Origin of the sequence: Enterococcus raffinosus (assembly GCF_018917525.1) — a bacterium.
Lineage (GTDB): Bacteria > Bacillota > Bacilli > Lactobacillales > Enterococcaceae > Enterococcus_A > Enterococcus_A raffinosus_A.
This window is the reverse complement of record NZ_JAHLOS010000030.1, coordinates 1-57,671: the sequence shown is the minus strand read 5'-3', so window position 1 is coordinate 57,671 and position 57,671 is coordinate 1. Positions and strand designations below refer to the sequence as shown.

Below are 57,671 nucleotides of genomic sequence, written 5' to 3'. Positions count from 1 at the left end.
ATAAGTAGATTTCTATTTTTGCTTGCTGCTGCAGTTCCATCAGTTGGGTATATACTTCTGAAATCGCCAGATAATGAGTTAAGTTGAAGTAGGATAAATCTGCCACTCGCTTTCTAGGCAGTGGTTTTTCAATATCTAACCAATTATGAACCAATTTATATCCTGCAGGCGTGAGACTGATAACTCGGCTGCTCGATCCTTTTTCAAACCCACCGATTCTTCTTTCCAGAAAGAAAATTACTCGATGAGAATTCAAGCGATTCAACAAACGATTGGTTCGTTTCTTTCCAGCTATTTCATTTGGTGAATCAGAAAAGAAAATTCGTCTAATTTGTTGGGTACTGAGAAAGCGACATTTTTTGAGCAGTAGTAGAAGCTCTTTATCTTTGTCATCCAAACGATCCTCAATTTCAAACAGTTGTTTTCTGCTAATTCTTTGATTAACTAATTGATTTGAATGTTTTTCGCTCATTAAAATTCCTCCTAAATTTTTTCATCAGGAAACTCTATCTGTCTATTTTTAATAGACAGATGAGTCTCATCCCTTAAAATGACAGCTTCATTTGTTTGTCGGTAGCTTCTATAATTTTATCTGCGATCGAAGACCCAGCCGAAGAGTCATCTGTAATTGTTAGCTTTCTGCTTGTTTTCTCCTGCCTATCTTAATTTCTGTTTTGTTTTTCTCCATAGGTAAGTCTGTCGAAACACCGGGAAATCCAAATGTCTCTTTCATCATTTCGTTAATTTCTGATACCGGCATGCCATATCTTTTTCGGCTCTCAGCTTTAACTGTTTCTAAATCGGTAATCTCGGGAGTGGGCGGATCGGTGACTCCACTTATCCATCCAGTGGGCTTGCCATTGACTAAGAGGTTACAATATACTGAGTACGGTGGAATCTTACGCAGATCCACTGCTTGCAGCTCGGGTGCTATGATAGATTGGAAGTCTTTAGCATCTGAGCTGTTTAGTTGAAACAAGATTTTATTTTGTGCATTCGTGTCTAAGCCTGCTCGTAAGTCTGGTGGCATCTGATTTCTATATTGATTTGCAATATGGACTGCCATGCGGAATTTGCGACTTTGAGCTAAAACTTCAGAAATTTCTAGTGGCAGATGTAAAAAATTCTGCGCTTCATCTAGGTAGGTACAACAAATCTGCCTTTGTTCTATCGGTACTTTCCCGCGATTTAAGCAAAGTATCCAAGTCATCGAGATAATCATCGCTCCAAGCAACGAAACGGCTTCTGCGCCCAGCACGCCCTTATTTAGGGGGATTAAAATAATTGGACTCCTACCAGTCTTGAAAAAGTCGGTCAAACTCCACTTTGGCTGTTTTTGTGCCAAGCAATTCTTTAATCCTTCCCGCAAGCTAAACTGTCGCAGTTTATTTAGAACAGGTCGCAATTGTTGCCGCTGTTCGTTCTCACTCAAATCTTCCCATTGCGCCCAAAAGTGAAGTAACTCTAAATTCGTGACCTTTTTTAGTTGCTGCCTCCGGTACCGTGCATCGGTAAAAAGCAGAGGTAAGTGTAAAAGCGTAACATCGTCATTTGCTGCTAGCGTCAATAACCCGCTGGTGATTAGGTCTTGCGAAAACACCCCAAAATTGTCCTTAAAAACTCCCTTAAAAATACTTAGTATCGCCTCGGCAATCAGCGTTGGATCAACTTCTTTAGCTAAAGCGAGTGGGTTAAACCCGACGACTGCTTCCGGATCGCAAGGGTCAAGATAGATGACATCTTGAATCCGGTCTTTAGGGATTCTTCGACAAATATCATTAGTGAGATCACTATTGGGCTCACAGATCAAAACTGGCCGTCGAGCCTCTATATCGCTCATTATCTGTAAAAGGAGCGCATTTGTCTTGCCTACGCCGGCCGGTCCGAGACACCAAGTATGGCGGCAGGCATCTAAGGGAGAAATATTGAGTCTTCTGCGACTATTGAGATTTTGATTCAAGGTTGTGCCAAACGAGCGCTGTTTTTGCTCTGGAGGATCGACCATCCAAGTAGGCGGTAGTAACAAACGGGGATGAATTGGCGGCACTCCGGGATAATCAATCTCTTCACCTGTGGGTAAGAAAAACAATCCAGCGCATTCTTTGACGTTAACTTGAAGAGGCATTTGCCAAGGGGCGGCAGCCAGATTAAATTTTTCGGGTTTATCATTGAGTAATTTTAGATGCAGGTTTGGTTGTTCCATTTTCCGAAAAGCACTTAATAGCGCTTCGAATTGTTTGATCGCTCTTACTGGACTTTTAGCGGAGCTGCCAAATCTGACAACACAGCCCACCCGGTGTGTTCTCATTTTTTCTTGGATCATCGCTCTAGTTTCAGTAGATGCTTTGGGAATATCTCCGATAATTGTTTTAAAAAGTGGCGTATGAGGGTCTGAAATTTCTTTAGGGACTTGGATTGGTGCGTAGCTTCCGCCTAAAATCAACTGGATGACTAGTTGTTCTTTATCCTGCTGAGAAAGAATCGCGAGTATAGCTTGAGTAATGGCTTCAATTGAATCTGTTCTTAAAGGAAATTTTGATCGATGAGTGGAAAGCTTTCTCGACCATAATATGGCTTGGCGCTCAGGTGCGTTAAAGGCAAAGCTATCTGAAAAGTCTTGTGAGCCGTATGAATTAAAGGCAGCTTCAATTTTAGAAAAATCCTGTTTGTCTGTACCGAGGTAATAGTGGACTGAATGATCAAAACCACGGAGTTCAAAAATAATGTTGTTTCTAGGTTGCAAGGTGAATAGATGGTGGATGACTTGTTCGACTTGGTCTTGTGAAAAAGGACGACTCCAGGAAAATTCTTTAAACAATAGATTTTCTGGAATGTGTTTCATTCAATTACCTCCATTCTTTGGCTTTGAATATCCGGTACATAATGGTTGCGATCATCAGGATAAAAGCCATGATTGCCAGTACCCACCAGTACTGTAGAATTAACCGAGCGGAAATATTTAGCAGCAAACACATAAAGAAGAAGAGGAACAGATAGCCGATCAGTTTTTTCATGGTTCATTGATCACTCCTTCTGTTTTCAATTTTGTAAAATCCCGATAATTTATAGTATAAACAGGTACGGGATAATCAGGGATCTGGACATCACTGGCGATTTCATTGCCCCAAACCTTCCAACCATGACGAGGTCGACGAGCAAACAATTCTAAATATTCACCTTCGGAACAGCGCTCAATAATATCGTAGACTTCTTCCGGCTTATGGCTATGATCTTGAAGCGGTAAAAATCCCCAATTCATCTGTCCATTAAACTGGATAGGCGCTTTCCCTCGGGTACCCAGTAATAGGTGTTCGGTGCAGTTTCGCAAGTACATCCCTAAACCAAGTCGAGGTTTTACCCAAGTAAATACACTGCGTGGAGTAAATCCCCATGAACGAAGCACCTCATAGCCAGCTTCCAAAGTACCATTAGTAACCCAAAGCCAACAATGAGCATCTTCCTCCACTAAATCTGCAATCGGCATTGCTTTGATTCGATCTAAAGTCATTAAGTTGTAATGGTTTACGGCACCTCTCTTTCCTTTTTGTTGGATATCCCAAGGCGGGTCTGCCAAAATAGTTTTAAACTTTCTAGGTTGTGTTTGACTCATAATCAACAAATCCTTTCTTTTTTTGTTTGGTCTTGCAGTGACATTTAATAACATTTTCGAGAACGTTTCTAGTCCAAAATTTAACGAGATTTAGAGCGACGGGACAAGGAATAACAGAGATAAAGTGGTTGTTAAGGGGCATCAGTATCCAACTAAAAATCAAGACAATTTCTTTCTTACGGCGGAATATCTGGCTCGTTTTCGACAAATGGGTGAGTCAGGGATTCATAGAATTGTTGAGATTGCCTGCTAGCTGGATTTGCTTTGATCTCGTCTTCTAGCTCAATCTTGAAGCGAAGTAACTCAGGGTCTTGGTGGGTCTGGTGAGCGTTTACTTTGAGGATTGCTTTTGCTGGTGAGAGATTCCACGTAGTAGCCATTTTAATTCCTCCTTCTTATCGTGATTCTGCGAAGGTGAAGGAGCGGTTAAGCTCCTTCACTCATTAGTTACAATGGTTCAACGTCTTTTCTTGGTGGCGGACTGTCGGTAAATCCGGCACGTTGCTTCTGGTAATCTTCCTTTGCTACCTCCATAGATTCTTTGAGCATGTCATTAAATGCTTTGTAGGCTTGACGGTCTAAGTCGTCTAGTTCTTTTTGCAACGCTTCTCGTTCCTTCTTTACTTTCTGTTTTAGCGTCCGTGTATTAAACGAAGTGATTAACGTCACGATACCCAAATAGAGTAAGTAAGAAGTAGAAAAAATTAGGATAAACTCTAGGATAAATATTAGTATTTTCATAGCAATCACCATCTAGCCAGACGATTTGAGGCACCCATTACATAACTATCCACCAAATGTTGATACCTTCCAGATGCTTGAGGAGTGACATTACATAAATGCTGTTCTAACGCTGAAAGTGTGCCAGCGTGTTCTAACGCGGTATGAGCTAGATAGGCTCTCCCATCTTCATGAAGCTTCGACAGCATCACTTGCTTTATTTTCTCTCCGCCTTGCTTTTGAATCGCCCATTTGGTTGTGGTTGGGAGATTATCAGTATTGCCACGATCAAAGATACTTAATTGATTGTCCACTATAAATCCTCCTTAATATGAATAGTTTTCTTTTGTTTCTATATGAACATTCAGGGATAACCGACGCGTCTAAATTAGCTATCCCCAAATGAGGTTAATCTAATAGTGGTTTTGTGATTAATCAGCTCCAATCTTCTGAACGGTTACGGCTCAGAGTTCTTTTTTCTAGCTCTGTAGAAATCAATCAGGAAAAACAGCACTCGGATAAAATAGGGAGCAACGACTAAAAGCTTCCTCATCTCTTCCATTTCAAAAACCTCCTTTCTACCAGAGACATTGCGCGTATGTCTTGATATAATAAAATGTGTGATTTTTAAGGAAAGGTTACTAGTAGTTTTGTTCCTTAATCGTATTAAACTATCTTTTATAGGTGTAATACTAGTTGTTGAAAAGGTGAATTTTTAGTGAATTTTGCTAAGAAAGGAATTTTTTGGAGGTGAGAGTGTGTGTATTCTAGTTTCGGGTATGCTTTATTTGTGGAGTTAATTGATATATCATCTTCTGTAGATAAAGATTTTAATAAATCTGCTTTTACAAGAGAAATCATAGTTATTATTGATGGTGAAGACAGTAAATACTTAGCTGACGAAGACGTCAGAAATTTGAAAAATATGAGATGCGAAACAAAGAAAAAGTTTGGCTCAATCCTAAAGGAAGATGACTCAGAATTAAAAGAATTCCTCTTGCAAACTTTGCAAAACGACATTGATATAAATAGATTTAAGTGTCTTGTTTCCATAGCCATTGAAATAACAAATTTCAATCAAACTCAAAAAAAGAAACTCCTTTCGTATTCAGAGGAGCCTATAGAGTTGTTTACCGCTAAAGTTCTTGAAGAAGTGTTACGGACTGGTGAGAATTCCCCCAAAAAAAGGTTGAAACGATACAAAGAAACTGTGAATGATATTTTAGCTCAGGAGGTTCAGAAACAAGAACATCCACAAAACTTTGGGCATAAAGAAAATGATAATGAGCAGGAATCATCGGAACCTGTTAATGAAGACGAAAAAAACGAACAACACGAGGAAATAAATCAAGAACAATCAAAGGCATCCAAAATTGAGAGCTTCTTCGAAAAACGGTTTAACAGGGGAATAAACTGGGATAAAGTTCATTTTTTAATACCAATAGTTTCTTTAATTATTGCGCTTATTTTTTTAAGGATCACTTACAATCTATCTTCTAAAATGTCGTCTGTGGAAACTCTTTCCAAGTTGAAAACTTCTGGAACTAAACAGGTTGAGGAAGTTAAAGCTGACTGGGGACCAAGTAGAAAAACATTTTCGTCATTAGCTTTACCCGAGAATGTAGTTTTTAATTCTATCGAAAATGCTAATTTAGAGGGATACTTTTCAGGAGATGAAAGATATTTTTGTTCGATAAGAAAGGTAGATGCCAAGGAATGGAAAAACGAAGTTGTGTTAGAAGTCGGCTCCGAATATGAGGTCATAAGTTTTTTTCATAACAATTCTAAAAGCTCTGTAGCCAATGATGTTACCATGAAAAATACAATTCCCACGGCAATGAAAAAAGATGAATCTAAACGAATATACTCATTTATTGGTTCTAGTAATTCTGAGCCAAAAGAAATTTGGGACTCTGTAATTATAAAAGCTAATGAAAATGTAGCCATGAGACTCGAAAAAAATTCTGTACAAATCAAAACTGATGGAAAAGCGAACAATAGTATAGTAAATGATGAGTTCTTTTCAAACGGCGCTAAAATCGGTTTTGATGGTCTAAATGGGACAATTCCATCTAGTAAATATGGTCAGGTAAGGTATAAATTCAAGGTCTTCCAACCTAATTTTGAAGTATCGATGAAAGTATCAAAGCATGACGAAAATGATTGGCAACCTACTTTAAATGCTAACTATGGCGATATCGTTGATTTTTTGGTCGAGTTTAAAAACTCTGGTCAAACCGACATGAGAAATGTAATTATGAGGATAGACTTACCAAAAGAATTAAACTATGCTTTAGATAGCTCTTCGATGGCAAATGGTAGTTCTGAATTTAAACCGGTTGACATTAGTGACGGTATGACAACTGGCTATAATATTGGACATTATACCCCTGATTCAAATGCATTTATTAAATTTTCAGCGAAATTACTAAATAGAGACAAAGAAAAAGGCGATCTCATTGAAGTCAAAGCATATGCTAGCACTCCCAATGGTCAGAAAAATGCAGTACTAAAAATAGCAGTAGATAAATAACGTGATATTTTAACTTTCTGTTTTAAGAAAGGTTTTTTCACCACGTTTAATAACAATAATATTGACAAAACTGTCTTTTTATGTTAAAATACTAAAGTATTGTTTCATGTAATTTGAACTTTAAATATTTGATTTGTTACCCTTGTGGACATGATTTTTCGGTCTGCAAGGGTATCCTTGTAGACCAAACTAAACTTTAGGAGGTTTATAGGATGATTAGCGAAAAAGAAATAAATGAAATACGCAATCAAGCACAGCATGAAGTCAGCGACGAAACCATAATTGAATTAATTAAGCTAGGTAAAAGCAATAAAGAAATCGACAAGTTATTGATGGGGTGCTATTTTGATCGAATCGATCGGTTACGGTATAAATTGAAATTTAGGCAAGAGGCTAAAGAAGCAAGAGCATATTTTATGGAACGTAGTGGCGCAACAAAAGAAGAAATATTTAAAGTAACAGGAATAAAACTATAGTGTGAATTAATACTGCACTTTACTGCTCTTATCTAAATGGATAAGAGCTTTTTCTTTGTCTCAAAACAGATAAGAAAAAGCCCTGTCATCGTCGTGACAAGGCTAGTTGTGTTGCTTGATTTTGTTGTTTGGTGCTTTTGACTCTATGCTTTACGTTTTCTCTTTAACAGACCAATAGTAGTAAATCCGACTAATGACAAACCAGCAAGTAGTGCAGATGTATTAATATCTTCACCAGTTTGTGGGTATTTTTTGTTTGAATTAGAAGCATTACTATTAGTTTGGTTATTTACAGTCTTACTAATAGTTTTCTGGTTGGTGGTTGTTCCAGAGCCGTTACCAGTCTTGTTACCATTGTTTTGGTTAGTTGCTCCGTTAGAACCGCTATTTGCATTGTTTCCGTTATTCTGGTTACCGTTAGCTCCATTATTCCCAGCATTAGACCCGTTGTTTGTTCCGCCTTGGTTGTTGCCGTTTTGATTGCCATTGTTACCGTTGTTTCCATTGCCGTTATTGTTGCCAGTATCTTTCTTTTTGAGTGCAGTAATGGCATCCGAAATTTGTTTGCTGGCTTCATCGACTTCTGACTGGGTACGGTTGTCATTCTGCAAGACCTCTTTACCTTTAGCAATGGCATTCTCGAGGTCTTTAGTAGTCTCAAAACCGCCTTCTTTGAGCTTATCTTCACCTTTCTTAATCGCTTCTTCCAGTTTAGAATCATCTGTTTTAATTGGCGGTTGTAGTGCATTGATTTCATTAGCTAAAGCTTTCAGTTCTTCTAAAATCGCTGGTAGTTTCGGTAAAGAATAATCGTACCATGCTAACCAGCCATCGCCTTGCTTGATTATTCCTTGGATATGACTGATATCATCAAACTTGTAGTAGATTGTTTGCAAGGGTGCTTCATACTTTGTGCCTTTGGCTTTTGGTTCTAGTTCTCCATGCAAAGTATATAGTTCCTCGAACAAATCAGCTATCTGCTTTTCAATAGCAGGGTCACGGTGTTTCTCAGAAGCTGTGCTCATGTAATAGAATACAAATTCTTGAGTACCATCTGACGTGATTTGAGTTTCAGGATATTCGCTAGGTGTTCCAGGCACAAGGTAATAGCCGTACCAGTTAATCGCTTCAACCTTGACGAAAGAATCTTTAACAGCAGTTTCTGGCCATCTTGTAGAATCAACAATATTACCGTTATCATCTACGACATTACGCACTACATAATAAGTGTAGATTTCAGCGGTTTGGCTGGCATCAACATCTGCTTTAAGCTGGCTTGATTCGTTTAGAAGACTTTGCAGTTCTGCTAACCATTTATCGTAAAAAGCTTGGTCTTTTGAGCTGGATGGAGTGTCATTTCCAGCGGATGAAGCAATATGCCAGCAAGTGATTAAATCATCATGTTTTACTCGATGAGGGTTGGTAATGATTTTACCCTCAACTTCATCAAGTATGACTTTGATTTGACTTAAATAGCTAGAAAAACTAGCTTCTTCTACGTCAAATGATTTTTGAGCTTCTATCTTATTTGCTTCATCTTCTGTTGCTTGAGCCTTAACATCTTCGGTTGCCTCTTTACCTGTTGTTGCTTGAGTTTCAGACGTTTGGGTTTCGGTTGTCGTTTCAGTAGGAGCTACAGTCGGTTCTTCCTTAAGGGCTGGTTGCTCGGTTACTGGTTCGGTTGACGTAGTAGGTTCTTGGCTAGGGGTTTCAGTGACAGGTTGTTCAGGAGTGACAGGTTCTTGACTTTGAGATTCTACGGTTGGCTGGGTTTCTGACGGTGGTTGCTCATTGACGGGTGTGGCTGGTTGTTCTGTGGTTGCAGTTGGTACTTCATCCGCCATAGCTTGGATAGTGCCTAGTGTTGCAGGACAAACTAGTCCAACTAAGGTAGTGACGGTGATAATTCGCTTATTACGTTTACTGACTGCCTTAAGTTTGTCTTCGTGTTTCTTCATACGGGTTTGTTTCAAGACTTTTTCACGCTCCTTTTTAATGTGTTACCTATGGGTAATGTTCTTATGCCGATTTATCTAAAAACTTCCACCTCCAAGAATATGGACTGAATTTAACGACCCTCAAATGCGGAGGTATAGCATACGTAAAAAAACGTCATCCTGAAAGTGAATAAACACTTATAGAATAACGTTTTAGTAGGTATATGAATTAGAGTAAAAAGCCTATGAGGCCATCGGTAACAAAGGGTCGTTTGTTACTGTAAATGTCTAATAAAAGAACGGATGTATTGATTAAAATTAATTTTAGCTGATACTTAGGGGTTTAGCAACAACTTTCCGGTATTTTCTAGATAGATTGTGTCTTTTGGCTACGTTATAGACTGTTTTATCTGAAACACCCACCCGTTGAGCGATATCACTAATTGATAAATCCAATAATTGGTACAGGCGGAGAATCTCTTTCTCTTTTTCCTTAGGTAATCCAGGATTGCCTAACTTAGAGCCACGCTCTCGAGCTTTCCTTAGACCGTCCTTGGTTCTGGTTCTGATATTATCTAGTTCCATTTCCGCCACAAACCCGATAGCTTGGCAGATAAAACGACCAAGCAAGCTATTGGCTACGATATTCTCTTGTAAACTGACAAAGGTAATACCATGGTCACATAGTTCGTTAATGATATTACTTAGAGTGCTCATTTTCCGAGTCAGTCGGTCTATCTTATATACCACTACCGATACGTCTTTACCTTTGGAAGATAACCGTTTAGCCGTTTTCAACATTTTACGTAACTCGATGCGATCATCCTTGCCACCTGAATCTTTCTCGCTGAAAATTAGGTGACAACCCGCTTGTTCCAATTTATCTAGTTGAGCCTCAAAGCCTAAATCCTGCTCGATGGTACTAACTCGAGCATAGCCTAATAGAATCTTGTCCAGTCCCTCCAATTCCTTCGTCTTCATTTTCCCCTTACAGTTTTGCATTTCTTAAAACCTCCATACGTTATTATTGTTGGTGCTTTATAATTTTAAAACGAAAAAGGAGTAACAAAAAGAGAGGATAAAACAGACTGAGGGAAAAGAGCATAAACAAGATAAGAAAAACAGCTAACGGTTTGTTAGCTGTTTTGGGCTATGAACATATTCAAGATTGTTAAACTTTATCTTACGCACACTTATTAGTTACGGTTTTTTTGAATGCTATTTCATTGCTGCAGAGACGTTGTAGAAAATATGATGTATTTCTAAGTCACCTTTTAAAGTTCTGTAATTTCCACTGTATACACAACACGAGGGTGCATTATTTAGAAAAATATTTAGGGGAGTGACGACTTCGGTTGGCAAATTAGTTTTTTGAGTTTTATCGATTTTTTCAGTGTTTTCAATAATATCAAAATTTTTCACTAAAAAGCCAAGCATAAAATTCTTTTTATAAGCAGAGGCATATTTAACTTGCCCTTTTACAAATCTTGCAACACCTTCATCAATGTATTTAGTATTTAAAGTTTTATTTCCATCAAGTCTTTTACACTCAATAGTGTAGTAGCGTTCATTTGAAGCCAGAGTGTCCTCACTAATTATCTTAATGTCTAGCCTTGCATCAGCAATATCTCCATTTTCTTGAGAGTAATTTTCTGAGTTCTCAGCTTCAAAATCAAGCTTCCAAGTGTCAAAATTTAGACGATCTTTATTCTTGTCGTCTCGTAGATATTTAAATACTAATCTATTCTTTATTTTATCTTCGTTATTTGGAAGAAGCTCATTCTTATTAATGCTATCCTCAACCATAACTTCACAACTTTTAATTACATATTCTCTAATAGCTTCAAAGAGATTATTTTTAAAGATATCATTGTATTTTCCGAATTTAAATCCACTCACAAAATCACCCCTCATCCCGCAAAATTATATCAATGACTTCGGACAGATCTTTCTCAGCCATTGCGGGATGCCAGTTTTTGAACAAATTCTTTTTAATAATATAAAATGAATCATCTTCAAAAATTATGACATCTTTAATGCTGTATATGGAATCTGTAAAACTATAGACAGAAAACTTTGATAGTAGCTCTTTATCAAATCTTTTTGATATATCTACAAAAATACCATCTTCAGAAGTGTCCTCAATTATCTTTAGCTCAAATACTGCAAATTGATTAGCTATGGAAGTAAATACATTACTTTTGATAAATAAGCCATTGTTACTATATAGCTTTGTAAAATAGTTATAGAATACTTGGGCATAATTGATCATTTGTGTTTCGGAAACAGTGATATTTCCAACTTGGTATTTCTCTTTTCTAATTAGTGGCCCCTGTATATTAACTGCATAGTCTATAAATGTATTGTTTTTTAAATTAAAAGCGTCCAAAACAAGGCTATCGATGTTTTGAGAGATGTCCTCTTTTAGATGTTGAGTAAACAAATCTTCTGATAGATTTTGAATTTCATCTACGTATTCAGCAAGTTTTGCCTCATGAGGCTCCGAATTCAAAAAAGGATAATTAAGTAATTCGGTGGGAAATGCTTGCTCGCGCTCAATGCCCAAAGAGGTATTTAACATGATATTCAAATATACATAAAGCGATGAATTGAGTAAGCCTGTAACTGATTTAAGGAAAACTTGATCTTCCATCTCTCCTTTTATGGCGCTTATAGTATCCTTGAATAAAAAACTATCTTCTGAATATACGGCCCGGACTCTAAAATTCTTCATATCGAGCCCCTTTTTATACAAAACGAACGGACCTTTGAATAACTTTTCAATTCTCACTCTGTGTATGAATTCCTTTGTAAAAGTAGAAGAGCATTCCAAATTTAACTCGAAATGGTCAAGTCCATTTTTAGAATTTAAGAGTTTTTTGCCAATATACATTCTGGAATCTTTTTGATCTTTATTTTGTTGGTCTTGAATACCTGTTCCGTAAATAATACTTGTCTCTTCGGGTCTATCCGCATTTCTAGCTTTAATCGTATCTTTTATACTTAAATAATTATCCTTTAGATTGCTACATATTTTCAAATCCCAGCTAGTACCGTAAAGTAATACTTTCCAAGCCCAGTCTTTTGATAAAAGAATATTTTGTTCAACATATTTAACATCATTTTTTTCAATCACTAGTGTATCGAATAATTCAAAGAATAGATTTGGCTTGAGAGATATATGAGTAAGTTTATTTTGTAAGTTTACTTTCAGTGACTCAGATCTTTGAATGGTTAAAATTACGGCAGGCGCTTTAGCATTTTTAAATATTTCTTTTCTCACAGAAGACATATCTAAAACTTCATGAATTATAAATTTTTCTAACAGAAAACGTCTGAGTTTTACGGCAGGTTTTTTCTGATTGTATAGAATTTTAGATGGTAGAACAAGGCTAACAACGGTCTTTGTACTTACAAATTTTTCGATTTGATAAATGAAGTCTGTACTAATCTCGTTAGTCTTTCCAGTAATACTGCCCCAAGGAGGATTTCCAAGGATAAAATCAAACTGCAAATTCGCTAATCGCTCAATAAGATTATCATCTAAAAAATCATTGATAAACAAGTTTCTCCCGATCAATTTAGGTAAATGAAATTGTTTTAAGGTTTTAGGATCTTTAAAATCTAATAAAGTTAAATATAGTGAGAAAACAGTTACATCGATAGCTTCGCTACTCAAGTCTATTCCAAATACATTATTCTCTAACTTGTTGATTAAAAATTTATCGATATCATCGCTGGACATGTCTTTCATGACATCTCGGTTAGCTTCTAAAATTTTCTTATAAGATTTCACTAAAAATATGCCTGAACCACAAGAGGGATCTAGTATTTTAATAGATTTCATTTTATCAGGATCTGCATCAACAGTATTAGAAAGAATATAGTCTACCAAATAACTTGGTGTGTAAAAGGATTTATTTTTTTGTTGCCCTTCGTTGCCTAATAGTATTTCATAGATATTGCTGATTAATTCGACAGAGATAATGTTGAAATCATACAGAGGAAATAAACTAATTTGTCCATTTTTTAAAACAAGTTCTCCTGAAAAGAATTCTTTTAAAACTGTAAATACTTCTTGAGATAAGTGGATTGGATCTTCGTCATTTTCTAGGTCAAATAAACTTCCAGAAAACTTTTCTTTTAAATGTTGAAAAAGTTGATAAAGTTCATGTTTCTTTCCTAGTAAATTTAAGAATTCTTTTCGAGATTTTTCTACATTATCTGTAAAATTCAAATAGTCTAAGTTTACACCCCTATCTATCAAAAATCTGATAAATATTAGGCGTAAAACTAATCGAGTAGCAAAGTTTATATTGAGCTCATTTTTAAGATAGTCTGTTAAGAATTCAATGTTGTCTAGAAGAGATTGGTTTAACTCGTTTTTTTGAAGCTCATACCTGTATTGATTGATAAATTTTTCATCGTGTATCTGCCAATAAGAAAAAACATCTAAATTATTAATGCTTTCTTCATATAAAAGATGTAGACCATCTTTATTCTCAGATAAATTCTTTCCTGTGTAGATGAAAACAGTATCGACTTTTATTACAAAAACTAAAGGGATTTGTGAATTCCATATACTTTTAAAGTCTATTTGATTTTCATCTGAATAGAATAATATAAAAGGTTTATTGTCATTAAAGTATATTGCATTAGGAGATAGTATTTGTAGAATTTTCTTGTCATTTTCATTAATTTCAATGTGAGAATCTATCTTGTTATTTCTATAGTAGGAAAAATTTTTAGAGGAAGTATAATCTAGCTTCTCAAGGACAAGATTCAAATGTTTCATATTGTTTAGCTTCATTAATCTTTCTCCTCTCTGCAAGTTAATTGCTACTTTAATATTATCTATTAAAAACCTCTTTTTTTCAATCACATAATCTTTCAAAGGAGTAGGGATGAGAAATAGAATCTTCAAGTTTACTGAGGTTCATTATTTTAAATGTGGCTGTTATGATTGTTTATTTTATAATGAAATCATGTTATATACTGATGGTTTATGACAACATTGATCCGAGATATACAGCGAACGAATAGTCTATTGTATTAGCGGGTTATAGTTGTCTGTCGAGTTCTGATTGTTAAGTGGAGTGAGAGCTTATCTCAGCCGTCTTCCTCGTCTTACCTCAACTCCATTCTTTTTGAGATGGTTGCTGACGGTTTCTCTATGACAAGAGTATTCATCTGCTAGATCTTTAATGAGGAAACCTTGTCTGTATTTCTTAACGATTTGCTCTATTTCGTTTTCCGAGAGTGTCTTTTGACGAGCCATCCTTGGTTTGACATTTCCGATGATCTTGTTATACTTTTTTAAGTTAGTTTTATATGAATTGCTTGCCTTGTATTTAAGGATTTTATCTATCTTATTCGTATCTAAGACCGATAGTGCGATCCAAAAGAAGGTGAGAACCTTCTTTTTTTTTATCTTAATTTAAAGAAAGGCGTTCTTCTTTATTTCATGCTCTAAATTCGATATAATTATGGTCAGGAATAGTCAATAGGGGGCGATATTATGAGCAGAAATACCTCTGATTTGATCGAGTCTTATTTGAAAGATATTTTGGAGAATAGTGAAATCATCGAAATTCGTAGAGCAGAGATGGCACAGTTATTTAATTGTGTTCCTTCTCAGATAAATTATGTAATTAACACACGTTTTACTTTCCAACGGGGTTATTTAGTTGAAAGTAAAAGGGGTGGCGGTGGTTATATCCGAATAAGTAAAGTTAAGATTTCTGATCAACATTATTTTTTGAAGCAATTGATGGAGTCTTTTGGAAGTGAAATTTCTGAAACAAATGCCTTTGGAATTATTCAAAAATTATTTGAAGAGGAAATTATTACAGAAAAAGAAGGTAATTTGATGTTGAGTGCAGTATCGAAGAATGTTCTTGGTATCAGTCAAATTGAAAATAGACTACGGTCAAGAATTCTTCACGGATTTTTAGAACGTTTAAGTTATGAAAAAAAGGAGTGAGGGATATGGATCAGCTGTATACAGAACGCGCAAAAGCTGTGTTGGCTATTGCACAACAAGAAGCTAAGTATTTTAAACATCGCTCGGTTGGCTCGGAGCATTTATTACTAGCTTTAGTGATTGAACAACAAGGAATCGCAGGCAAAACACTGCGTCAGATGAATTCAAATGAAAATGATATTCGTGAAGAAATCGAGCATATGACCGGGTATGGATCAGTCAAATCTTATCCTGAAGACGGTTATTTACCCTATTCTCCTAGAGCAAAACAGATTTTAATTTTTGCTGATGATGAAGCTAAACGCTTCAATGCAAAATTGGTTGGAACGGAACATGTATTGTTAGGACTATTGCGGGACGATGAAATCTTAGCGTCTCATATTTTAGTAAATCTAGGGCTTAGTTTGCCTAAGATGCGGCAGCTTCTATTGAAGAAGATGGGCGTAAATGAAGCATCAAATGGAAACCAAGGAGCTGGGAGCAGACGTAAAGCTCCAGCAAAACCAGCACAAAGCAATTCACAAGGAACACCAACTTTAGATGGCTTGGCTCGAGATTTAACAAAACTGGCACGAGAAAAACGACTGGATCCGGTAGTTGGTCGAGATAGTGAAGTTCGTCGTGTAGTTCAAATTTTGAGTCGTCGGACTAAAAATAATCCGGTACTAGTTGGAGAGCCCGGTGTTGGTAAAACAGCAATTGTTGAAGGTCTAGCTCAACGAATTATTTCTGGAGATGTACCAGAAGATATGCGCGGAAAACGTCTGATGATGCTTGATATGGGTGCCTTGGTGGCTGGAACGAAATATCGTGGAGAATTCGAAGATCGCTTGAAAAAAGTAATCGATGAAATTTATCATGATGGCCAAATTATTCTATTTATTGATGAACTGCATACTTTGATTGGTGCCGGTGGTGCTGAGGGGGCAATTGATGCTTCAAATATTTTAAAGCCTGCGTTGGCTCGCGGAGAGTTACAAACAATTGGTGCAACAACGTTAGATGAATATCAAAAGTATATTGAAAAAGATTCTGCTTTGGAGCGTCGTTTTGCTAGAGTACAAGTAGAAGAACCGACGCCGGAGGAAGCGGAAGAGATACTGAAAGGCTTACGCCCTCGTTATGAGGATCATCATGGAGTTGAAATTACTGATGAAGCCCTGCATGCGGCAGTGTCTTTATCCGTTCGATATATTAACTCGCGTCAATTACCAGATAAAGCAATTGACTTGATGGATGAATCTTCTGCAAAAGTTCGTTTAGATTCGACGGACGAGGTTTCTGAGCTTACTGAGTTAGAAGACGAAATTCAAGATTTAGTAATAGAAAAAGAAAAGGCGATTCAAAATCAAGACTTTGAATCGGCGGCTCGTTTACGTTTACGGGAAAAACAATTATCTGAAACATTGGAGCAAGCTAAAATTAAAGCTGCTAAGCAAGAAAACGGCTATATTGATCAGGTTACTGACGAAGATGTTGCAGCAGTCGTTTCTCAATGGACAGGTGTGCCGCTACAGCAGTTAGAGAAAAAGGAAAGTCAGCGACTGTTAGATTTGGAAAAAGTTCTGCATAAACGAGTCGTTGGTCAAGAGGAAGCTGTTAAAGCTATCTCGCGGGCGATTCGTCGAGCACGCAGTGGTTTGAAAGATCCAAATCGTCCAATTGGTTCCTTTATGTTTTTAGGACCAACTGGTGTTGGTAAAACAGAATTAGCGAAGGCACTGGCCGAAGCAATGTTTGGCAGTGAGGAAGCATTGATTCGGGTCGACATGTCTGAATATATGGAGAAATATAGTACAAGTCGTTTAATCGGATCGCCTCCTGGTTACGTAGGATATGAAGAAGGTGGACAATTAACAGAAAAAATTCGTCAGAAACCTTATTCGGTTATCTTGCTAGATGAAGTGGAAAAAGCCCATCCAGATGTTTTCAATATTCTATTACAAGTATTGGATGATGGTCATTTAACAGATTCGAAAGGTCGGAAAGTTGATTTTCGTAATACGATCTTAATTATGACTTCCAATATCGGAGCAACGGAAATCCGTGAAGAGAAAAATGTTGGTTTCAATGTGAAGGATATCAGTAAAGATCATGCGATGATGGAAAAACGAATCCTAGAAGAATTGAAAAAAGCTTTCCGTCCAGAATTTCTCAATCGGATTGATGAAACGGTAGTCTTCAAATCATTGGATCAAGAGCAAATCCATGAGATCGTCAAAATTATGAGTCGTGCTGTTTTAGATCGTATGAAGGAGCACGAAATCAAAGTGAAGATTACATCGGCAGCTTATGATGTTATTGGAAAAGTTGGATTTGATCCTGAGTATGGGGCACGACCAATTCGTCGGGCATTGCAAAAAGAAATTGAAGACCGTTTGGCTGAGGCACTCTTATCTGGTCAAATTCAGTTGGGAGATACAGTGACTATTGGAGCTAGCAAAGGTAAGATCACATTAACTGTTAAAAATCCAAAAGAAGAAAAAATACCAGAAAAAGTTTAATAATCTAGAGAATGATGTATTAGCGTCATTCTCTTTTTTATGTCATCAGTTGGAAACTTTTTGTAGCTATGATAGTATGAGAAAGTCTAAAAGGAGGACGTACCATGATCGAACTAATTGCGACAGCAGAATCAATGGCGCAAGCTGAAGAGTTATTAGCTGTCGGAGTGGATACATTATACATAGGGGAAGAAGCTTTTGGGTTACGACTGCCTTATTCTTTTTCTCGTGAGGAACAAAAGGCTTTGATTGATTTAGCACATGCAAATGGGAAAAAAGTGAATGTCGCTGTAAATGGTATCATGCATCCTGACAAGATGAAGAAGATACCAGAATACTTAGATTTTTTGGCAGATGTAAAGCCAGATCACGTAGTTGTTGGTGACACGGGCGTGATTTATTTATTACAGGAATACGATTTACCATATATTTATGATGCGGAAACACTGGTGACCAATGCACGACAAATTAATTTTTGGCAGAAAAAAGGAGCAGTGGGAGCGGTATTGGCTCGCGAAGTTCCTTTTGAAGAAATGCAGCGTTTGAGTCAGCACGTCGAAGTTCCAGTGGAAGTTTTGGTTTATGGTGCTACTTGTATTCATCAATCAAAACGCCCGTTACTAGATAATTATTTCAATTATACAAAGCAATCGGAAAGTACTTCTAAGGAACGTGGATTGTTTATTTCGGAACCCAAGAAGGCAGAAACACATTATTCGATTTACGAAGATCAACATGGCACACATATTTTTGCGGATAATGATCTAAATTTGATTAAGGAATTATCCGAGCTTAAACTAGCAGGTTATCAAACATGGAAATTAGATGGTTTGTTTACACTTGGAGCGAATTTTGTAGCGATTACTAAGGTTTTTGCAGAAGCTAAAGCAGCAATAGGAATGAATTCTTGGAATGATGCGATGGTTGTCAACGCTCAACAAGAAATTCAAAAATATCATCCTGTTGGTCGGGGAATGGATACAGGTTTTTATCATTTAGACCCAACAGCGATTAAATAGGAGTAATAGCAGTATGACAGAAAGAAAATTGAAACGGCCAGAAGTTTTAGCACCAGCCGGGACATTGGAAAAATTAAAAACTGCCATTCATTATGGTGCGGATGCAGTGTATATTGGTGGGGATGCATATGGTTTGCGTTCTCGGGCCGGAAATTTTTCATTTGAAGAGATGGAAGAAGGCGTGGCTTTTGCCAATCAGTATGGAGCTAAGGTTTATGTAGCTGCGAACATGGTGACCCATGAAGGTAATGAAGAAGGGGCCGGAGCGTTCTTCAAAAAGTTGCGTGACATTGGAATCTCAGCTGTGATTATTTCTGATCCTGCTTTGATCGAAATTTGTGCATCAGAAGCCCATGGGTTAGAGATTCATTTATCAACACAGGCGTCTGCAACTAATGCGGAGACATTGAAATTTTGGCAAAATGAGGGTCTGGAACGAGTTGTGTTGGCCCGAGAAGTCTCAATGGAAGAATTAGCTGAGATTCGCCGTAATACGGATATTCAAATTGAGGCATTTATTCATGGAGCAATGTGCATTTCTTATTCGGGTCGTTGTACACTGTCCAATCATATGTCAATGCGAGATGCTAATCGTGGTGGTTGCTCTCAATCTTGTCGCTGGAAGTATGAATTATTCGATATGCCTTTTGCTCAAGAACATCGTTCACTGACAGAAAATAGTGATGTTTCGGAAGAATTTTCTATGAGTGCTGTAGATATGTCTATGATCGAACATATTCCTGATTTGATTGAAAATGGCGTCGACAGCTTAAAGATCGAAGGTCGGATGAAATCAATTCATTATGTTTCAACTGTATCTAATGTTTACAAAGCAGCGGTTGACAGCTATATGGCTGATCCAGATAATTATGTCTGTAAACAAGAATGGATCGATGAACTATGGAAAGTAGCTCAACGAGAATTATCGACTGGATTTTATTATCATGTACCGACTGAAAATGAACAATTATTTGGTCCGCGCCGGAAGATTCCTGTGTACAAATTTATTGGTGAAGTTCTGAGTTATGATGAAGCTAGCGGAATCGCTACTGTCCGCCAACGAAATCATTTTAAAATAGGTGATGAAATTGAATTCTACGGACCACATTTCAAGCATTTTGAACAAACCGTTATAGAAATGAAAAATGAGGAGGGCGAATCAATCGACAGGGCGCCTAACCCTATGATGGTTTTAACGATGCCTGTTGCTCAACCAGTCAAACCTGGTGATATGATTCGTAAGAAAAAAGACTGATAAATAAACCACTCGCTAAATTTGGACGAAAGCAGATTTTTAGCGGGTGTTTTTTTTAGAAAATAGCATCGGGCAAAAATCAATTCTTTTTTTACAGAATGTATTAAAATGAACGTAAGCATGAATTAGGAGGTAGATGAATGAAGGAATATGATTACATAGTTGTCGGTGGCGGAAGTGGCGGGATCGCCTCGGCTAATCGTGCTGGTATGCATGGAGCAAAAGTCTTGTTAATCGAGGGTAATAAAATCGGCGGAACCTGTGTCAATGTTGGTTGTGTACCGAAAAAGGTAATGTGGCAGGCTAGTAGTATGTTAGAGATGATTGAGCGAGACGCATCTAGTTATGGTGTACAGGCTGATGTTGGAAAATTTGATTTTAATGAGTTGGTTGAACGTCGTGAAAAATATATCGACTTTTTACACGGAGCCTACTACCGTGGACTTGATAGTAACAATGTAGAACGAATTGAAGGCTATGCGACGTTCAAATCAGATCATGTTGTCAGTGTAAACGGTGAAGAATACACTGCGCCCAATATCTTGATTGCGACTGGTGGAAGACCAAGTCAGATGGAGATTCCTGGCGGTGAATATGCTATTGATTCTAACGGATTCTTTGAAATGACCGAACAGCCAAAAGAAGTTGTTGTTCTGGGGGCTGGTTATATTGCAGCAGAATTGAGTGGTGTGCTACAGGGCATGGGCACGCAAGTTTATTGGGCTTTTCGCCATAGTCGTCCGTTACGGACATTTGATAAAATGTTGGCCGATAATTTAGTGGACATTTATCGTGAGAATAAGATGAAGTTGTATGATCATCATGTGGCAAAAGAAATCAAAAAAAATGAGGATGAAACCTATACTGTCTATTTTGAGAATGGAAATACACTGACAGGAGACAAAGTGTTGTTTGCTGGCGGTCGTATACCAAATACTGATAAGTTAGGTTTAGAGAATACCTCTGTGACGTTAAACGAGAAAGGCTTTGTCATTGTCGATAAATACCAAAATACAACGAGTGAAGGTGTTTATGCAGTCGGGGATGTGATTGGTAAGATTGATTTAACACCAGTAGCTATTGCCGCGGGGCGCCGTTTATCAGAACGGGTCTTTAATGGTAAGTCAGAAGAATTTTTAGATTATGAAAATGTTCCAACCGTGATTTTTACACATCCAACGATTGCAACGATTGGCTTATCAGAAGAGAGTGCTATTGAACGTTATGGAAAAGATCAGATTAAAATCTACCATTCGCGTTTTACACCAATGTATTTTGCATTAAGCGACTATCGTCAAAAATGTGATATGAAATTAGTATGTCTTGGAAAAGAAGAAAAAATTATTGGTCTGCATGCGATTGGTGTGGGTGTTGATGAAATGCTACAGGGATTTGCTGTAGCGATTAAAATGGGAGCAACGAAGAAAGACTTTGATGACACAGTTGCGATCCACCCAACTGGCAGCGAAGAATTTGTAACAATGAGATAACTAAAAAGACTGTAGACAAGATCCGTTTTTGGATAATGTCTACAGTCTTTTATTGAATAGAACTTAAGCTGATTTCGCCAGAGGAGAGATGAACTTTTTCCTCCCCTAAATCGACTACTAGCTCACCAGTATCAGTGATCGCGATGGCAGTTCCCATGTAGGATTGGTCTTTCCGTTTAAAAGTGATTTTTTTACCTAGTACGAATGATTTCTTTCGATAAGCATCCAGGTAAGTCGTTTGATCCGCCAATAAATTAAAGAATCGATTCCAGATGTTAATGATCAATTGATTTCTTGTTATGGTTGCTTGACCGTTCGGAAACAAAGAAGTCGCTTTTTCCTGCAACTCATCAGGGTAGTTTTCTTGGGGAATGGAGAAGTTGATTCCCATACCAATAATAATGTATTTTAGTGAGTTGGTTTCAATATCGGTCATCGCTTCTGATAAAATGCCGACGATTTTTTTATGATTCAAATAAATATCGTTGACCCATTTAATTTGTGTATCCACACCTAATAATTCATCGATCGCTTCGGATACAGCGACGGCCATCAAGATTGTATATTGTGGTAATTCTGTTAATTGCTCCTTAGGCTCCAAGAGCAAACTCATATAGATACCTTGTTGTTTCGCAGCAAAAAAAGGTCGATTGAAACGCCCTCGAGGCGCTTCCTGCATATCTGCTACAATCAGTAAAGGTGATTTTTTGCCGTCCATTACAGCCTGCTGAGCGTCTTTCATAGTCGAAGTAGAGGTTCCTAAAACGGTTATATCGACGGCTTGAAGAATGCCTTCATGAATTTCTTTTGCATCTAAAATATCAGAAGGCTGGTAACGATAACCGTTCGCGGAATGTTGAATCTGATACCCCTTTTTTTCTAATTCTTTGATTGCTTTCCATATTGCGGTACGAGATACCCCTAATTCTTGAGCTAAGGCTTCGCCGGATAAAACATTTTCTGCTGCTTTTAAACGGGCTAAAATTTTTTCCTTCGTCGACAATTTTTTCGCTCCTTTATTTTCATTCTGGGCTCAGTGTAACAAAAAAACAGGCTACATAAAAGTAGCCTGCCAAGAAAGAAGAAGGGTGTATTAACTTAGTAACAAGGCATCGTCTTTTAGTTCGACACCGGAGTTTTGATGGAAGAGCTCCATCAATTTTGGTACAGTCAGATGTTGTTTTTCCTCTTGTTTCAAGTCCAAAGCAATCTGTCCCTGATGAAGCATAATTAAACGATTCCCATATTTGATGGCATCCTCCATATTGTGGGTTACCATAAAAGCTGTTAATTCTTGCTCACGAATCAAGCGTTCGGTTAGTCCCATTACAGTTAATGAAGTTTTGGGATCGAGTGCCGCTGTATGCTCATCTAATAAAATCAGATCAGGTCGTTGCAGCGTTGCCATTAATAGTGTGATAGCTTGGCGCTGTCCTCCAGATAGTAAACCAATCTCAGCATCTAATCGATTTTCCAAGTTCAGATTTAGCATAGCTAATTGTTCTTGGAAATAACTACGATCCTTACTTTTTACACCTAGTGAGAAGCCGCGTTTGTGACCGCGTTTCATGGCTAATGCTAAATTTTCTTCTACTGATAGACGAACTGCGGTACCCATTTTAGGATCTTGGAAGACACGACTAATTTTTTTTGAGCGACGTGTAACAGAATGTTTAGTGATATCTTCCTCATTTAAAAACATTTGTCCTTCTTCGATCGGTAATGTGCCGGCCACACTATTTAGCAAGGTAGACTTACCCGCACCATTTCCACCGATAATCGTGACAAATTCACCAGGGGCTAAACTCAAATTGATTCCACGCAGCACATGATTTTCATTAACTGTTCCACGTTCGAAATATTGATGCAAATTATTAATTCTTAATACTGGTTGCATTGTTGTCAGCCCCTTTCTTTTTTGATTTCAAGGTAAATTTTGATCGAATTTGCGGTAATGATAAACAGATTACCAAAACAATCGCTGAAGCCAGTTTAGAATCTGTTGGCTCGACGTTCATTTCGAATACTAATGCTAAAATGAAGCGATAAATAATTGCTCCAGCAACAATCGTGATCAGTCGGACAAGGATTGGCTTATTATGGAGCAGAACTTCTGCAATAATGATTGAAGCGAGTCCGATAACGATTGTACCAACTCCTGAGTTCAAATCAGCAAAGCCGTTATTTTGAGCCAGTAAAGCACCTGAAAGAGCGATGCTTCCGTTTGAAATCATGTAGCCTAATAGCTTCATGTTTTCGGTTTTGATCCCGTTGGCCTCACTCATATCGGGATTGTCCCCGGTTGCTCGAACGGCTAAACCAATCTCCGTTCGGAAAAATAGAACTAATAATAGAATGACTAGCAATACGATTAAGAGTCCGACTAGAATCACGGCATTATTTTTTGTTAATCCCAGATCTTGAGCTCCTGTAAAAATAGTGCTTTCGCCTAATAAGGCAATATTTGGAGCTCCCATTACACGGGAAGTAACAGAATATAGACCAGTCATAGTGATAATTCCGGCCAATAAAGCTGGAATTTTGAATTTTGTATTTAAGATACCTGTAACCAAACCAGCTAACATTCCACCACCAAATGCCAATAAAGTAGCTATTGCTGGATGCATACCGTTAACGATCCCAATCGCTGCGATTCCTCCGCCTAAAGGAAAGCTTCCTTCGGCAGTCAAATCGGCAATATCTAAAATTCGAAAAGTCATGTAAACTCCGATGGCTAATAATGACCAGAGCATACCTTGTGACGTCGCTGATAATAACAAAGTGATAACATTCATGATTCTTCCTTCTTTCTTTGTGAAGCTAGTCTTAACTATTTCCTTTATTTAGGGGTTCTTTGATGCTGTCTGGGTCGATTCCCAAAGCTTCTGCCATCTCTTTATTAACCACTAATTTAAGCGTGTCCGCAGATTCTACCGGAGTATCTTCAGGTTTTGCGTCACCGTCTAAGATTTTTGCAGCCATTTTCCCAGTTTGTTTGCCTAGTGATTTGTAGTCAATCCCTACGGTTGCTAGACCGCCGCCATCGATTTGTTCTGTTGATCCTGCAACTAATGGAATTTTCTTTTCTTTAACAACATCTCCAATGACCGCTGCGGCGCTTGCGAAGGTATTGTCTGTCGGTACGTAGATTCCATCTGTCTCACCAGCTAAAGATTCAGTTACTTGTTGAACATCATTTGTAGTGTTTGCTGTCTTGATTTTGACTTCAACGCCAGCCTTTTTCAAAGCTTTTTCAGCAAGATCTGCTTGAATTTTTGAATTGGCTTCACCGGCGTTATACATGATTCCGATCGATTTTGCATTTGGAACAATCGATAAAAGCAGGTCAATCTGTTTGTCGATTGGAACCATATCCGTTGTGCCTGTTACGTTTCCGCCAGGTTTTTTATCGCTTTTAACTAATTTTGCTTCTTCTAAATCGGTCACGGCAGTTACAGTGATCGGAATTTCAGTTGTAGCGTTTAGTAAAGATTGAGCTGCTGGAGTAGCTATTCCTAAGAGTAGATCAGGCTCTTCTTTGATCAATTTCTCACTCATACTTTTCAGGTTATCCTGATTGTTTTGTGCATTTTGGTACTCGATTTTTAAATTGTCGTCTTCTTTATAGCCGCCTTCTTCTAGGCCTTCTTTGAAGCCTTCATAGGCATTGTCTAATGATGGATGTTGGACTAATTGTAAGACGCCTACTGTTTTTGTAGTGTCATTACTATCTGCATCATTTCCTCCACCACAAGCACCCAACATCAGTAAACTTACCAATCCAATTCCTGCCAATACTGTTTTTTTCATTATGTTCTCTCCTTTTTTGTTTTTAAAGTCTTAATTCTCGATCCTCGTATCATCCACCTAAATTTCTTTTTATCTGGTGAAACTAGATCATCATCCTTTTTTCATTCATAAAAAAATCACCCGCTTAGAAGTATCGAAACTCTAAGTGGGTGATACGAATACAAAAATAGTATACTTCTTCAGCCACTTAGATTTCTCTATGCGGCCGTTGGTACATCGAAATGCTCTAGCCATCATAGATACAAAAAACACTCAAGTTGTTTGTATCCATCGTGATGAATACAAACCTATCTAAAATAGCTAAAGTAATAGCGGTTATTCGGTTGTGAGTTTTTCATATTCAGCATGGGAACAACCTCCAACTTGTTTAGGATGTAGATTAGTATACGTTAAGAAAAATGAGATGTCAATAATAAATAGTCGAATATTCTGAATATTCAAAAATGTAAATCGAATTGAATCAATTGATGTTTACTGAAAGTTTTAAGAAAAGCTTGCGAGGCTTTGATTAAAGCCTTGAGACTATTGACTTTTATGTTATCCTCATGTATCATATGAGTTTGCTAAAACTATCTGAAATGATAAAAGGCAGGAACGAAATATTGTCCGTTCCGGTTTTTAATAGGGAAACAAAAGTAGAAGCTCGCGAATAATTTTTCAAGAGAACGTTCTATTTTTGGTTTTTTTTTGCCTAAAAGCCGCAAAAAATGTCGCTTGTTACACTAATTTAATTTTTGTAATGTTATTGTAATTTATCTTCGGATCGGTTTTCAAACTTTTAAGAGGGGTGAAGAACTTGGCTGGACACGTAGTAAAATACGGGAAACACCGAGAACGTAGAAGCTTCGCACGAATCAGTGAAGTGTTGGAATTACCGAATTTGATCGAAATTCAAACAGATTCTTATCAATGGTTCCTAGATGAGGGCTTGCGAGAGATGTTTGAAGACATTTTGCCAATTGAAGACTTTAATGGAAACTTGTCACTTGAATTTGTTGACTATGAATTGAAAGAACCTAAATACACGGTTGCAGAGGCTCGTTCACACGATGCAAACTATTCTGCACCATTACATGTTGTCTTACGCTTAGTAAACCGCGAAACTGGCGAAATCAAATCCCAAGAAGTATTCTTTGGCGATTTCCCATTAATGACGGAACAAGGAACCTTTATCATCAATGGAGCGGAACGGGTTATTGTATCTCAATTAGTTCGTTCTCCTGGCGTTTATTTCCACGGAAAAGTGGATAAAAACGGAAAAGAAGGATTTGGTTCAACTGTAATTCCTAACCGTGGCGCATGGTTAGAAATGGAAACAGACGCAAAAGATATCTCATACGTTCGGATTGACCGTACACGTAAAATTCCTTTAACGACACTAGTTCGTGCTTTGGGATTTGGTTCTGATGATACGATTTTTGAAATCTTTGGCGAAAGTGAATCTTTACGCAACACGATTGAGAAGGACTTGCACAAAAATCCTAGCGATTCTCGTACTGAAGAAGGATTGAAAGATGTCTATGAACGTTTACGTCCAGGCGAACCCAAAACAGCAGACAGCTCTCGTAGCTTGTTAACAGCTCGTTTCTTCGATCCAAAACGTTATGACCTTGCAAATGTTGGTCGTTACAAAGTAAATAAAAAATTAGACCTTAAAACGCGTCTATTGAATTTAACCTTGGCTGAAACTTTAGTTGATGCTGAAACAGGTGAAATCATTGTTGAAAAAGGGACTGTTCTTACTCACCAAGTGATGGAAGAATTGGGACCAAAACTTGAAGGCGGCTTAAATTCAGTTACTTACTATCCATCTGAGGATGCGGTTGTAACTGATCCCATGACCGTTCAAGTAATTAAAGTCTTTTCACCAAAAGATCCAGAACGTGAAGTAACAGTGATTGGTAATGCATATCCTGACTCTTCTGTACGTACGGTTCGTCCTGCTGACATCATCGCTTCAATGAGCTATTTCTTGAATTTGATGGAAGGCATTGGCAATGTCGACGATATTGACCATTTAGGAAATCGTCGTATTCGTTCAGTCGGTGAATTATTGCAAAATCAATTCCGTATTGGTTTAGCTCGTATGGAACGTGTTGTTCGTGAGCGTATGTCAATTCAAGACCAAGAAACATTGACACCGCAACAACTGATCAATATTCGTCCAGTTGTTGCAAGTATCAAAGAATTCTTTGGTTCTTCTCAGTTGTCACAGTTCATGGACCAAACAAACCCATTAGGAGAATTGACTCACAAACGCCGTCTATCTGCCTTAGGACCTGGTGGTTTGACTCGTGACCGTGCCGGCTATGAAGTCCGAGACGTTCACTATTCTCACTATGGTCGTATGTGTCCGATTGAAACGCCCGAAGGTCCAAACATCGGGTTGATTAACAGCTTGGCCTCTTATGCGAAGGTCAACAAGTTTGGTTTCATTGAAACACCGTATCGTCGTGTAGATCGTGGGACTGGTAAAGTAACCGACAAAATCGATTATTTAACAGCTGATATCGAGGACCATTACGTAGTTGCTCAAGCAAACAGCAAGTTGAACGATGATGGCACATTCGCCGAAGATGTCGTTATGGCCCGTGCAACTTCTGAAAACTTGGAAGTAACAATTGATAAAGTAGACTACATGGACGTATCACCAAAACAAGTAGTTGCAGTCGCTACTGCTTGTATCCCATTCTTGGAAAACGATGACTCCAACCGTGCCTTGATGGGTGCCAACATGCAGCGTCAAGCAGTACCATTGATCCAACCGCGTTCTCCATGGGTTGGTACTGGTATGGAATACAAAGCCGCGCATGACTCAGGTGCCGCTTTATTATGTAAAAACGATGGTGTCGTTGAATTCGTAGATGCGCACGAAGTACGTGTTCGTCGCGACAATGGCGCATTAGATAAGTACGACATTACTAAATTCCGTCGTTCAAACTCAGGAACTAGCTACAACCAACGTCCTTTAGTTGGTTTAGGTGAACAAGTTGAAGTGGGCGACATCTTAGCTGACGGACCTTCAATGGAAAATGGCGAATTGGCGTTAGGTCAAAACGTTGTCGTGGCCTTCATGACTTGGGAAGGGTACAACTATGAAGATGCGATCATCATGAGCCGTCGTTTGGTGAAAGATGATGTTTATACTTCAATCCATATTGAAGAATATGAATCAGAAGCGCGTGATACAAAATTAGGACCTGAAGAAATCACTCGCGAAATCCCGAACGTTGGGGAAGACGCATTAAAGAACTTAGACGAAATGGGTATCATCCGTATTGGTGCTGAAGTTCATGATGGTGATTTATTAGTCGGTAAAGTCACTCCTAAAGGGGTAACAGAATTATCAGCTGAAGAACGTTTGTTGCATGCGATCTTTGGTGAAAAAGCCCGTGAAGTTCGTGATACATCTCTTCGTGTACCACATGGTGGCGGCGGGATCGTTCACGATGTGAAAATCTTTACGCGTGAAGCAGGCGATGAATTATCTCCAGGTGTGAATATGTTAGTGCGCGTCTACATCGTGCAAAAACGTAAGATTCATGAAGGGGATAAAATGGCCGGCCGTCACGGAAATAAAGGGGTCGTTTCTCGCATTATGCCAGAAGAAGACATGCCTTTCTTACCAGACGGTACGCCAGTTGATATCATGTTGAACCCATTAGGTGTGCCATCTCGGATGAACATCGGACAAGTATTGGAATTACACTTGGGAATGGCGGCTCGCCAACTAGGTATCCATGTTGCGACACCGGTCTTCGATGGTGCGCAAGATAGCGATGTTTGGGAAACCGTTCGTGAAGCACGTATGGCGGCAGATGCTAAGACCGTTCTTTACGATGGTCGTACGGGTGAACCGTTCGATAACCGTATCTCTGTCGGTGTTATGTACATGATTAAATTGGCTCACATGGTCGATGATAAATTGCATGCTCGTTCAATTGGACCTTACTCTCTTGTTACGCAACAACCATTGGGTGGTAAAGCTCAATTTGGTGGACAACGTTTCGGGGAAATGGAAGTTTGGGCACTGGAAGCTTATGGTGCTGCTTATACATTACAAGAAATCTTGACTTACAAATCAGATGATGTCGTTGGTCGTGTGAAAACTTACGAAGCTATCGTCAAAGGTGAACCTATTCCAAAACCAGGCGTGCCTGAATCTTTCCGCGTATTGGTGAAAGAATTACAAGCTCTTGGTTTAGATATGCAAGTCTTAGATATCAATGACAAAGAAATCGAGTTGCGAGACATGGACGATGACGATGATGACTTGATCACAGTTGACGCATTGACGAAATATGCAGAACAACAACAATCTGCTAAAGAAGTCGAAGAAAGAGCAGCTGCTGAAAAAGCCGAACAAAAATCAGATTTGATCCAAGAAATCGAAACTGCAGAAGACTTATAAGAGTCGCACTTGCCATACGTAAGTCGGCTAGTCCCTAGCTGACTTACGATAAAATGAAATGGAGGGAAACCCTTTTGATCGATGTAAATAAATTCGAAAGTATGCAAATAGGTTTGGCTTCTCCTGAAAAAATCAGAAGCTGGTCATACGGTGAAGTAAAAAAACCGGAAACCATTAACTATCGTACATTGAAACCTGAACGCGAAGGGTTATTCGATGAAAGAATTTTTGGGCCAACCAAAGACTGGGAATGTGCCTGCGGGAAATACAAACGAATCCGTTATAAAGGGATCGTCTGTGACCGTTGTGGTGTCGAAGTCACACGTTCGAAGGTTCGTCGTGAACGGATGGGACATATCGAATTAGCAGCGCCTGTAACACATATCTGGTATTTCAAAGGAATTCCTTCTCGAATGGGTCTTGTGTTAGACATGAGTCCGCGTGCGTTAGAAGAAATCATCTACTTTGCATCTTATGTCGTAATCGATCCAGGTAATACAAGCCTAGAGAAGAAACAATTACTGACTGAACGTGAATATCGTGAAAAACGTGATCAATATGGTCAAGAATTCCACGCAGCAATGGGTGCGGAAGCCATCAAACAATTATTAGATCATGTGGATCTAGATGGTGAATCAGCAGAATTAAAAGAAGAGTTGAAAACAGCTCAAGGTCAAAAACGTACACGAGCAATCCGTCGTTTAGATGTCTTAGAAGCGTTCCGTTCTTCTGGTAACCAACCAGGTTGGATGGTTATGGATGTAATTCCTGTCATTCCGCCAGATCTACGTCCGATGGTTCAATTAGAAGGTGGTCGTTTTGCGACTTCTGACTTAAATGATTTGTATCGTCGTGTAATCAACCGTAATAATCGTTTGAAACGTTTATTAGACTTGAATGCACCAAACATCATCGTTCAGAATGAAAAACGGATGCTTCAAGAAGCGGTAGATGCGTTGATTGATAATGGTCGCCGTGGCCGTCCAGTTACTGGACCAGGTAACCGTCCATTGAAATCTTTGTCTCACATGTTGAAAGGGAAACAAGGTCGTTTCCGTCAAAACTTGCTGGGTAAACGTGTGGACTACTCTGCCCGTTCTGTTATCGTCGTTGGCCCGTTCTTGAAGATGTATCAATGTGGTCTGCCAAAAGAAATGGCGATCGAATTGTTCAAACCATTTGTAATGAAAGAACTCGTTCAACGTGAAATTGCTTCAAATATTAAAAATGCGAAACGTAAAATCGAACGTCAAGAAGACGTTGTGTGGGATGTCTTAGAAGAAGTTATCAAAGAACACCCAGTTTTACTTAACCGGGCACCTACGCTTCACAGATTAGGTATCCAAGCATTTGAACCAATCCTAGTTGAAGGTCGCGCAATCCGTCTTCACCCATTAGTGTGTGAAGCTTACAACGCCGATTTCGATGGGGACCAAATGGCTGTCCATTTACCTCTAGGTGAAGAAGCCCAAGCCGAAGCTCGTATGCTGATGCTTGCTGCAACTCATATCTTGAACCCTAAAGACGGTAAACCCGTTGTTACACCATCTCAAGATATGGTCCTAGGTAACTATTACCTAACAATGGAAGAAGAAGGCCGCGAAGGTGAAGGAATGATCTTCCGTGACATGAATGAAGCTGTCTTAGCATGGCGTAATGGCTATGTTCACTTACATTCACGTGTGGCTGTTGACCCTAATACATTAGGTGACAAGCCATTTACTGAAGAACAAAAAGAACGCATGCTGATCACAACTGTTGGGAAAATTATTTTCAACGAGATTATGCCGCAAGAATTCCCTTATTTGAACGAACCAACTGATTTCAACTTAACACAATATACACCTGACAAATATTTTGTCGAAAAAGGTGCCGATATTCCTGCAGCGATCAAAGAACAAGAAATCATCTTGCCATTCAAGAAGAAAAATCTTGGAAATATCATCGCTGAAGTCTTCAAACGTTTCAAAGTCACTGATACGTCAATGATGCTTGACCGTATGAAAGACTTAGGGTATAAACATTCAACGCATGCTGGTATGACCGTTGGTATCGCTGATATCATGGCGCTAGCTGAAAAACAAGAAATTATCGACAATGCACACAAACAAGTTGGCACGATTACGAAACAATTCCGACGTGGTTTGATCACTGACGATGAACGTTATGAACGTGTTATCGCTGTTTGGAATGCAGCTAAAGATGAAATTCAACAACGACTAATGGAATCCTTAGATGCGAAGAACCCAATCTTCATGATGTCTGATTCTGGAGCCCGTGGTAACATCTCCAACTTTACTCAGCTTGCTGGGATGCGTGGACTGATGGCCGCTCCGAATGGACAAATCATGGAATTGCCGATCATCTCGAACTTCCGTGAAGGTCTTTCTGTCTTGGAAATGTTTATCTCGACTCACGGGGCTCGTAAAGGGATGACCGATACGGCCTTGAAGACAGCCGATTCAGGTTACTTGACTCGTCGTCTGGTTGACGTTGCCCAAGATGTTATCGTACGTGAAGAAGATTGTGGTACTGACCGCGGTCTAGAAATCTCTGCGATTCGTGAAGGTAATGAAATCATCGAATCATTAGAAGAACGTCTAGTTGGACGTTATACGCAAAAATCCGTGATGCATCCTGAAACAGGTGAAGTTCTATTGCCTGCTGACGCACTAATCAGTGAAGCAGATGCGAAACGTCTCATTGATGCTGGTGTTGAGAAATTAACGATTCGCTCCGTCTTCACATGTAATACCAAACATGGTGTATGTAAACATTGTTATGGCCGCAACTTGGCAACTGGCGACGATGTTGAAGTCGGCGAAGCAGTTGGTACTATCGCTGCCCAATCAATCGGTGAACCTGGTACTCAGTTAACCATGCGTACATTCCATACCGGCGGGGTTGCCGGAGACGATATTACACAAGGTCTTCCTCGTGTCCAAGAAATCTTCGAAGCACGTAATCCTAAAGGTTTGGCTGTCATTACTGAAGTTACTGGTGAAGTCGTTGAGATTGCTGAGGATGCTGCGACTCGTACGAAGGAAGTTACCGTCAAAGGTGAAACGGATACTCGTACCTACACCGTTCCTTACACGGCTCGTATGAAAGTCGCTGAAGGCGATATGGTTCATCGTGGTGCTCAATTAACAGAAGGATCAATTGATCCTAAACACTTATTGCAAGTACGCGATGTAATCTCTGTTGAAACCTACTTGTTACGTGAAGTTCAACGTGTTTACCGTATGCAAGGGGTAGAAATCGGCGACAAACATATTGAAGTAATGGTTCGTCAAATGTTGCGTAAAGTCCGCGTTATGGACCCAGGTGATACAGATATCTTGCCAGGTACATTGCTTGATATTGCTGACTTTAAAGATCAAAACTACAATACATTGGTTGCTGGTGGCACACCTGCGACATCTCGTCCAGTCTTGCTTGGTATTACCAAAGCTTCATTGGAAACAAACAGCTTCTTATCTGCCGCATCATTCCAAGAAACAACTCGTGTCTTGACGGATGCTGCGATCCGCGGTAAGAAAGATCCATTACTTGGATTGAAGGAAAATGTTATCATTGGGAAGATTATTCCTGCTGGTACAGGTATGTCAACTTACCGTAACATGGAACCAAAAGAAGTCGTTGTGGCTAGCGAAAATGTTTACAGTATCTCTGATATTGAAGCACAAATGGCAGCTGAGGACGCTTTGAATAATCCATTAGGCTAGAAAAATCTGGCTTTAAAAGACCACAAGATTCTGAAAAAGAATCTTGTGGTCTTTTTATTTTCAGGCTATTATAAGAAGGTATCTGGCAAATAAGCAGGCTCATGTTGAACAGATGTTAAATTTCGTTTAGAGCGCTGTATAAAGACTATTGCCAAAAGTCATTTTATGAGAGAATGACAAAAAATATAGTTATATAAAATTTCTGAGGTGCTATATGAGCAGAGCAAAGAAAATCATCTTGATTGTTGTGGGAATTATCGTGCTACTTGTTGGAACGGCCACTGTCTATTTATTAAAGGTGAATAATGATGTTGATCAAGCAATCAATAAAATGACTAAAAAAGTCAATTATAAAAGTACACGTTCGGCTAAGGTCGATTTAAAAAGCGGGGAACCGTTTTCCGTCTTATTAATGGGAACAGACACAGGCGATAAAGGACGTAATTACCAAGGGCGCTCGGACTCCATGATGTTAGTTACTATTAACCCTAAGAAAAAACAAACGCTAATGACAAGTTTGGATCGCGATATCTATACTCAGATCGTTGGGTATAAAGGGGACGAGAATAATTATGTTGCGAAGGGTGACACCTATTATGATAAATTGAATGCTGCCTATTCGCTAGGTGGTACTAAAATGGCGATCGAAAGCGTTCAGGAAATGTTAGATGTTCCCGTGGATCATTATGTTGAGATCAACATGAAGGGATTAAAAACATTAGTGGATGCTGTTGGCGGAATCGAGGTCGACAACAAGATTGATTTTACTTTGGATGGTGTGCACGTCAAAAAAGGGAAGCAGGTTCTAGACGGCAGACATGCATTAGAATATGTGCGGATGCGCCACGAGGACCCAAAAGGTGACGTAGGAAGACAAGCAAGACAACGAGAAATTTTATCTAAGCTTGTCCATAAAATTCTTTCTGTTGACTCCGTCACAAAATATAAAAAGTATTTGCGCGCGGTGGAAGATTATGTAAAGACTGATTTGAGCTGGAGTGAGATGCTGACGGTCGCAAAAGACTATACGCCTGCTGCAAAGAACATCAAGCAGACACAGATAGAAGGCCAGGGTGAGATGATTAGTGACATTTATTTCCAAATCTTGGGATTGAATAATTTGTTAGAGGAACAAAATATTGTGAAGAAGCAGCTCGGCTTGCCTACGAAGAAAAAATTGCCGAACCTTGATGAAGATGACGACAATCAATTATTCTTTGATGACAGCAGTGTGGATAAAATCAGTGCTGGAACGCATTATGATTATACTGGTTACGGAAAAATAATCTATCCGATTGATCCAGATAATTATTAAAAAAGCGAAATACTATTTACGGGAATGTCTCAATGATCTGGGACATTCTCTTTTTTTACGAGTGTCTGAGCAGATTCATTTCAATTTTTCTAGAAAGGGTTATGCTGAAACCAAAAGGGGGCATATTTTATGACAGAAGAAAAAGCAATTTTTGCTGGAGGCTGTTTTTGGTGTATGGTGAAGCCTTTTGATCAGATGCCGGGTATCAAGCAGGTTATTTCAGGCTATACAGGTGGACATGTGCCAAATCCAACGTATGAAGAAGTTTGCAGTGGTACGACAGGGCATACAGAAGCCGTAGAGATCACATTTGATCCAGCGGTAATCTCTTATCAGCAGCTGGTAGAAATCTACTGGCAGCAAACAGATCCTACAGATGCTTTTGGTCAATTTGCGGATCGGGGGGATTCCTACCGACCAGTAATTTTTTATGCTACTCCAGAACAAAAAGAAGTGGCAGAGGCTTCGAAGGAACGATTACAGGCTAGCGGTCGTTTCAAAGAACCGATTGTAACATCGATTGAACCAGCTCAAGCTTTTTATCCTGCTGAAGCGTATCATCAGGATTTCTATCGAAAAAATCCCGAACACTACGATGCATACAGTGAAGGTTCGGGACGTAAGGGCTTTATCCGTGATCATTGGAACGCTTAACGGTTTTTTAGCAGTAATAATAGAAGACCGATAAATAAGAAGGGTAAAAATGGCAGCTGTTCAGGAATCTTTTTCCGCAAGGCCTGATAACTGAAAAAAATCAAACCACTAAGTGAAGCGATAAATAGAACCTGCAACAATTCATACCAAGATAAAAAGAAACTCCATAATCCAATTACCCAAAGATCTCCCAGACCTAAACTGTCTGGGAGGATTTTTTGACTGAAGAAAAATAGCCCACAAACAATTATTGGTTGAAGCCAATAAGGATGAAACAGTGCCGCTCTGCTAACTAATAAAATTACTCCTGACCCCAAAAAGATTCTCATCTCGACAATCATATGATCCCAGTCGATTACGGCTAAAACAAGGGAACTCAATAACCAAAATACTTGCCACAAACTGATCCAATTTAAATCTTGTAAAAAGACTACAAAGAGAATCCCACAAAATAATTCTAACCAAAAACTTCGTGCAGAGAATTTTTGCTGACAGTGAATGCAATGGAATCTTTGCCTCAAAGCAGAGAGTAGCGGAATCAGCTCAATCACTCGAAGCGGATGACCGCAATGATCACAATGTGAAGGCGGATAAAGTAGTGACTCCCTTCATGGAATCCGAGTACAAACGACGGCTAAAAATGAACCAATAATCGTACCTAAAATGAAATTTACGATCGTTCTCACCTCCTTTTTCAATAAGATACGAAAAATGAGCACTTTACCAGCATTTTCTTTGTACTTTTATCATAATTGTATTATGCTTTTATTAGAGTAAAAAATTAGGAGGTATTTAAGGAATGAAATTCGAAAAAACCAAAGAGGTATTGAATCAACTAGTTGCAGACTTAAGTCAAATGTCTATGGTTATCCACCAAACACACTGGTATATGCGCGGTCCTGGCTTCTTGACATTGCACCCAATGATGGATGATTTTATGGATGATGTAAACGATCAATTAGATGAAATCTCAGAACGCTTAATCACATTAGACGGCTCACCTTATTCAACATTACGTGAAATGGCAGATAACACAAAAATTTCTGATGAAGTAGGACGCTGGGATCGTACGATGGAAGAACGGTTAGCAATCCTTGTTAAAGACTATCGTTACTTGGCTGATCTTTATCAAAAAGGGATTGACGTTACTGGCGAAGAAGGCGATGATCCAACACAAGATATCTTCATCGAATTCAAAACAGCTACAGAAAAACGTATTTGGATGATCCAAGCTCATTTAGGAAAGGCACCAGAAATTGATGCTTAGTCCATTCGAAAGAGGCGCATATCATAAACGATGTGCGCCTCTTTTTATAAAGTTTTATGGAGTCGTATCTGTAGACAATCCGATTACACCATCAACAGGGATGGACATCAAGACCCCCCGAGCTTCACTGAGTAATCCGCATTGCTCACCAATTGCTTTCATGATGGCCATTTTTTTGTCTTTCTCTACCAATATATAGATCATTTCTTTTTCTGGTTGAACACAAATGCCCCATTTCTTCATTGTTTCCTGTGAATCAAGTCGGCGGGCATGCACCACAGTTCCTCCGGCAGCTCCAGCAGCAGTAGCAACTGTCATCACCTCTTCACTGAATCCTTGATTGATAGTCACCATCAATAAGCAATATTTCGCTTCTTGGATCATCAGCTTTTCCTCTCTTTCCGTACGTTTTTTAACTTTTTCATATATTTCTGAATCCAACATTTTTGTAATATAAGAACTCGCTCCAGAGATAGGGAAGGTAAAGGCGCATCCTCTATTTGGTTTGTGGAGACAGAGACCGTCACTAAGTGCTTCGAACAAATCTGGCACTTGCATTTTCAAGACAGGGCAAAAAAGAAGGACCTTTTCTGAAATACCTAATCCTAGAACGTCCATGATTTCATTAGTAGCCGTTCCTTCGCCAATTGTTAGATATTGGACAGGAGAGTCGTGAGCCTCCAAAATAGTTCGAGCCCTTTTTACATCTTTATGTCCAATAATCAATACTAGCATTCGAATTGCTGGCTTGTTATGCGTCATCCTCAGAATCCTCCCATTCTTCGATTTCATTAAGCTCTTCGGTTACTAAATCTACGCTTTGCGCAGATTTAGCAGATTTAGCAGATTTCCATCTATAAGCAACACCCATTATTTGGACAGCGATCAATGGTGTCAATGCAACGAGGGCTACGACGCCAAAAGCATCGGCCATAATATTTCCTCCTAAAGCCTCACTGACGCCAATACAAAGCGGAAGTAAAAAGGTACTCGTCATTGGACCGCTGGCTACTCCGCCAGAGTCAAAGGCGATTCCGATAAATATTTTTGGCACAAAGCGAGTCAGAACCAAAGCGATAAGATAGCCGGGAATAATGATCCAGTAAATACTGATTCCAGTAATAGAGCGAAGCATCGCTAAGCCGACACTAATTGAGACACCAATAGAGAGGCAGAGATTCATTGCAGAAGCCGAAATATCATCTCCGGTCACATTTTCCACTTGATGATTCAGAACTTGAATTGCGGGTTCGGCTTTTACAATAAAGTAGCCGATCAACATGCCAATGGGAATTAGCAGCCATTTAAATTTACTGGCGGCTAATTCTCCTCCTAAAAGTGAACCTACAGGAGCAAATCCAATACTAACACCTGTTAGAAAAAGTACAAGCCCCAAATATGTATAAATAAGTCCGATGATAATTCGAACATACTGTCTGCGGTGATAACGTCGGCTGATCATCTGGAAAATTAAGAACATGGCAGCGATCGGCAGAATAGAGATCATCACCTCTTTGGCATAATGAGGTAGTTCAAACATGAATTCCTTTATGACATCGCGAGTAGTGATGACATCGGCGAATTCAATTGGCGTATAGGAAGTAGTCGTCGGACGAAAGAAAATACCCAATAACAATACAGCCAGAATAGGACCGATACTGGAAATCGCCACCAATCCAAAGCTGTCATCAGAGGCGTCTTTATCACTTCTGATAGAAGCCAACCCAACCCCTAAAGCCAAAATAAACGGAACAGTAATCGGCCCGGTGGTGGCTCCGCCAGAGTCGAAGGCGACCGGGACAAAATCATTTGGTGCCAGAAAAGAGAGCAGGACCACAATAAAATAAAGCACCATCAAGATTCGCGATAAACTGATTTTAAATAGAATTCGTAAAATAGCTATCGTAAGACAGATTCCCACACCAACCGCGACAGTCCACACCAATAAATTGCTGGGGATTGCAGGCATCTGATCGGCGAGCACCTGTAAATCAGGCTCTGCAATGGTGATGATTGCACCGATTATAAATACCACCGAAGCCAGTATGCCTATTTTTTTACTCTTTGAAAGCTGTACACCGATGCCTTCACCGAGTGGCGTCATGGACATTTCAGCACCTAGCTGGAAAAAGCCCATTCCAATAATCAACATGACTGCACCAACAAGAAACATAGCAATCGTACCAATCTCCATGGGAACTAAGACAACGCTTGCGATTAAAACGATCAGTGTAATCGGGATGACTGCTGATAAGGATTCTGAAATATTATCTTTTAGTTTTTGGTTCATCGTTTCACATCTTTTCTAATTCTACAAAGTGGAAGAATAATTTTGTAGATCAAATTTAAAATCATGAGTAAGAAGAAATTGAATTTAAGAGCGTTTAAAGGGTGATAAAACACTGAGGACTAATAAAGCCTAGAAACTTAAGTGGATCGTTTTCTTTTTGCACCTACTATATAAAAGTAACATTATTCGCAATAGAATGTAATAATTTACATAAAATTGACCGAAATTTAATCTTTTAATGAAAGAGACAAAGCGTGTCATAAATTTTAAAAGGGACTTGTTTGCTAGTTAGAGATAAAGAAGACTCTCTCATAAGGGAACAGTCTTCTTTATATCTGGAGCTCTTTTAGTAATTAATGGAGCTTTTTTTGCTTTAGCTTAATTATCCGTGACTCGTAACGCGTAGGAATCCAATAAAATTCTCGCGATGATTTGTAAAGGCAGTCTCGATCGAACTTCATAATCAGGAAAATATGATCCTTCAGACTTGAACCCAACCAAAGCAATCTCGCAATAGTTCATTAGACTGGAGGTGTTGTTGGCGGTTAATAAAATTGAACCGATTTCGGTCTCATAACAATTTTTAGCGGCGACGACGAGTTCCTTTGTCTCTCCATTCAAAGAAATGAAAATGACAATATCTTGTTTGGTTAGTTTTCGACTGATATTTTTGATGATCTCAGGGTCGTTATGCATTTGACAATTTTTCCCCGTCAATTGAAATTTCACCATCATTTCCTGTCCGATCATCTCTGAGAATCCTCGAGCAAAGATGATTACTCGTTCCGCGAATTTTATTTTTTGGATGGCATCTTCAATATTACCGATTTCTATCATATTGATGGTTCTGACGACTTCCTGTTCATTCTTTAGAATAGCCCGTCGAATGCCTTTATCGACTTTATCTAATGAAGAAAAATTGATATTTTTATTTTCTTGTTCCTTTAAATGATGTTTAAACGCAGTAAAACCTTCGTAACCTTTCTTTTTCATCGTACGAACGATCGTGGCAGTGGAAACGTTGGCCTGCTCACTAAGTTTGACGATCGAGTAGTTGGGAATATCAAGGATATGATTCTCAATGTAATCCCAGAGGTATTGTTCTGTTTCGCTTAATTTATGATCCATTATTTCACTAACCTTCTTTCGCTTTTCACGAGTTAAAGGTATCACGAGTAATTAAAAGATGTAAAGCTTTTCAGGAATTCAGGTTGAATGTGAAAACCTTTTCGGTGCTAGTTGTCCCATAATAAGATCAAGGAGGTCGTCACTTATGTCCATATACACTTGTACCTTGAATTTAGCTATTGACCTATTTATTGAAACGGATACTATGGAGCCTTTTACTGTAAACCGAACGAAGGATGATGATATCCAAGCCAATGGAAAAGGAGTCAATGTTTCATTGATCCTAAAAATGCTGGGGGTTGATACGACTGCACTAGGTTTTCGTGCTGGGTTTACTGGGAACTATATAGAAGATTATTTACAGGAAAAGGAAATCAGCACTGATTTTATTGAAGTTCCTGGAATGACCCGAATCAATGTGTTTACTCAAGTCAATCAAACAAAGGAGGAATACAAATTAGTCAATCAAGGTCCAGAGATACCGCAGGAAAAAGTCGAAGCCTTTTTGGGTCAAATCAAAGCCCTGGAGGCTGAAGATTATCTCTGTATTTCGGGAAGTCTGCCGCGAGGGGTGGAACCAGCGATTCTAGTTGAGATTAGTCGAATCTGTGAAGAACGGGGAATCCAATTGATCATCGACAGCAGCTACCAAGAAGTGATGAACTGTCTGCCTTATCGTCCGTTTCTGTTGAAGCCCAACGAAGAAGAGTTGGCTTCATGGTTTGGTGAAATTATTGATTCAGAAGAAGCCTATTTATTCTATGGGCAGCAATTGTTAGAGGCTGGCGCGCAAAATGTGCTGTTATCTCTGGGTGGCGAGGGAGCGATTCTTTTCACACAAGAGAAGATCCTTCGGGGGAATTCGCCAAAGGGTAAAGTAGTCAACACGGCCTGTGCCGGAGATACATTATTAGGAACCTTTTTGGCTGGCTATTTAACAAAGCAGCCGTTGGAAGAGACGTTACGCAAAAGTTTAGCCGCAGGAAGTTCTACTGCATTTCGCAAGGGACTGACTGATTTTTCGGATGTTGAAGAATTAAGTAAACAAATTGAAATCAAAGAAGAGGGGTTAAAAACATGGGAAATTATCAATTAATTGCAGCAACAGGCTGCCCGACAGGTATTGCTCACACGTATATGGCACAAGAAGCACTGGAACAAGCGGCTAAGAAAAAAGGCGTGACCATCAAAGTCGAGACCCATGGTCAGATCGGGATCGAAAATGAACTGACCGCTGAAGAAATCAAGCATGCAGATGCGGTTATTATCGCAGCAGATAAGGATGTTCATCCAGAACGATTTGCCGGAAAACGAATTATTGATGTATCGGTCAGCACCGGAATCAAGGATGCAGAACGTTTAATTGATGATGCATTGGCTGGAAAAGGCTCAGTAGCGGCTGAGAATAAAGCAGTGGACGCTTTAGAAGAAGAGACGGGAAACAACACGAGTTTTGGGCGTAGCATTTATAAAAATTTGATGAATGGTGTTTCCCATATGCTGCCGTTTGTAGTAGCGGGTGGTGTGTTGATTGCAATCTCATTTGCTGTTTGGGGAATTTATTCCTTTGATCCAGAGAATGCACAATACAATGCGACGGCCGCGATGCTGAAAAGTGTCGGTGATGCAGCGATGGGCATGATGGTTCCCGTCTTGGCAGCTTATATCGCGGAAGGAATCGCTAAACGTCCGGGATTAGTAGTCGGTTTTGTCGGTGGAATTGTTGCAACTAATGGCGGGACCGGGTTCCTAGGCGGAATTCTGGCAGGTTTTCTTGCTGGTTACTTAATCTTACTTTTGCAAAAAGTGATGGCAGGCTTACCAAAGCAATTGGATGGCTTAAAAGCGATTTTCTTGTATCCGGTCATTGGGGTTGCCGTGATTGGCATCATCATGTCGCTATTAGCTGATCCAATGAAAGCTGTCAATGAAGGGATGATGAGCTTCTTAGCAGGCTTTGAAAATTCTAATCCGTTAATTCTTGGTGTAATCGTCGGCTGTATGAGTGCCTTTGATATGGGGGGACCGGTTAATAAAGCAGCATATGTTACGGGAACGGCGTTATTAGCGCAAGGCAATACGACGTTCATGGCCGGTGTGTCAGCCGCTTGTATCGCACCACCGTTGATTACAGGCTTTGCGACATTATTCTTTGGAAAATATTTTGATACAAATGATCGTAATGCCGGATTAGTTAACTTTATCTTAGGCTCTACGCACATTACTGAGGGCGCAATTCCATTTGCCGCAAAAGATCCGATTCGTGTGTTGCCGACAATGATGTTGGGTTCTTCAATTGCGGCTGTTCTTACCTATATGTTCGGCGTTCAGGTACCAGCACCTCATGGCGGATTTTTAGTATTACCAGTTGTTACAGGGAAAATTCAATGGGTTGCTTCGATTTTGATTGGTGCGCTTGTCGGTGGTGTGATCTTAGGCCTGATCCAAAAGAGCAGTGTAGCAAAAAAAGAAAAGCAAGCGGCAGAACAGGTAGAAAAATCAGCAGTGGCTAAGTAAAGGAGTACGTAATGGGAATCATTCAAGAAGAGAAAATATTTTTAGATCAGACTTTGACGACACAAAAAGAAGTCTTTGAATTTTTAGCCAAGCAAGCGGTAGAGACGGGGATCTCAGCAGATGAGAAGCACGTTTATCAAAGACTGGTGGAAAGAGAGAACGAAGGAACTACCGGAATGATGGACGGCTTTGCCATTCCACATGCTAAAGACCAGTCAATCAGTGAGCCAAGTATTCTCATTGTTACCTTAGATCAAGGAATCGAATGGAATAGTTTAGATGGACAATTGATTGATTTTGTCATTGCGCTATTTATTCCTGATTCAGAAGCGGGAACCACTCACTTGAAATTATTATCTGCGGTCGCGCGACTACTGATGCGCAGTGAAGTGACTGAAAAACTAAAAGGCGCGCAAACAAAAACGGAAATCGCGACACTACTAAATGAAAAAATAGGTGAAAATGAATGAAGACAATCAGTGCAGAAAAGAAAAAATATCTTGATCAGTTAACGAATGAGAATGGTGTTATCGGGGCTTTGGCGATTGATCAGCGGGGCGCTTTGAAGAAAATGATCGGTAAATATAAGGAAGCAACAACGGATGATGTAATCAAATTCAAAGAGTTGGTTTCTCAACAGCTCACGCCTTATGCTTCGGCGATCTTGTTGGATCCGGAATATGGGTTGCCAGCAGCAGGGGTGCGCGACGCCGATTGCGGGTTGCTGCTGGCTTATGAAAAAACTGGTTATGATGCGACAACACCGGGACGTTTACCTGATGTATTGAATGATTGGTCCGTGAAACGTTTGAAAGAAGCTGGGGCGGATGCTTGTAAGTTCTTACTTTATTATGATGTGGATGAACCAGAAGCGATCAATGAACAAAAACGTGCGTACATGGAACGAATCGGCTCAGAATGTACGGCAGAAGATCTTCCGTTTTTCTTGGAGATTGTTTCTTATGACGCAGTGATTTCGGATGCGACGTCATTGGAGTATGCGCAAGTAAAACCACGTAAGGTGATTGGTGCGATGCAGGAATTTTCACAGGAGCGCTATCAGGTCGATGTGTTGAAAGTAGAAGTACCGGTAAATATGAATTTTGTTGAAGGCTTCGGCGAAACTGTCTGCTATACACAAGCAGAAGCAGCAGCGTATTTTAAAGAGCAATCAGATGCAACCGAGTTGCCATTCATTTTCTTGAGCGCTGGTGTCAGTGCCGAATTGTTCCAAGAAACGTTACGTTTTGCGAAGCAGTCCGATTCAACCTTTAATGGTGTATTATGCGGCCGAGCAACTTGGGCGAATGGTGTCGAACCATTTGTGAAAGAAAGCGAAGAAAAAGCAATTACTTGGCTGTCCGAACAAGGAAGACAAAATATCATAGAATTAAATGCTGTTTTAAAAGAAACTGCAACCTCGGTTTATACAAAGGCATAAGCAAAAGGACTATCCAATGCGGATAGTCCTTTTGGCATGTTATAAGGCTGTTTTTGCTAGTTCAATTTGCTTTCTGACTTGATCAAAGCCGGTTCCGCCTAATGAATGACGGCGAGTCACGGCGGTTTTCGAAGATAGCGTATCATAGATATCTTCTTCGATCACCGGATTGATGGCTTGATATTCTTCTAATGGGACGTCTTGCAGGTAGATGCCTTTTTGCGTACACTCCAATACAAGTTTTCCAACAATTTCGTGTGCTTGGCGGAAAGGAATGCCTTTTGTCGCTAAATAATCCGCTAATTCCGTCGCATTTGAAAAATCTTTTTCTGTCGCGTCGTGCATGATTTGAGGGTTGACGGACATTGTATCGATCATCCCAGCCATGATATCTAAGCTTGTCGCTACGGTGTGGACCGTGTCAAACATGCCTTCTTTATCTTCTTGCAGGTCTTTATTATAGGCTAGCGGCAAGCCTTTAATTACGGTCAGCAAGCCAACTAAATCACCAAACACCCGTCCTGATTTGCCGCGTATTAATTCCGCCATATCGGGATTTTTCTTTTGAGGCATGATCGAGCTGCCCGTTGAAAAGGTATCCGTCAGTTCGACAAATTTGAATTCATGGCTACACCATAAAATGATTTCCTCACAAAAACGGGAAAGGTGCATCATTAAAATCGAACTATTGCTTAAAAATTCTAAAATAAAGTCGCGATCACTAACACCATCGAGACTATTCATATATAGATCATTGAAGCCTAACTCATCCGCGGTCATTTGACGATCAATTGGGAATGTCGTACCAGCTAAAGCTGCACATCCTAACGGCGAGATATCCACGCGCTTCATACTTTCCTCCAAACGCGCTTGGTCACGTGTCAGCATGCCGTAATAGGCCATTAAGTGATGCCCAAAAGAAATTGGCTGTGCATGTTGCAGGTGAGTGTAGCCGGGCATGATCGTCTCGACATGCTCTTCAGCTTTATTAACTAAGACCGCTCTGAAATGGTGGACTTTCTCAATAATCTCAGTTAGATGTTCCTTCAAATATAAATGCATGTCTGTCGCAACCTGATCGTTTCGACTACGGGCAGTGTGAAGTTTGCCAGCAACAGGTCCAATCTCATCGTGGAGCATTTTTTCCAAGTTTAAATGAATGTCTTCATTTTCAATCGTAAAGGTCAATTCATCCTTCGCGGCTTTTTCTGCTAGTATTTTTAGACCAGCGGTAATTTGCTGTGCTTCTTCTTTTGTGATGATGCCTGTTTCGCCGAGCATTTTGACATGTGCTAAGCTGCCGGTAATATCTTGCGTTGCTAATTGTTGGTCAAAGGGAATCGAAGCACCAAACGCATCGATCCACGCTTCGTTTTTTCCATCAAAACGTCCGCCCCATAATTTTGCCATTGTTTTATCCTCACTTTTGTCTATGAATTTTTAACAAAAAAGACCGTCGCAACGGTCTTTTTCCAGCGCATATCTCGCGCTTTTCTTTTTCTAGCATACAGGCTAGCTCTCTTCGACAATAAGAGAAAATTTTGAGAAATCTGAAAAGCGATTTATCAAAATTTTTATCTTATTGCTTGAGAACTGGACGAGCCTGCGTAGCTTTTAGTCTAGGGAGGAGGCATCTTTTCAGATACCTCAGGATGAAAACATTGCTGGTTTCCTTATTTCCTGACCGGAAAAGAAACTCTCCTAAGAGCAATGGCAAGATGTGAAACCGGACGGCCTTATTTACCGGCAAGTAAAAGCCGCCTCACATCTGGTTTCTCTTGCACTTTCATGATTTTAAATTTTTCTTATTGTACAGTGGTCTGCTTGTTTCCGGTTTGGACCTCAGCGTTTACCTTGGTTGGTAAGCCCCATAATTTAATGAAGCCAATTGCTGCATCTTGATCGAACGTATCGGCAGATGTGTAAGTCGCCAAGTTTTCGTTATATAAGCTGTTGTCAGATTTACGTCCTTCAACAATCACATTGCCTTTGAATAATTTCACACGTAATACGCCGTTTACGACTTCTTGTGATTGCTTCAAGAATGCGATTAAGGCATCCATCGTTGGATTGAACCATAGACCATCATAGATCATTTGACATAGTTGCTGTTCGATAACTGGTTTGAAATGCGCCATCTCACGAACAAATACTAAATCTTCTAATTCTTTGTGGGCCTTCATCAATACTTCTGCACCTGGGCATTCATATACTTCCCGTGATTTGATCCCAACCAGACGATTTTCAATATGGTCAATTCTGCCAATGCCATGTACGCCTGCGATGGTATTTAGTTTCATGATCAATTTAGCTAATGATAATTCTTCTCCATCTAATGCAGTTGGTACCCCTTTTTCAAACGTAATCTCAACGATTGTTGGCTTATCTGGTGTATCTTCTAATTCAGCAGTAATCGCATAGGCACCTGCTGGCGGAGTTGCCCAAGGATCTTCCAAGATGCCGCATTCGCAGGCACGTCCCCATAAGTTTTGGTCAATCGAGTAAGGATTGTCCAAATCAGCAGGAATCGGCACCCCTTTTTCAGCGGCATAGTTGATTTCTTCTTCCCGGGACCATTTCCATTCACGAACCGGTGCAATGATCTTCAAGTTCGGATCAAGAGCAGCGATGGATACTTCAAAACGAACTTGGTCATTTCCCTTACCGGTACATCCGTGAGCAATCGTTGTTGCGCCTGTTTGATGAGCCAGTTCAACTAATTTCTTTGAAATCAACGGACGAGACAAAGCGGAAACTAATGGGTAAGAATTCTCATAGTATGTATTGCCTTGCAATGCGACTAAAACAAAATCTTGTGAGAACTCCTCACGGGCATCAATTGCATAGGATTCTGTTGCTCCAACTTGCAATGCTTTATTTTTAATAAATTCGGTGTCGCGACCTTCGCCAATGTCCAAACAGCAGGCAATCACGTCATAACCTTCGTCGACAAGCCATTTGATTGAAACCGAAGTATCTAAACCACCTGAGTATGCTAAAATTACTTTTTCTTTCATCCTGATTGCTCCCTTATCGCTTTTTCATTAAATTCTAATTAATGTGTTGAAGCCATATTAGCATCGTAAAATACAAAAAGCAAGCACTTTTTAAATATTTATGCAAAATATTTTTAGAAATACGTTTCTTTATTCATTTTGACCTGTATAAAAGAGACGAATATGTATAGTAGAAGAAGTTAGAGAAAATGAAAATATTTTGCGTTTTCAAAGAGAAAAACATTGACATGGCAAGGCTTTGCAAGTATTATGGTAAATGGTATTGTTTGCCCCACAAGAGCCCCGGAAACTCAAGTGTTTGTCAAACATTCGAAATCGAAATTGGAGGAAAAAAAACGTGCGTACAACATATATGGCTAAGCCAGGCGAAGTAGATCGCAAATGGTACGTAGTAGACGCAACTGATGTTCCTTTAGGACGTCTTTCAACAGTTGTTGCATCAATGCTACGCGGAAAAAATAAACCAACATTCACACCACATATTGACACTGGTGATTTTGTAATTGTAATTAATGCAGATAAAGTTAAATTGACAGGTAAGAAAGCAACTGACAAGATTTACTACCGTCACTCAAACTTCCCTGGTGGATTGAAATCAATCTCAGCAGGCGAAATGCGTGCTAAAAATTCTCGCCGTTTGGTCGAAACTTCTGTTAAAGGTATGCTTCCTAAAAACACTTTAGGTCGCGCTCAAGGCATGAAACTTCACGTTTACGGTGGAGCAGAACATCCACATGCAGCACAACAACCAAAAGTCTTAGACATCACAAACTTAATTTAATAGGAGGGAAATTCATTGGCACAAGTTCAATATAGCGGCACAGGCCGTCGTAAAAATGCAGTTGCTCGCGTACGTTTAGTACCAGGAACTGGTAAAATTACTGTAAATAAAAAAGACGTTGAAGAATATATCCCACATGCTGACCTACGTTTAGTAATCAACCAACCATTTGGTGTTACTGAAACAGCTGGTTCATATGATGTATTTGTAAACGTAAATGGTGGAGGCTACGCAGGTCAAGCCGGCGCTATCCGTCACGGAATCTCACGCGCTTTATTAGAAGTAGATCCTGATTTCCGCGCACCATTAAAACGCGCTGGATTACTTACTCGTGATTCACGTATGGTTGAACGTAAAAAACCAGGTCTTAAGAAAGCACGTAAAGCTTCACAGTTCTCAAAACGTTAATCAATTCCTTATTGTATCAACGTTTACAAGAATTTTTTGGTTCAAGTTGGTTCAAATTATAAATTTGACAAAGAATTTAAGAGGTTTAAAGCATCAGCATCTTGCTGGTGCTTTTTTTCTGGCATCAATTCAAGATAATAGTTCTGCGTTGTTTGAATATTGATATGACCTAAGCGTTTTGATACATAGGCAATATCAATATCTTGTGAAAATAGAAAAGAAGCATGAGTATCTCTTAGGCCGTGGAAGGTAGTTTTTGGAATATCTAGTTTTTTCAGTAATCTGGCGAGCTTAGCAGATTGTTGAAAGCCGTCAGGATCAAAAAAATATCCATTATCTTTAATCGGGACAGATTTTAGAATATCGTAGACTTCTTGATTAATGGAAATATCTCGTCTTGAATTTTTTGTTTTTAACGAGGTATCTTCAGAAGTTGGACTAAGGGAACGTCTGACATGGATACCATATTCAAAGAGGTCTTCGGGACGTATACCTAAAAGCTCTCCGCGTCTCATGCCAGTTTCTAAGGCAAGGAGTACAAGAATGTTAAACTCATTTTCTCGATGATTAATGACATAAGTACGCAGTTTCTTTAATTCGGTAATAGAAAGTGCACGGTTTCTCTTATCTAAAACTTTCCCTCGTGTTTTGACTAAATTTGCAAAATCGGTAGCAAGATAGCCACGAGCATAAGCATCACGTAATGCCGTTTTGATTTTCAATAGTACCTCATGAGTGGTTTTACGAGAATGAGTTTCTGCATACTTATCTATTTTTCGTTGTACTACAATATCGTTCAAATCCTTTAACTGTATATCGCCAAATAATTTCTTCACCACTTGAGAAGTCCTTTGATAATTTTGAAAAGTCGTTTCTTTTACATCGTTTTTCTTTATGATATGAATCCAGTTTTCAAAGAAGTCAGCAAATGTTGTTGTACGCTCTGCTAATTGTTTTCCATTTCCTTTCTCCAATTCATTTTCCAAAGCCCAACGAGTTGCTTCCTTTTTAGAGCTAAATGATTTTGTCAATTTCTTATGTTGACCATGATTGTAAAGTGAGATCTGAGCTCTATATGAGTTACCACGTTTAATTATACTAGGCATTTATAACAAATCCTTTCACTGAAAGATGGTTGATAAATGCTAGTTGAATACACCGTCATTCTACATGGCGAAAAGCATCTAATCAACCATCCTACGATATTTTAGCTAGATAGAGTGCGTCTTAATAAAATTAATGAGGGAAGTGACAGTGTATCGTTCTTGTCTTCCTATCATAAAACGCTCTAACTCATCGTTTGCGCGAACGAATTTATCAAAAGATTTTGGATCGATCCCTAAAAAATGAGAAGCTTGTTCTCTAGTAAGTAGATAGGGCAATTCATAAGTAGTTATTGTATTTTTCATAGTTTATTTCCTTTCCAAAAATGTTTTTTGGCTGACACAAGGAAATGTGCTATACTCAACTTGTCTAGGGCGGAGTACGTTTATACATTTTAATGTGTAAGCTGTGCTTTGCTTTTTTTGTGTATTTTTTCTGCCTTCATATTTTGAAGACACTGGATATAAAATTCTACTTCTTCCTGATAATAATCAGGCTCAGCAATCAAATTTTCTAATATTTTTTGCTGCCTTGAACTAAGTTCCCCACAGCTAATAATCTCGTTAATCAAATTTGAATCAAAATGATTATCTACCTCTTGAATAAATGCGAGGGTGGGAGAAACGCTGTGAATTAACCAATTCATACTTTTCTCAAAGCTTTGAGGAATTGTTTCTAAAGAAATGGTGGTTGCGCCATGATTGCCAATAAAGGCTGCCCATTTGGCATCGACTTTTGCACCTGGATCATTTGGAGCACGGTCATAAAAACAAATTGCCCCATTAAGTAACTCAAAGAATAGTTTGGTTAAATCATGGGTTTTTGAAATAATCTTTGCCAAGCTTTGCGCTTTCTCTTTTCGATACCGTAGTTCAAAGCGATTTTTTACTTCTGCTTCTTCTAAAGAAATTCCTCGTCGCTTTCGTTGTTCATAATCCTTCTGATAAAAGCAAAAGCGACACTGACTCTTCTTTGAGCCTAAATACAAGGTCTCACCATTTGATTCATTGTTTATGATATCCGTACCGCCATGAGATTCACTCACTTGAAAAGTGGTCCACACATGGCCTAGTGTTACCTTACGCTTCAGTTCTGGAATGCTGAGACTCCCCACAAAATCATCTAAAGTAAAATCAATCCGTGTAAAGTTTCCCTGATAATCTAATACCTTACGGAAGAACTCTTGCCAGTTTGATTTTGCGGTCTTCAAACGCATGGCAAGATGTTTACAGCCTTGACCTGAAAACTCCATTACGGTTCCTTTTACCGTATCGTCAATGGAATACCGAATCGTGATTACTTGATTCCAAACATATTGCCCAATATAGCCCTTTGGCGCATAATCCAGTTCCTCAAAGCGTTCAATAGGCATGCCAATAATCTCTTCAATCAACTTTAAATGTTGATTCGAGAAAAAGTGAATGGTTAGATAATCAATCAAAACACGATTAACTGGAACAATCTCTTCTTGCAAACTATCCAATACAAGATTCAGTTTTTCTGCACTTAATCGTCTCGTTCCTTTTTCTACCTTTGATAGTAACGACCTCGAAATCCCCACTTTTTCTGCTAAATATCGCTGGGTCCACCCCCTTTCTTCTCGAGAAACTCGAATGGCTTCCCCGAGATCATGTTGATTGACTTGGTTCATAGAAAAACCTCCTTCTGCTATTAAATTGTCAAAGAACCATCAGACTTATTTTAAGTACAAATCGATTGTACGCCTGTATTTATTTTAAGTCAATACATTTTGACTTTTTTTAAGTACAAGCGTATACTGAATTTAAGAACTTATCATGAGGAGGAGTTTTCATGGAGATAGACAAGCAAGCAGTGGGCAATCGAATTCGGCAGATTCGTCAAGAGTTAAAGTTGAGTATGGAGAAATTTGGCAAACTAATTGGTGATTTACCACGAAGTACAGTCAATAACTGGGAACGTGGGATTAACCTTCCAAAAACCGAAACCCTTCACCAAATTGCAGAAATAGGCCATGTCACCAACGAATATCTTTTGTATGGTACTCAAGAAAACCAATACATTTTAGAAATGCTTCAAAAGAAGGCAGGTAAGCTTGATCCTAAGATTGAAGGGCTAATAGTAGACGAACTGAAACAAGCCGGTCTTGTTAGTGAAAAAGAAATGAATCGGATGATTGAATTTTTTATTATAAACCTCATTCCACCAACGGAACAAGACCAATTTACTTATCAATGTATCGATGAGAAAAAGCAGCTTTACCTTGGTTCAACTAAATTTGGTAAAGAAGCTCAACTCTATTTACACCATGATAATCAAAATCACATTCTGCACATTCTGCCCTTTACCTTTTCCAACTTTAGTGTGGATCGCTTACTCGTCTATTTAGCAAATCAAGAATCCTATTCCTATTTTGGGAAACATTTGCCCAAGGAACTAGGTGAAAAAGTCATTCTTCTATACTCGATCAATCAATTGACCGGCGATGTTCGAATCGCCCCATTAGTCTATTCAAAAGAAACAGCCTCCTATCAATACACAGAAGATAATCTATACCTATTAGAACAACAATACCTCTATCTTCCATTCGCAATGGAAATCGAGAAAGAACGCCTGTTAAATGCAGCGTATCCGCAATCAAAATAAGGTGACAAGATTGATAAGCATGTGACAAAGAAAACACTGCTAGGACACTCCCAAATGGGTAGTTGTCACAGTTTCCTGTTCTTTGTTAGCCCCCTGTTAGAAAGAGGGGCTTGCCCATGCAGTCCGGCTACGCCGTCCTGCAACAGCATTAAAAAGAGGAAAGACTAGCTTATACGGCGCTGCCGTCGCTAGTCTTTCCTCTTTTTATGCTACTACTTGTCTATTTAGATTTAACTTTCATCAGTCGTAAGCCGTTCAAGGTAACTAATATAGTTGCTCCCATATCAGCTAAGATAGCAATCCATAACGTTAACCAGCCTGGAACTACAAGTAATAATGCTAATAGTTTGATTCCCAATGAGAAGGTAATATTTTGCTTAATGATTCTCAATGTTTGTCGACTTAATTTAACTATAAAGGGAAGTTTCTGTAAGTCATCACCCATTAAAGCTACATCAGCTGTTTCTAAAGCTGTATCTGTTCCAGCGCCACCCATTGCGATACCGACTGTTGAGGCAGCTAATGCTGGTGCGTCATTAATACCATCACCAACCATGGCGACTTTTCCATAGGTTTCCTTAAGTGATTTAATATAATCTAATTTATCTTGAGGCATCAAATCGCCTTTTATTTCAGTTACACCTGTTTGTTTTCCGATTGACTGAGCAGTTGTAGCATTATCACCAGTCAGCATTATCGTATGCTCGATTCCTAAATCATGTAATTTTTCAATGACTGCTTTACTTGATTCTCTTAACTCATCAGCTACTGCAATGACTGCTAAAATTTGTTTATCTGTTCCTAAGAGCATTGCTGTTTTTCCTTGTTGCTGAAGTCTTTGGTAATTTTCAATAATCTTTGAGTTATCTGTTAAGATAGATTCAAAAAGCTTTGGACTCCCTACAAGATAGGTAATCCCCTCAATGTTTCCTTGTATTCCTTTTCCAGTAATTGAAGTAAACTCGTCAACAACTACTGATTTATAAGAAATCGCTCTATTATCAGCTTCTTTTAAGGTTGCTGACGCGAGAGGGTGTTGAGAATATGATTCTAATGCTGTAATAATTGAGAAATATTTCTCTTCGTCTTTTGAATCAACTGTAGTGAAATCTGTTACCGTTGGTGTTCCTTTAGTCAATGTTCCTGTTTTGTCAAAGGCAATCGCCTTGAGGCCACCAATTTCTTCAAGATAAATACCGCCTTTTACCAAAACACCATTTTTAGCAGAGTTTCCAATTGCTGAAACGATAGACACAGGTGTTGAGATTACTAAAGAACAAGGACAGCCAACAACTAATAAAGAGAGCCCTTGATACAACCAAGTATTCCAATCTCCGTTAAAAAATAATGGGGGAACGATGACGATTAATGCGGCAATCACCATAATGGTGGGTGTATAATATTTCGCAAATTTATCGACAAATGCTTGAGCAGGTGCTCGTTCACCTTGTGCTTCTTCAACTAGGTGAATAATTTTGGCAATTGTCGTGTCGTTCACATGCTTTGTAACTTTGACTTCAAGTGCACCTTCTTCATTAATCGTTCCTGCAAAGATATCATCATTAATATTTTTTTCAATAGGGACAGATTCACCGGTAATCGCAGCCTGATTTACTGAGGAATGGCCTTTAATGACTTGACCATCCATAGCAATTTTTTGTCCAGGCTTAATGATCATAATATCGCCTACTTCGATTTTTGAAACATTAATCATTTGTTCAACATTATTTCTTCTAATTAATGCTTCTTTCGGAGCAATATCCATTAGGGAACGTATTGATTGTCTTGCTTTATCCATTGAAAACCGTTCTAAAGCTTCGCTAATTGCAAATAAGATAACAACGATTGAGCCCTCAGTCCACTCGCCAATAATTGCAGCACCAATGATTGCAATTGTCATAAGAGATTCCATTGAGAAATTCAATTTTAATAGGTCTGAAAATCCTTCTTTAAACAAACTAAATCCGCCGATAATAATCGCTAGTATAAATAATCCTTCTGTTAATAGCGCATCTTCACCGTTAACTACTTGAGATCCTAATGCCAAAATAATTAAAAACAGTGAAACCAATAGGTTCCAGTTTCTTTTCACAAAAGGCTCTTTTGTTTCAATGCGAGGTTCTGTATCATGTTCGGACTGAACTTTAAGATTCTCAAAAGCTCCTGCAGCTTCAATTTCCGCAATAGTCGCTTCGCCTTCGATAGAGATTTTTCCGGCACCGAAATTTACTTTTGCATCGGTAACTTTTGGTATTTGAGAAACATTTTTTTCGAATTTTGCCGCACAATTCGTACAGCTCAATCCTTCAACCCGATAGACTTGTTTTTTTTCACTCATACTAGCACCTCATCTTCTAAATACAGTTTGGAATTTAGTAGTTGGACAAATTTATCATTCTTGATAGAGTAATAAACCAATTTCCCTACTTTCCGACTCACAACAATTCCATTTTTTTTCAATGATAATAAATGGTGTGAGGTTGTTGCCACGGTTGCCTCGATAGTTGCTGCGATATCACATACACATAATTCATCCTCATAACTTAGGGCGTAGATAATTTTTAAGCGATTCTCATCAGCTAAAATTTTGAAGACACTTTTTAAGCTCGAAATATCCTCAGTTTGTAACTTTTCTTTTCCTAGTAAAACTTTATCTTCATGAACACATGAGATTTCACAAATTTCGTTTTTCATACAGCTCCTCCTTTATTCTAATGGATATTTGAATGTAGTGTATCATAGATTAATAGAATAATCAAATTTTAATTTGAATATGTGAGGAGTTATATAGATTGTATGGATGCATCTATATAAGTAGTGATTTTCAAATTAGATTGAATCGAATGCAAATAATAAACTAATTAATTTGAACTGAAAGACAGAAGCATTTGACAAAACATAGATGATTATCTATATTTTTACATAAGCGCCGGCAGTTGGCATCTTAGTTGAAGTGCCAGTCATGTTACTGTTAGTTAAAATATCTAATCGCACAAAAAAATTGGTTCATTCAAAATCCATCAGAATTGTCTGATATCGGAGGAAATAATAATGAGAAAAATTTACTTTTTATGTACAGGCAATTCTTGTCGTAGTCAAATTGCAGAAGGCTATGGGAAAGCGATTTTGCCAACAGATGAATTTGAAATTAAAAGCGCCGGCATTGAACAACATGGGTTAAATCCTAGAGCCGTTCAAGTAATGGCTGAGGAAGGGATAGATATCTCTACGCAAACATCTGATTTGATCGATATGGATTATTTTAATCAAGCAGACCTAATTATTACGCTATGTGGCGATGCCAAAGATAAATGTCCAGTAATTCCAAAAGGGATTAAGCATGTTCATTGGGATTTGGAAGATCCAGCCAAAGCAACTGGAACAGAAGAAGAAATCATTAATAAATTCAGAGAAATTAGAGATGATATAAAAAGTCGTGTAGCGAATTTGCTAGATTAAGTAGCAACTGTCATCTATCTCGGTAAAAGATAAAAAGACGTAAAATGTCCTTTTGATAAATTGGAAAATTAAAGTAAAAGCCGTGCGAAGTGAAACATAAATCTTCGATGGCTCTTACTATTTTAAGAGAAAAGGATCTGCTTTTGGCGTAAAATTGGATTTATCTATCTGACATACTGACGAGTATTTTTTGACCCTATATTTGACCTTCTCAATCACATTTAAGTAGGTGTGACCGGCTTATACAATTATTCGAGAATCTAGTAGCTTAGCTAATTCTGGCCTTGAAACCCCTATTAGACAGCTATCCAGCCATCAATACGGTCTCAAATAAATAAGAGGGGAGGAATAACTCTAAAAAAGATTGATAAACTAGTAAGAAAATTGTATTCAACTACCATTCATCTTTGGTTCAAATTGGTTCAAGTAATATCAATATTAATCCTATTTTATCCATATCAAACTGTTTTTTAGATGTTTGTAATGTTGATATAATTGGATTTCTATTGATAGAAGTACTTGTAATAAGTACGAGTCACATCTCAAAACGTTAATTCGTTTATACAGAAGATCAAAAGCCACTTTCCAATTGGGAAGTGGCTTTTTTAATTTGAACGCTCTTTTTTTCTAATCATATGGAGTAGTGTTTATCTATAATTATTTTGTCAAAACACAAGTGAAGATGTAATTGGAGATATCTTTCAAATCGTTGGTCAAGTTATTGATGGAGATTGGAAGGATAATTTTTTTTTCTTGATTTAATAAGCAGCGTTCGCAAACGATAAAGCAATGAATATTGAAAAATAATTCAGGAATATCGTCGATGGAATAATAAATCTCATCATTGATAAAAAATAGTTTTCTGAAATGATCTTACTGATATTATTTCTAAACAACATATGAGAGTATTCGTCTTTAGCGACAATCACAATCGGAATTTTCTTTTTTTCGCCTTTTTTTAAAAGTGGCATGACTTGGTGACAAAACTGCAAAATAATTGATTCGGACATGGTGATATTTGGTGAAAAGTACTCCTTTAACCATGAGCAGATAATGTTACTTACTTTTTCTTTTATATGGGAATCAGTACTATTGATAAAAAAATATTGGTTAAGCAAAAATTCATTGATTCCAAAAGAGGTTGTATAGACTAAATCCATCAAAGGTTTTTCAAATTCAATTTCCCCCAAGAGATTCATTTCGAAACTTGCCTCGAAATTTCTGATTAGTTGAACAACGCAAGGATGGCTGTTGATAAGACGGGTTCGATAGTATTGATAGTCTACTTCAATTAATCGGTAGCTTTCTGGATTGTAAGGCAAATTTTTATAAACAAAAGAAATGAAAGCCACATTTTGATCATCTATCTCTAAATTATGTTGCAAAAAGCACGTATTAATACTATTAAAAATAATCCCTGTTTTTAAAAATTCGATCGTTTCGGCTTCTATCAGTAGAGTTTCTTTTCTTGTAAGACTTAGAAAAATTGAGTATTGCAGATAGAGCAGGCTTTTTTTGCTGAGTTTGTTTTTTAAAAGCTCACTTATAGCGAGTGCAATTTTTTCAGACTGGGAGAAGAGTGGATTTTTAGTAAGCTCATTAATACCGATTCCCCGCATCCAGATGGCTAAAAAAATATACCTTATTTTCAATTTATTATCGAAGGCTATTTCTCCTTCAGAATTGAGTCCTAAACTTTGCCGAAAATATCTCTCAGACTTCTTTTTTAAATTGAACACTTTTGTCACTGAAATAAATTCATCCTCAGAGATTGAAGTATAATTATTTTTTCCCAATAGATATCGGTAGCATACTCTCAAAAAAAGTGAATCTGAATACAATTTACGGACTAACTCATAGCAGCTGGTGTCCTGTTTAAATTGAAAGGATAATTCTGATCGGGATATTCTATAGGAAACTAAGTCGCTTTCCAATTTAGAGGCGATCGTGTGACAATCCTTTTTGATTGTGTTGAAGCTAGTATTTATGTTCGTGGCCAGCTCGTTTATTTTTATTTTTCTACATTCATATAGTACGTAAGTGATTTTAACTCTGCGTAGGATATCTTTTTTGGATCGGCTACACTAGACTAGACAGAAAAAATAAGGTGTGTAGAATAAGAAAAAACACACTGGAGGATTGTTTATGTCAAGACGTCAACGTCGAACCTATTCAAAAGAATTCAAACA

47 protein-coding genes and 1 pseudogene (1 of these 48 running past the window's edge) are annotated in these 57,671 nt (G+C 38.7%); 20 read left to right on the top strand and 28 right to left on the bottom strand.

What is annotated here, in order from left to right; all coding sequences use genetic code 11:
• From KQI58_RS16370 to KQI58_RS16340, 7 genes are all read right to left on the bottom strand, one after another.
• Positions 1-472, bottom strand: the 5' portion of a protein-coding gene (locus KQI58_RS16370) for a replication-relaxation family protein (RefSeq protein WP_216410101.1). Its footprint begins 407 nt before the window's first position; only the first 472 of its 879 coding nucleotides appear in the window; it begins with the start codon at positions 470-472; the stop codon falls past the left edge of the window.
• Between the two features lie 159 nt (positions 473-631).
• On the bottom strand, positions 632-2,842 hold the full coding sequence (locus KQI58_RS16365) for a type IV secretory system conjugative DNA transfer family protein (RefSeq protein ID WP_216410100.1): 2,211 nt from the start codon (positions 2,840-2,842) through the stop codon (positions 632-634).
• Complete coding sequence (locus KQI58_RS16360; protein WP_216410099.1) at positions 2,839-3,021, bottom strand: hypothetical protein; 183 nt, start codon at positions 3,019-3,021, stop codon at positions 2,839-2,841. Before KQI58_RS16360 ends, KQI58_RS16365 begins: the two co-directional genes overlap by 4 nt.
• Positions 3,011-3,574 carry an MT-A70 family methyltransferase gene (locus tag KQI58_RS16355; RefSeq protein WP_253295988.1) on the bottom strand — a complete coding sequence of 188 codons (564 nt, stop codon included), beginning with the start codon at positions 3,572-3,574 and terminating at the stop codon, positions 3,011-3,013. The genes KQI58_RS16360 and KQI58_RS16355 overlap by 11 nt, the downstream gene beginning before the upstream one ends.
• Positions 3,575-3,786: 212 nt before the next feature.
• A complete protein-coding gene (locus KQI58_RS16350; protein WP_216410097.1) occupies positions 3,787-3,990 on the bottom strand; it encodes a hypothetical protein in 204 nt (67 codons plus the stop codon).
• 67 nt (positions 3,991-4,057) lie between these two features.
• The gene (locus KQI58_RS16345) at positions 4,058-4,351 is read right to left on the bottom strand and encodes a hypothetical protein (RefSeq protein WP_216410096.1); all 294 of its coding nucleotides are present in this window, start codon (positions 4,349-4,351) and stop codon (positions 4,058-4,060) included.
• A 5-nt stretch (positions 4,352-4,356) separates the two neighbouring features.
• On the bottom strand, positions 4,357-4,644 hold the full coding sequence (locus tag KQI58_RS16340) for a hypothetical protein (protein WP_216410095.1): 288 nt from the start codon (positions 4,642-4,644) through the stop codon (positions 4,357-4,359).
• A gap of 446 nt (positions 4,645-5,090) precedes the next feature.
• Between KQI58_RS16340 and KQI58_RS16335 the strand changes: the two genes are divergently transcribed.
• Positions 5,091-6,863: a hypothetical protein gene (locus KQI58_RS16335; RefSeq protein ID WP_216410094.1), complete on the top strand. Its 1,773-nt coding sequence runs from the start codon at positions 5,091-5,093 to the stop codon at positions 6,861-6,863.
• Positions 6,864-7,075: 212 nt separating this feature from the next.
• Entirely contained in the window at positions 7,076-7,339 is a 264-nt protein-coding gene (locus tag KQI58_RS16330; RefSeq protein ID WP_216410093.1) for a hypothetical protein, read from the top strand.
• Positions 7,340-7,482: 143 nt separating this feature from the next.
• Here the strand turns inward: KQI58_RS16330 and KQI58_RS16325 are convergent, their stop codons facing one another.
• The 4 genes from KQI58_RS16325 to KQI58_RS16310 form a co-directional block, all read right to left on the bottom strand.
• Positions 7,483-9,312, bottom strand: a complete 1,830-nt coding sequence (locus KQI58_RS16325; RefSeq protein WP_216410092.1) for an LPXTG cell wall anchor domain-containing protein — start codon at positions 9,310-9,312, stop codon at positions 7,483-7,485.
• Between the two features lie 288 nt (positions 9,313-9,600).
• Entirely contained in the window at positions 9,601-10,278 is a 678-nt protein-coding gene (locus tag KQI58_RS16320) for a recombinase family protein (protein WP_253295987.1), read from the bottom strand.
• Between the two features lie 216 nt (positions 10,279-10,494).
• Entirely contained in the window at positions 10,495-11,175 is a 681-nt protein-coding gene (locus KQI58_RS16315) for a hypothetical protein (RefSeq protein ID WP_216410091.1), read from the bottom strand.
• A 4-nt stretch (positions 11,176-11,179) separates the two neighbouring features.
• Positions 11,180-14,086 (bottom strand): HsdM family class I SAM-dependent methyltransferase, encoded by a 2,907-nt coding sequence (locus KQI58_RS16310; RefSeq protein ID WP_216410090.1) that lies wholly within the window; start codon positions 14,084-14,086, stop codon positions 11,180-11,182.
• A 705-nt stretch (positions 14,087-14,791) separates the two neighbouring features.
• Between KQI58_RS16310 and KQI58_RS16305 the strand changes: the two genes are divergently transcribed.
• From KQI58_RS16305 to gor, 5 genes are all read left to right on the top strand, one after another.
• Positions 14,792-15,259, top strand: coding sequence for a CtsR family transcriptional regulator (locus tag KQI58_RS16305; protein ID WP_270268334.1), 468 nt, complete (start codon positions 14,792-14,794; stop codon positions 15,257-15,259).
• Positions 15,260-15,264: 5 nt separating this feature from the next.
• A complete protein-coding gene (locus tag KQI58_RS16300) occupies positions 15,265-17,763 on the top strand; it encodes an ATP-dependent Clp protease ATP-binding subunit (protein ID WP_216410089.1) in 2,499 nt (832 codons plus the stop codon).
• A gap of 104 nt (positions 17,764-17,867) precedes the next feature.
• Positions 17,868-18,782: a peptidase U32 family protein gene (locus KQI58_RS16295; protein ID WP_216410088.1), complete on the top strand. Its 915-nt coding sequence runs from the start codon at positions 17,868-17,870 to the stop codon at positions 18,780-18,782.
• Positions 18,783-18,795: 13 nt separating this feature from the next.
• The gene (locus tag KQI58_RS16290; protein ID WP_216410087.1) at positions 18,796-20,037 is read left to right on the top strand and encodes a peptidase U32 family protein; all 1,242 of its coding nucleotides are present in this window, start codon (positions 18,796-18,798) and stop codon (positions 20,035-20,037) included.
• Between the two features lie 140 nt (positions 20,038-20,177).
• Positions 20,178-21,527: a glutathione-disulfide reductase gene (gene gor, locus KQI58_RS16285; RefSeq protein WP_216410086.1), complete on the top strand. Its 1,350-nt coding sequence runs from the start codon at positions 20,178-20,180 to the stop codon at positions 21,525-21,527.
• A 49-nt stretch (positions 21,528-21,576) separates the two neighbouring features.
• On the opposite strand, the gene KQI58_RS16280 is transcribed toward gor, so the two are convergent.
• The 4 genes from KQI58_RS16280 to KQI58_RS16265 all read right to left on the bottom strand — a co-directional run bounded on the left by KQI58_RS16280 (position 21,577) and on the right by KQI58_RS16265 (position 25,337).
• Positions 21,577-22,530, bottom strand: coding sequence for a biotin--[acetyl-CoA-carboxylase] ligase (locus tag KQI58_RS16280; protein ID WP_216410085.1), 954 nt, complete (start codon positions 22,528-22,530; stop codon positions 21,577-21,579).
• Positions 22,531-22,620: 90 nt separating this feature from the next.
• Entirely contained in the window at positions 22,621-23,424 is an 804-nt protein-coding gene (locus KQI58_RS16275) for an ABC transporter ATP-binding protein (protein ID WP_216410084.1), read from the bottom strand.
• Positions 23,402-24,322, bottom strand: a complete 921-nt coding sequence (locus KQI58_RS16270; RefSeq protein WP_216410083.1) for an ABC transporter permease — start codon at positions 24,320-24,322, stop codon at positions 23,402-23,404. Before KQI58_RS16270 ends, KQI58_RS16275 begins: the two co-directional genes overlap by 23 nt.
• A gap of 31 nt (positions 24,323-24,353) precedes the next feature.
• Complete coding sequence (locus KQI58_RS16265; protein ID WP_216410082.1) at positions 24,354-25,337, bottom strand: ABC transporter substrate-binding protein; 984 nt, start codon at positions 25,335-25,337, stop codon at positions 24,354-24,356.
• Positions 25,338-26,133: 796 nt separating this feature from the next.
• On the opposite strand from KQI58_RS16265, the gene rpoB reads away from it, so the two are divergent.
• The 4 genes from rpoB to msrA all read left to right on the top strand — a co-directional run bounded on the left by rpoB (position 26,134) and on the right by msrA (position 35,445).
• Positions 26,134-29,748, top strand: coding sequence for a DNA-directed RNA polymerase subunit beta (gene rpoB / locus KQI58_RS16260; RefSeq protein ID WP_216410081.1), 3,615 nt, complete (start codon positions 26,134-26,136; stop codon positions 29,746-29,748).
• A 74-nt stretch (positions 29,749-29,822) separates the two neighbouring features.
• Positions 29,823-33,476, top strand: a complete 3,654-nt coding sequence (gene rpoC, locus KQI58_RS16255; protein ID WP_216410080.1) for a DNA-directed RNA polymerase subunit beta' — start codon at positions 29,823-29,825, stop codon at positions 33,474-33,476.
• Positions 33,477-33,690: 214 nt separating this feature from the next.
• A complete protein-coding gene (locus tag KQI58_RS16250; RefSeq protein WP_216410079.1) occupies positions 33,691-34,791 on the top strand; it encodes an LCP family protein in 1,101 nt (366 codons plus the stop codon).
• Positions 34,792-34,920: 129 nt separating this feature from the next.
• Positions 34,921-35,445 carry a peptide-methionine (S)-S-oxide reductase MsrA gene (gene msrA / locus KQI58_RS16245; RefSeq protein ID WP_216410078.1) on the top strand — a complete coding sequence of 175 codons (525 nt, stop codon included), beginning with the start codon at positions 34,921-34,923 and terminating at the stop codon, positions 35,443-35,445.
• Here msrA and KQI58_RS16240 read toward each other — a convergent pair.
• The gene (locus KQI58_RS16240; protein WP_367397945.1) at positions 35,442-35,888 is read right to left on the bottom strand and encodes a prepilin peptidase; all 447 of its coding nucleotides are present in this window, start codon (positions 35,886-35,888) and stop codon (positions 35,442-35,444) included. The two genes, msrA and KQI58_RS16240, sit on opposite strands and share 4 nt — an antisense overlap.
• Positions 35,883-36,038, bottom strand: a pseudogene (locus KQI58_RS23170) (prepilin peptidase); the annotation flags it as partial. The gene KQI58_RS16240 and the pseudogene KQI58_RS23170, both read right to left, overlap by 6 nt.
• Before the next feature lie 206 nt (positions 36,039-36,244).
• Between KQI58_RS23170 and KQI58_RS16230 the strand changes: the two are divergent.
• Positions 36,245-36,712, top strand: coding sequence for a Dps family protein (locus KQI58_RS16230; protein ID WP_216410076.1), 468 nt, complete (start codon positions 36,245-36,247; stop codon positions 36,710-36,712).
• 54 nt (positions 36,713-36,766) lie between these two features.
• Here KQI58_RS16230 and KQI58_RS16225 read toward each other — a convergent pair whose 3' ends face one another.
• The 3 genes from KQI58_RS16225 to KQI58_RS16215 all read right to left on the bottom strand — a co-directional run bounded on the left by KQI58_RS16225 (position 36,767) and on the right by KQI58_RS16215 (position 40,130).
• The gene (locus KQI58_RS16225) at positions 36,767-37,474 is read right to left on the bottom strand and encodes a transposase (protein ID WP_216410075.1); all 708 of its coding nucleotides are present in this window, start codon (positions 37,472-37,474) and stop codon (positions 36,767-36,769) included.
• Positions 37,464-39,002 carry a DUF1538 domain-containing protein gene (locus KQI58_RS16220; protein WP_216410074.1) on the bottom strand — a complete coding sequence of 513 codons (1,539 nt, stop codon included), beginning with the start codon at positions 39,000-39,002 and terminating at the stop codon, positions 37,464-37,466. The genes KQI58_RS16225 and KQI58_RS16220 overlap by 11 nt, the downstream gene beginning before the upstream one ends.
• A 378-nt stretch (positions 39,003-39,380) precedes the next feature.
• Positions 39,381-40,130 (bottom strand): MurR/RpiR family transcriptional regulator, encoded by a 750-nt coding sequence (locus KQI58_RS16215; protein ID WP_216410073.1) that lies wholly within the window; start codon positions 40,128-40,130, stop codon positions 39,381-39,383.
• Positions 40,131-40,275: 145 nt separating this feature from the next.
• Here KQI58_RS16215 and pfkB point away from each other — a divergent pair, with 145 nt between their 5' ends.
• The 4 genes from pfkB to lacD are packed head-to-tail and all read left to right on the top strand — an operon-like array spanning position 40,276 to position 44,088.
• Positions 40,276-41,226, top strand: a complete 951-nt coding sequence (pfkB, locus tag KQI58_RS16210) for a 1-phosphofructokinase (RefSeq protein ID WP_216410072.1) — start codon at positions 40,276-40,278, stop codon at positions 41,224-41,226.
• Positions 41,208-42,647, top strand: a complete 1,440-nt coding sequence (locus KQI58_RS16205) for a PTS fructose transporter subunit IIC (protein ID WP_216410071.1) — start codon at positions 41,208-41,210, stop codon at positions 42,645-42,647. The genes pfkB and KQI58_RS16205 overlap by 19 nt, the downstream gene beginning before the upstream one ends.
• Before the next feature lie 11 nt (positions 42,648-42,658).
• Positions 42,659-43,117, top strand: coding sequence for a fructose PTS transporter subunit IIA (locus KQI58_RS16200; RefSeq protein WP_216410070.1), 459 nt, complete (start codon positions 42,659-42,661; stop codon positions 43,115-43,117).
• Positions 43,114-44,088, top strand: a complete 975-nt coding sequence (gene lacD / locus KQI58_RS16195; protein WP_216410069.1) for a tagatose-bisphosphate aldolase — start codon at positions 43,114-43,116, stop codon at positions 44,086-44,088. Before KQI58_RS16200 ends, lacD begins: the two co-directional genes overlap by 4 nt.
• A gap of 39 nt (positions 44,089-44,127) precedes the next feature.
• Here the strand turns inward: lacD and argH are convergent, their stop codons facing one another.
• Positions 44,128-45,498, bottom strand: coding sequence for an argininosuccinate lyase (gene argH, locus KQI58_RS16190; protein ID WP_216410068.1), 1,371 nt, complete (start codon positions 45,496-45,498; stop codon positions 44,128-44,130).
• A 395-nt stretch (positions 45,499-45,893) separates the two neighbouring features.
• On the bottom strand, positions 45,894-47,105 hold the full coding sequence (locus KQI58_RS16185; RefSeq protein ID WP_216410067.1) for an argininosuccinate synthase: 1,212 nt from the start codon (positions 47,103-47,105) through the stop codon (positions 45,894-45,896).
• A gap of 352 nt (positions 47,106-47,457) precedes the next feature.
• Here KQI58_RS16185 and rplM point away from each other — a divergent pair, with 352 nt between their 5' ends.
• On the top strand, positions 47,458-47,886 hold the full coding sequence (gene rplM, locus KQI58_RS16180) for a 50S ribosomal protein L13 (RefSeq protein ID WP_253295989.1): 429 nt from the start codon (positions 47,458-47,460) through the stop codon (positions 47,884-47,886).
• A 15-nt stretch (positions 47,887-47,901) separates the two neighbouring features.
• A complete protein-coding gene (gene rpsI, locus KQI58_RS16175) occupies positions 47,902-48,294 on the top strand; it encodes a 30S ribosomal protein S9 (protein ID WP_010744355.1) in 393 nt (130 codons plus the stop codon).
• A 56-nt stretch (positions 48,295-48,350) separates the two neighbouring features.
• Here the strand turns inward: rpsI and KQI58_RS16170 are convergent, their stop codons facing one another.
• The 3 genes from KQI58_RS16170 to KQI58_RS16165 form a co-directional block, all read right to left on the bottom strand.
• Entirely contained in the window at positions 48,351-49,400 is a 1,050-nt protein-coding gene (locus KQI58_RS16170; protein ID WP_002406008.1) for a tyrosine-type recombinase/integrase, read from the bottom strand.
• A gap of 105 nt (positions 49,401-49,505) precedes the next feature.
• The gene (locus KQI58_RS22775; protein WP_002372025.1) at positions 49,506-49,703 is read right to left on the bottom strand and encodes a hypothetical protein; all 198 of its coding nucleotides are present in this window, start codon (positions 49,701-49,703) and stop codon (positions 49,506-49,508) included.
• An 89-nt stretch (positions 49,704-49,792) separates the two neighbouring features.
• On the bottom strand, positions 49,793-51,049 hold the full coding sequence (locus KQI58_RS16165; RefSeq protein ID WP_216410065.1) for a replication initiation factor domain-containing protein: 1,257 nt from the start codon (positions 51,047-51,049) through the stop codon (positions 49,793-49,795).
• A 161-nt stretch (positions 51,050-51,210) separates the two neighbouring features.
• Between KQI58_RS16165 and KQI58_RS16160 the strand changes: the two genes are divergently transcribed.
• Positions 51,211-52,023, top strand: coding sequence for a helix-turn-helix domain-containing protein (locus KQI58_RS16160; protein ID WP_216410064.1), 813 nt, complete (start codon positions 51,211-51,213; stop codon positions 52,021-52,023).
• A gap of 220 nt (positions 52,024-52,243) precedes the next feature.
• On the opposite strand, the gene cadA is transcribed toward KQI58_RS16160, so the two are convergent.
• Positions 52,244-54,361 carry a cadmium-translocating P-type ATPase CadA gene (cadA, locus tag KQI58_RS16155; RefSeq protein WP_216410063.1) on the bottom strand — a complete coding sequence of 706 codons (2,118 nt, stop codon included), beginning with the start codon at positions 54,359-54,361 and terminating at the stop codon, positions 52,244-52,246.
• Entirely contained in the window at positions 54,358-54,717 is a 360-nt protein-coding gene (gene cadC, locus KQI58_RS16150; protein WP_002372035.1) for a Cd(II)-sensing metalloregulatory transcriptional repressor CadC, read from the bottom strand. Before cadC ends, cadA begins: the two co-directional genes overlap by 4 nt.
• Positions 54,718-55,074: 357 nt before the next feature.
• On the opposite strand from cadC, the gene arsC reads away from it, so the two are divergent.
• Positions 55,075-55,482: an arsenate reductase (thioredoxin) gene (gene arsC / locus KQI58_RS16145; RefSeq protein ID WP_002372037.1), complete on the top strand. Its 408-nt coding sequence runs from the start codon at positions 55,075-55,077 to the stop codon at positions 55,480-55,482.
• Positions 55,483-56,240: 758 nt separating this feature from the next.
• Here the strand turns inward: arsC and KQI58_RS16140 are convergent.
• Complete coding sequence (locus KQI58_RS16140) at positions 56,241-57,230, bottom strand: hypothetical protein (RefSeq protein WP_253295985.1); 990 nt, start codon at positions 57,228-57,230, stop codon at positions 56,241-56,243.
• Between the last annotated feature and the right edge of the window lie 441 nt (positions 57,231-57,671).

Bases quoted from the DNA above. Each gene is read 5' to 3' on its own strand.
- cadC (WP_002372035.1), bottom strand. From the start codon at position 54,717: ATGAAAAACGAAATTTGTGAAATCTCATGTGTTCATGAAGATAAAGTT.
- gor (WP_216410086.1), top strand. From the start codon at position 20,178: ATGAAGGAATATGATTACATAGTTGTCGGTGGCGGAAGTGGCGGGATC.
- KQI58_RS16275 (WP_216410084.1), bottom strand. From the start codon at position 23,424: ATGCAACCAGTATTAAGAATTAATAATTTGCATCAATATTTCGAACGT.
- KQI58_RS16295 (WP_216410088.1), top strand. From the start codon at position 17,868: ATGATCGAACTAATTGCGACAGCAGAATCAATGGCGCAAGCTGAAGAG.
- KQI58_RS16265 (WP_216410082.1), bottom strand. From the start codon at position 25,337: ATGAAAAAAACAGTATTGGCAGGAATTGGATTGGTAAGTTTACTGATG.
- KQI58_RS16350 (WP_216410097.1), bottom strand. From the start codon at position 3,990: ATGGCTACTACGTGGAATCTCTCACCAGCAAAAGCAATCCTCAAAGTA.
- cadA (WP_216410063.1), bottom strand. From the start codon at position 54,361: ATGAGTGAAAAAAAACAAGTCTATCGGGTTGAAGGATTGAGCTGTACG.
- rplM (WP_253295989.1), top strand. From the start codon at position 47,458: ATGGCTAAGCCAGGCGAAGTAGATCGCAAATGGTACGTAGTAGACGCA.
- KQI58_RS16270 (WP_216410083.1), bottom strand. From the start codon at position 24,322: ATGAATGTTATCACTTTGTTATTATCAGCGACGTCACAAGGTATGCTC.
- KQI58_RS16300 (WP_216410089.1), top strand. From the start codon at position 15,265: ATGGATCAGCTGTATACAGAACGCGCAAAAGCTGTGTTGGCTATTGCA.
- KQI58_RS16225 (WP_216410075.1), bottom strand. From the start codon at position 37,474: ATGACGCATAACAAGCCAGCAATTCGAATGCTAGTATTGATTATTGGA.
- msrA (WP_216410078.1), top strand. From the start codon at position 34,921: ATGACAGAAGAAAAAGCAATTTTTGCTGGAGGCTGTTTTTGGTGTATG.
- KQI58_RS16160 (WP_216410064.1), top strand. From the start codon at position 51,211: ATGGAGATAGACAAGCAAGCAGTGGGCAATCGAATTCGGCAGATTCGT.
- pfkB (WP_216410072.1), top strand. From the start codon at position 40,276: ATGTCCATATACACTTGTACCTTGAATTTAGCTATTGACCTATTTATT.
- KQI58_RS16205 (WP_216410071.1), top strand. From the start codon at position 41,208: ATGGGAAATTATCAATTAATTGCAGCAACAGGCTGCCCGACAGGTATT.
- KQI58_RS16345 (WP_216410096.1), bottom strand. From the start codon at position 4,351: ATGAAAATACTAATATTTATCCTAGAGTTTATCCTAATTTTTTCTACT.
- KQI58_RS16215 (WP_216410073.1), bottom strand. From the start codon at position 40,130: ATGGATCATAAATTAAGCGAAACAGAACAATACCTCTGGGATTACATT.
- KQI58_RS16220 (WP_216410074.1), bottom strand. From the start codon at position 39,002: ATGAACCAAAAACTAAAAGATAATATTTCAGAATCCTTATCAGCAGTC.
- arsC (WP_002372037.1), top strand. From the start codon at position 55,075: ATGAGAAAAATTTACTTTTTATGTACAGGCAATTCTTGTCGTAGTCAA.
- KQI58_RS16230 (WP_216410076.1), top strand. From the start codon at position 36,245: ATGAAATTCGAAAAAACCAAAGAGGTATTGAATCAACTAGTTGCAGAC.
- KQI58_RS16165 (WP_216410065.1), bottom strand. From the start codon at position 51,049: ATGAACCAAGTCAATCAACATGATCTCGGGGAAGCCATTCGAGTTTCT.
- argH (WP_216410068.1), bottom strand. From the start codon at position 45,498: ATGGCAAAATTATGGGGCGGACGTTTTGATGGAAAAAACGAAGCGTGG.
- KQI58_RS16360 (WP_216410099.1), bottom strand. From the start codon at position 3,021: ATGAACCATGAAAAAACTGATCGGCTATCTGTTCCTCTTCTTCTTTAT.
- KQI58_RS16330 (WP_216410093.1), top strand. From the start codon at position 7,076: ATGATTAGCGAAAAAGAAATAAATGAAATACGCAATCAAGCACAGCAT.
- KQI58_RS16200 (WP_216410070.1), top strand. From the start codon at position 42,659: ATGGGAATCATTCAAGAAGAGAAAATATTTTTAGATCAGACTTTGACG.
- KQI58_RS16250 (WP_216410079.1), top strand. From the start codon at position 33,691: ATGAGCAGAGCAAAGAAAATCATCTTGATTGTTGTGGGAATTATCGTG.
- KQI58_RS16310 (WP_216410090.1), bottom strand. From the start codon at position 14,086: ATGAAGCTAAACAATATGAAACATTTGAATCTTGTCCTTGAGAAGCTA.
- lacD (WP_216410069.1), top strand. From the start codon at position 43,114: ATGAAGACAATCAGTGCAGAAAAGAAAAAATATCTTGATCAGTTAACG.
- KQI58_RS16320 (WP_253295987.1), bottom strand. From the start codon at position 10,278: ATGCAAAACTGTAAGGGGAAAATGAAGACGAAGGAATTGGAGGGACTG.
- KQI58_RS22775 (WP_002372025.1), bottom strand. From the start codon at position 49,703: ATGAAAAATACAATAACTACTTATGAATTGCCCTATCTACTTACTAGA.
- KQI58_RS16185 (WP_216410067.1), bottom strand. From the start codon at position 47,105: ATGAAAGAAAAAGTAATTTTAGCATACTCAGGTGGTTTAGATACTTCG.
- KQI58_RS16365 (WP_216410100.1), bottom strand. From the start codon at position 2,842: ATGAAACACATTCCAGAAAATCTATTGTTTAAAGAATTTTCCTGGAGT.
- KQI58_RS16170 (WP_002406008.1), bottom strand. From the start codon at position 49,400: ATGCCTAGTATAATTAAACGTGGTAACTCATATAGAGCTCAGATCTCA.
- KQI58_RS16290 (WP_216410087.1), top strand. From the start codon at position 18,796: ATGACAGAAAGAAAATTGAAACGGCCAGAAGTTTTAGCACCAGCCGGG.